53 protein-coding genes and 9 pseudogenes are annotated in these 56,155 nt (G+C 60.1%); 40 read left to right on the forward strand and 22 right to left on the reverse strand.

The genetic code is table 11. The annotated features are described in order from the left end of the window. The coding region (gene tnpC, locus AC07FD_RS13760; RefSeq protein WP_478350311.1) for an IS66 family transposase at positions 1-631 on the forward strand (631 nt) is incomplete at its 5' end. Between the two features lie 466 nt (positions 632-1,097). Here the strand turns inward: tnpC and AC07FD_RS13765 are convergent. Continuing rightward, positions 1,098-1,595, reverse strand: coding sequence for a hypothetical protein (locus tag AC07FD_RS13765; protein ID WP_478350312.1), 498 nt, complete (start codon positions 1,593-1,595; stop codon positions 1,098-1,100). Positions 1,596-2,027: 432 nt separating this feature from the next. Between AC07FD_RS13765 and AC07FD_RS13770 the strand changes: the two genes are divergently transcribed. The 5 genes from AC07FD_RS13770 (at position 2,028) to AC07FD_RS13790 (ending at position 11,501) form a co-directional block, all read left to right on the forward strand. Next, positions 2,028-4,139: a murein L,D-transpeptidase catalytic domain-containing protein gene (locus AC07FD_RS13770; RefSeq protein WP_478350313.1), complete on the forward strand. Its 2,112-nt coding sequence runs from the start codon at positions 2,028-2,030 to the stop codon at positions 4,137-4,139. A 326-nt stretch (positions 4,140-4,465) separates the two neighbouring features. Continuing rightward, a complete protein-coding gene (locus tag AC07FD_RS13775; protein ID WP_478350314.1) occupies positions 4,466-4,819 on the forward strand; it encodes a hypothetical protein in 354 nt (117 codons plus the stop codon). A gap of 128 nt (positions 4,820-4,947) precedes the next feature. Continuing rightward, positions 4,948-7,329, forward strand: coding sequence for a hypothetical protein (locus AC07FD_RS13780; RefSeq protein ID WP_478350315.1), 2,382 nt, complete (start codon positions 4,948-4,950; stop codon positions 7,327-7,329). A 99-nt stretch (positions 7,330-7,428) separates the two neighbouring features. After that, positions 7,429-10,581 (forward strand): hypothetical protein, encoded by a 3,153-nt coding sequence (locus tag AC07FD_RS13785; RefSeq protein ID WP_478350316.1) that lies wholly within the window; start codon positions 7,429-7,431, stop codon positions 10,579-10,581. 29 nt (positions 10,582-10,610) lie between these two features. Further along, positions 10,611-11,501 (forward strand): hypothetical protein, encoded by an 891-nt coding sequence (locus AC07FD_RS13790; protein WP_478350317.1) that lies wholly within the window; start codon positions 10,611-10,613, stop codon positions 11,499-11,501. Positions 11,502-11,542: 41 nt separating this feature from the next. Here the strand turns inward: AC07FD_RS13790 and AC07FD_RS13795 are convergent, their stop codons facing one another. From AC07FD_RS13795 to AC07FD_RS13805, 3 genes are all read right to left on the reverse strand, one after another. Then, entirely contained in the window at positions 11,543-13,204 is a 1,662-nt protein-coding gene (locus AC07FD_RS13795; protein WP_167391976.1) for a 5'-methylthioadenosine/S-adenosylhomocysteine nucleosidase family protein, read from the reverse strand. 104 nt (positions 13,205-13,308) lie between these two features. Next, positions 13,309-13,824, reverse strand: a complete 516-nt coding sequence (locus AC07FD_RS13800) for a hypothetical protein (RefSeq protein WP_478350318.1) — start codon at positions 13,822-13,824, stop codon at positions 13,309-13,311. Beyond that, a complete protein-coding gene (locus AC07FD_RS13805; RefSeq protein WP_143748661.1) occupies positions 13,760-14,281 on the reverse strand; it encodes a hypothetical protein in 522 nt (173 codons plus the stop codon). Before AC07FD_RS13805 ends, AC07FD_RS13800 begins: the two co-directional genes overlap by 65 nt. An 810-nt stretch (positions 14,282-15,091) precedes the next feature. Between AC07FD_RS13805 and AC07FD_RS13810 the strand changes: the two genes are divergently transcribed. The 4 genes from AC07FD_RS13810 (at position 15,092) to AC07FD_RS13825 (ending at position 19,747) form a co-directional block, all read left to right on the forward strand. Beyond that, positions 15,092-15,307, forward strand: coding sequence for a hypothetical protein (locus tag AC07FD_RS13810; RefSeq protein ID WP_095081675.1), 216 nt, complete (start codon positions 15,092-15,094; stop codon positions 15,305-15,307). Between the two features lie 1,089 nt (positions 15,308-16,396). Next, entirely contained in the window at positions 16,397-16,591 is a 195-nt protein-coding gene (locus tag AC07FD_RS13815) for a hypothetical protein (RefSeq protein WP_245330996.1), read from the forward strand. A gap of 55 nt (positions 16,592-16,646) precedes the next feature. After that, a complete protein-coding gene (locus tag AC07FD_RS13820) occupies positions 16,647-18,653 on the forward strand; it encodes an AAA family ATPase (RefSeq protein WP_478350319.1) in 2,007 nt (668 codons plus the stop codon). Between the two features lie 53 nt (positions 18,654-18,706). After that, positions 18,707-19,747, forward strand: a complete 1,041-nt coding sequence (locus AC07FD_RS13825) for a hypothetical protein (RefSeq protein ID WP_478350320.1) — start codon at positions 18,707-18,709, stop codon at positions 19,745-19,747. A gap of 640 nt (positions 19,748-20,387) precedes the next feature. Here AC07FD_RS13825 and AC07FD_RS13830 read toward each other — a convergent pair. The 7 genes and pseudogenes from AC07FD_RS13830 to AC07FD_RS13860 form a co-directional block, all read right to left on the reverse strand. Continuing rightward, positions 20,388-20,951: a PIN domain-containing protein gene (locus AC07FD_RS13830; RefSeq protein WP_095081669.1), complete on the reverse strand. Its 564-nt coding sequence runs from the start codon at positions 20,949-20,951 to the stop codon at positions 20,388-20,390. A 457-nt stretch (positions 20,952-21,408) separates the two neighbouring features. Next, a pseudogene (locus AC07FD_RS13835) lies at positions 21,409-22,412 on the reverse strand (AMP-binding protein); the annotation flags it as partial. A 45-nt stretch (positions 22,413-22,457) separates the two neighbouring features. Beyond that, positions 22,458-23,147, reverse strand: coding sequence for an aquaporin (locus AC07FD_RS13840; RefSeq protein WP_095081667.1), 690 nt, complete (start codon positions 23,145-23,147; stop codon positions 22,458-22,460). Positions 23,148-23,392: 245 nt separating this feature from the next. Beyond that, positions 23,393-23,995 (reverse strand): annotated as a pseudogene (locus tag AC07FD_RS13845) (IS5 family transposase); the annotation flags it as partial. 518 nt (positions 23,996-24,513) lie between these two features. After that, positions 24,514-24,696: a hypothetical protein gene (locus AC07FD_RS13850; RefSeq protein ID WP_095081666.1), complete on the reverse strand. Its 183-nt coding sequence runs from the start codon at positions 24,694-24,696 to the stop codon at positions 24,514-24,516. Between the two features lie 88 nt (positions 24,697-24,784). After that, complete coding sequence (locus AC07FD_RS13855) at positions 24,785-25,006, reverse strand: DUF1515 family protein (RefSeq protein ID WP_245330994.1); 222 nt, start codon at positions 25,004-25,006, stop codon at positions 24,785-24,787. Beyond that, a complete protein-coding gene (locus tag AC07FD_RS13860) occupies positions 25,006-25,401 on the reverse strand; it encodes a hypothetical protein (protein ID WP_095081664.1) in 396 nt (131 codons plus the stop codon). The genes AC07FD_RS13855 and AC07FD_RS13860 overlap by 1 nt, the downstream gene beginning before the upstream one ends. A gap of 110 nt (positions 25,402-25,511) precedes the next feature. Between AC07FD_RS13860 and AC07FD_RS13865 the strand changes: the two genes are divergently transcribed. The 9 genes and pseudogenes from AC07FD_RS13865 to AC07FD_RS13905 all read left to right on the forward strand — a co-directional run. Then, positions 25,512-25,754, forward strand: coding sequence for an acyl carrier protein (locus tag AC07FD_RS13865; protein WP_245331001.1), 243 nt, complete (start codon positions 25,512-25,514; stop codon positions 25,752-25,754). 57 nt (positions 25,755-25,811) lie between these two features. Then, positions 25,812-26,144: a hypothetical protein gene (locus AC07FD_RS13870; RefSeq protein ID WP_478350321.1), complete on the forward strand. Its 333-nt coding sequence runs from the start codon at positions 25,812-25,814 to the stop codon at positions 26,142-26,144. Beyond that, positions 26,137-26,373, forward strand: a complete 237-nt coding sequence (locus AC07FD_RS13875; RefSeq protein WP_095081660.1) for a hypothetical protein — start codon at positions 26,137-26,139, stop codon at positions 26,371-26,373. Before AC07FD_RS13870 ends, AC07FD_RS13875 begins: the two co-directional genes overlap by 8 nt. A 110-nt stretch (positions 26,374-26,483) precedes the next feature. Further along, positions 26,484-27,002, forward strand: coding sequence for a single-stranded DNA-binding protein (gene ssb, locus AC07FD_RS13880; RefSeq protein WP_478350322.1), 519 nt, complete (start codon positions 26,484-26,486; stop codon positions 27,000-27,002). Continuing rightward, the gene (locus tag AC07FD_RS13885; protein WP_095081656.1) at positions 27,002-27,979 is read left to right on the forward strand and encodes a Lar family restriction alleviation protein; all 978 of its coding nucleotides are present in this window, start codon (positions 27,002-27,004) and stop codon (positions 27,977-27,979) included. The genes ssb and AC07FD_RS13885 overlap by 1 nt, the downstream gene beginning before the upstream one ends. Next, complete coding sequence (locus tag AC07FD_RS13890) at positions 27,976-28,158, forward strand: recombinase family protein (protein WP_245330993.1); 183 nt, start codon at positions 27,976-27,978, stop codon at positions 28,156-28,158. Before AC07FD_RS13885 ends, AC07FD_RS13890 begins: the two co-directional genes overlap by 4 nt. Before the next feature lie 691 nt (positions 28,159-28,849). Beyond that, positions 28,850-29,218 carry a helix-turn-helix domain-containing protein gene (locus tag AC07FD_RS13895; protein ID WP_245331000.1) on the forward strand — a complete coding sequence of 123 codons (369 nt, stop codon included), beginning with the start codon at positions 28,850-28,852 and terminating at the stop codon, positions 29,216-29,218. A gap of 100 nt (positions 29,219-29,318) precedes the next feature. Continuing rightward, positions 29,319-29,498 (forward strand): annotated as a pseudogene (locus AC07FD_RS13900) (transposase); the annotation flags it as partial. Between the two features lie 192 nt (positions 29,499-29,690). Further along, positions 29,691-30,170 (forward strand): annotated as a pseudogene (locus AC07FD_RS13905) (IS21 family transposase); the annotation flags it as partial. Between the two features lie 184 nt (positions 30,171-30,354). Here AC07FD_RS13905 and AC07FD_RS13910 read toward each other — a convergent pair. Further along, entirely contained in the window at positions 30,355-31,188 is an 834-nt protein-coding gene (locus AC07FD_RS13910; RefSeq protein WP_095081654.1) for a cell envelope integrity EipB family protein, read from the reverse strand. Between the two features lie 338 nt (positions 31,189-31,526). On the opposite strand from AC07FD_RS13910, the gene AC07FD_RS13915 reads away from it, so the two are divergent. The 8 genes and pseudogenes from AC07FD_RS13915 to AC07FD_RS13950 all read left to right on the forward strand — a co-directional run bounded on the left by AC07FD_RS13915 (position 31,527) and on the right by AC07FD_RS13950 (position 40,118). Then, positions 31,527-32,501, forward strand: coding sequence for an IS4 family transposase (locus AC07FD_RS13915; RefSeq protein ID WP_095081653.1), 975 nt, complete (start codon positions 31,527-31,529; stop codon positions 32,499-32,501). A 201-nt stretch (positions 32,502-32,702) separates the two neighbouring features. Continuing rightward, positions 32,703-33,005: pseudogene (locus AC07FD_RS13920) on the forward strand (IS256 family transposase); the annotation flags it as partial. 708 nt (positions 33,006-33,713) lie between these two features. Then, positions 33,714-34,226, forward strand: coding sequence for a hypothetical protein (locus tag AC07FD_RS13925; protein ID WP_095081649.1), 513 nt, complete (start codon positions 33,714-33,716; stop codon positions 34,224-34,226). Positions 34,227-34,363: 137 nt separating this feature from the next. Next, positions 34,364-34,702 (forward strand): hypothetical protein, encoded by a 339-nt coding sequence (locus AC07FD_RS13930; protein WP_379018629.1) that lies wholly within the window; start codon positions 34,364-34,366, stop codon positions 34,700-34,702. 141 nt (positions 34,703-34,843) lie between these two features. After that, positions 34,844-35,644, forward strand: a complete 801-nt coding sequence (locus AC07FD_RS13935) for a TIGR02391 family protein (RefSeq protein ID WP_478350323.1) — start codon at positions 34,844-34,846, stop codon at positions 35,642-35,644. Positions 35,645-35,798: 154 nt separating this feature from the next. Beyond that, complete coding sequence (locus tag AC07FD_RS13940; RefSeq protein WP_478350324.1) at positions 35,799-36,410, forward strand: hypothetical protein; 612 nt, start codon at positions 35,799-35,801, stop codon at positions 36,408-36,410. Between the two features lie 68 nt (positions 36,411-36,478). Then, positions 36,479-38,701 carry an AAA family ATPase gene (locus tag AC07FD_RS13945; RefSeq protein ID WP_095081643.1) on the forward strand — a complete coding sequence of 741 codons (2,223 nt, stop codon included), beginning with the start codon at positions 36,479-36,481 and terminating at the stop codon, positions 38,699-38,701. A 73-nt stretch (positions 38,702-38,774) separates the two neighbouring features. Beyond that, on the forward strand, positions 38,775-40,118 hold the full coding sequence (locus tag AC07FD_RS13950) for a hemolysin family protein (RefSeq protein ID WP_095081641.1): 1,344 nt from the start codon (positions 38,775-38,777) through the stop codon (positions 40,116-40,118). On the opposite strand, the gene AC07FD_RS13955 is transcribed toward AC07FD_RS13950, so the two are convergent. The 4 genes from AC07FD_RS13955 to AC07FD_RS13970 form a co-directional block, all read right to left on the reverse strand. Continuing rightward, positions 40,093-40,620: a DedA family protein gene (locus AC07FD_RS13955; protein ID WP_095081639.1), complete on the reverse strand. Its 528-nt coding sequence runs from the start codon at positions 40,618-40,620 to the stop codon at positions 40,093-40,095. The genes AC07FD_RS13950 and AC07FD_RS13955 overlap by 26 nt on opposite strands. Before the next feature lie 447 nt (positions 40,621-41,067). Further along, positions 41,068-41,721, reverse strand: a complete 654-nt coding sequence (locus AC07FD_RS13960) for a transmembrane anchor protein (RefSeq protein WP_095081637.1) — start codon at positions 41,719-41,721, stop codon at positions 41,068-41,070. 23 nt (positions 41,722-41,744) lie between these two features. Then, on the reverse strand, positions 41,745-42,413 hold the full coding sequence (locus tag AC07FD_RS13965; protein WP_245330991.1) for a HupE/UreJ family protein: 669 nt from the start codon (positions 42,411-42,413) through the stop codon (positions 41,745-41,747). A 114-nt stretch (positions 42,414-42,527) separates the two neighbouring features. Further along, positions 42,528-42,917: a hypothetical protein gene (locus AC07FD_RS13970; protein ID WP_095081633.1), complete on the reverse strand. Its 390-nt coding sequence runs from the start codon at positions 42,915-42,917 to the stop codon at positions 42,528-42,530. 102 nt (positions 42,918-43,019) lie between these two features. Here AC07FD_RS13970 and AC07FD_RS13975 point away from each other — a divergent pair, with 102 nt between their 5' ends. The 6 genes and pseudogenes from AC07FD_RS13975 (at position 43,020) to AC07FD_RS14000 (ending at position 47,235) form a co-directional block, all read left to right on the forward strand. Next, positions 43,020-43,301: a metal-sensing transcriptional repressor gene (locus tag AC07FD_RS13975; protein ID WP_095081632.1), complete on the forward strand. Its 282-nt coding sequence runs from the start codon at positions 43,020-43,022 to the stop codon at positions 43,299-43,301. A gap of 8 nt (positions 43,302-43,309) precedes the next feature. Continuing rightward, complete coding sequence (locus AC07FD_RS13980; protein ID WP_478350325.1) at positions 43,310-44,407, forward strand: cation diffusion facilitator family transporter; 1,098 nt, start codon at positions 43,310-43,312, stop codon at positions 44,405-44,407. 48 nt (positions 44,408-44,455) lie between these two features. Then, positions 44,456-44,647: a hypothetical protein gene (locus tag AC07FD_RS13985; RefSeq protein WP_478350326.1), complete on the forward strand. Its 192-nt coding sequence runs from the start codon at positions 44,456-44,458 to the stop codon at positions 44,645-44,647. Between the two features lie 64 nt (positions 44,648-44,711). Continuing rightward, positions 44,712-46,030: pseudogene (locus AC07FD_RS13990) on the forward strand (MFS transporter). A gap of 37 nt (positions 46,031-46,067) precedes the next feature. Further along, positions 46,068-46,506: pseudogene (locus AC07FD_RS13995) on the forward strand (YqaA family protein). Between the two features lie 9 nt (positions 46,507-46,515). Then, positions 46,516-47,235 carry a HoxN/HupN/NixA family nickel/cobalt transporter gene (locus tag AC07FD_RS14000; RefSeq protein WP_095081714.1) on the forward strand — a complete coding sequence of 240 codons (720 nt, stop codon included), beginning with the start codon at positions 46,516-46,518 and terminating at the stop codon, positions 47,233-47,235. Positions 47,236-47,315: 80 nt separating this feature from the next. Here AC07FD_RS14000 and AC07FD_RS14005 read toward each other — a convergent pair whose 3' ends face one another. From AC07FD_RS14005 to AC07FD_RS14015, 3 genes are all read right to left on the reverse strand, one after another. Continuing rightward, entirely contained in the window at positions 47,316-48,500 is a 1,185-nt protein-coding gene (locus tag AC07FD_RS14005; RefSeq protein WP_245330999.1) for an MFS transporter, read from the reverse strand. A 138-nt stretch (positions 48,501-48,638) separates the two neighbouring features. Next, complete coding sequence (gene chrA / locus AC07FD_RS14010) at positions 48,639-50,054, reverse strand: chromate efflux transporter (protein WP_095081627.1); 1,416 nt, start codon at positions 50,052-50,054, stop codon at positions 48,639-48,641. A gap of 8 nt (positions 50,055-50,062) precedes the next feature. Then, positions 50,063-51,040 (reverse strand): chromate resistance protein ChrB domain-containing protein, encoded by a 978-nt coding sequence (locus AC07FD_RS14015; protein ID WP_206073663.1) that lies wholly within the window; start codon positions 51,038-51,040, stop codon positions 50,063-50,065. Positions 51,041-51,150: 110 nt separating this feature from the next. Between AC07FD_RS14015 and AC07FD_RS14020 the strand changes: the two genes are divergently transcribed. Then, positions 51,151-51,741, forward strand: a complete 591-nt coding sequence (locus AC07FD_RS14020; protein ID WP_206073662.1) for a superoxide dismutase — start codon at positions 51,151-51,153, stop codon at positions 51,739-51,741. A gap of 9 nt (positions 51,742-51,750) precedes the next feature. On the opposite strand, the gene AC07FD_RS14025 is transcribed toward AC07FD_RS14020, so the two are convergent. Then, positions 51,751-51,891, reverse strand: coding sequence for a hypothetical protein (locus AC07FD_RS14025; RefSeq protein ID WP_206073661.1), 141 nt, complete (start codon positions 51,889-51,891; stop codon positions 51,751-51,753). On the opposite strand from AC07FD_RS14025, the gene AC07FD_RS14030 reads away from it, so the two are divergent. The 4 genes and pseudogenes from AC07FD_RS14030 (at position 51,838) to AC07FD_RS14045 (ending at position 53,127) form a co-directional block, all read left to right on the forward strand. Further along, a complete protein-coding gene (locus tag AC07FD_RS14030; protein WP_342586843.1) occupies positions 51,838-52,125 on the forward strand; it encodes a rhodanese-like domain-containing protein in 288 nt (95 codons plus the stop codon). The genes AC07FD_RS14025 and AC07FD_RS14030 overlap by 54 nt on opposite strands. 35 nt (positions 52,126-52,160) lie before the next feature. After that, positions 52,161-52,273 (forward strand): annotated as a pseudogene (locus AC07FD_RS14035) (transposase domain-containing protein); the annotation flags it as partial. Positions 52,274-52,287: 14 nt separating this feature from the next. Beyond that, positions 52,288-52,483 (forward strand): annotated as a pseudogene (locus AC07FD_RS14040) (sugar ABC transporter ATP-binding protein); the annotation flags it as partial. Between the two features lie 146 nt (positions 52,484-52,629). Further along, on the forward strand, positions 52,630-53,127 hold the full coding sequence (locus AC07FD_RS14045) for a hypothetical protein (RefSeq protein WP_143748659.1): 498 nt from the start codon (positions 52,630-52,632) through the stop codon (positions 53,125-53,127). A 737-nt stretch (positions 53,128-53,864) separates the two neighbouring features. Here the strand turns inward: AC07FD_RS14045 and AC07FD_RS14050 are convergent. Beyond that, positions 53,865-54,053 (reverse strand): hypothetical protein, encoded by a 189-nt coding sequence (locus AC07FD_RS14050; RefSeq protein WP_095081624.1) that lies wholly within the window; start codon positions 54,051-54,053, stop codon positions 53,865-53,867. Positions 54,054-54,403: 350 nt separating this feature from the next. Between AC07FD_RS14050 and AC07FD_RS14055 the strand changes: the two genes are divergently transcribed. Further along, positions 54,404-55,057: a hypothetical protein gene (locus tag AC07FD_RS14055; protein WP_478350327.1), complete on the forward strand. Its 654-nt coding sequence runs from the start codon at positions 54,404-54,406 to the stop codon at positions 55,055-55,057. Between the two features lie 34 nt (positions 55,058-55,091). Here the strand turns inward: AC07FD_RS14055 and AC07FD_RS14060 are convergent, their stop codons facing one another. Further along, positions 55,092-55,709 (reverse strand): hypothetical protein, encoded by a 618-nt coding sequence (locus tag AC07FD_RS14060; RefSeq protein ID WP_095081621.1) that lies wholly within the window; start codon positions 55,707-55,709, stop codon positions 55,092-55,094. Positions 55,710-55,727: 18 nt separating this feature from the next. Here AC07FD_RS14060 and AC07FD_RS14065 point away from each other — a divergent pair, with 18 nt between their 5' ends. Continuing rightward, positions 55,728-56,009, forward strand: a complete 282-nt coding sequence (locus AC07FD_RS14065; RefSeq protein ID WP_167391975.1) for a hypothetical protein — start codon at positions 55,728-55,730, stop codon at positions 56,007-56,009. Positions 56,010-56,155: the final 146 nt, after the last annotated feature.

Raw genomic sequence — 56,155 nt, forward strand, 5'->3', positions numbered from 1 at the left:
CTACTCGGCCTATACTAACCTGGTCAAGGCACGGGCCAAAGCCGGCGGCAATGAAACAATACGGCTCGCAGGGTGCTGGGCGCATCTGCGGCGCAAGTTTTACGATCTGCACATCAGCGGGATCTCACAGGCCGGGACGGTAACGATCACCGCCATGACCGAATTGTGGAAGGTCGAGGACGAGGTTCGCGGCAAGGATGCTGGGAGCCGTGCCGCGCTGCGTCAGGAAAAGTCCGCGGCCATTGTCGCGAGCCTCTTCGACCTGTGGGAAAAAGAACTGCACAAGGTCTCCGGAAAATCCAAGACTGCCGAGGCGATCCGCTACGCGCTCACCCGGCGGGAGGCGCTGGAACGCTTTCTGATGGACGGTCGTATCGAGATCGACTCTAATATCGTCGAGCGTGCAATCAGGCCCCAGACAATTACGAGAAAAAATAGTCTCTTCGCTGGAAGCGAGGGCGGTGGACGCACTTGGGCGACCGTCGCGACACTTCTGCAAACCTGTAAAATGAATGGCGTCGACCCACTCGCCTGGCTCTCCCAGACCTTGACCCGCATCGCTCAGCGCTGGCCCGCAGCCAAAATCGAAATGCTCATGCCCTGGAACTTCAAACCAGACGCCGTCAGCTAACCGCTTACACTGCATCGAGCCCCTGGCACGATCCAACAGTCTCTGGGGCGGCGAACCGTAGGCCGGTTGGCAATTGTCGAAGCCCGATATTCTAACGCTCCCCTGATGCGAACCCCTGCGCCGCCTTCTCTCAGCACTTCAATCTTTGGCTCCTGCTCGGCGTACTCCGATATCGATGCTGTCCGGATCCAGATCGACCGCCAAAATCCCCGGCATACCAACCCAAACCGCGAGCTCGAAGTAATGATGTTGCTCGGTGTGGCCAGCGAAACGCACCGGGCCTTTGGACGATGGCACCGTTCTCATCGACCGCTGTTTGGCGGCGGGCGGCCACGCGGGGCAGCCGGCGATCCGAGCGAGTCTCGGCCTTCGAAGGCGATCTCTGTCTAGCCAACCTCTCCAGGCACGGTGGGATGTCCCGAAGCCGATCAATGCCGCGAAGATCCGCCAACGCTTGCGGCGGGACCTAGTCTAGAGGCCATTCCAGCGCACGTCGAACCACGCCATGCCAAGCCGACGGCGAGAAGCCGGTCGACGGATGCTTCATGCGCACAGCGCGGACGGATGGGCTTCGGGGCAGGTCGATCCACTCGCCGGAAAACGACCAGGAGTGCCCACCGTAGTCTGGATGATGGTTCCTGATTACCCATGGGAAAAGCTCATAGCCCCAAACCAGCAGCACCTCTGGCCTTGTCTCGGCAAGCACCTGCTCGAACGCCGAGATTGTCCTTTCCCCGCCGAACAGAGCACTGGTCGGCCTGGTAGATCTGGAATGCGGTGCCAGCACGACTGGGATGTAATTGTAGAAGGCAAGACAATCCCAGACTTCTGGTTCACCCCTTTTGCCATCGCGCTCGAGCTGCTGGCGGTTCTTGCCGGAAACTGCCCAGGCCAAATTGTCGAAGGTACGCCTCCAGCGCTCACGCGTTCCCGAAGCGTAGAGCCACATGGTTTCATGCGTCATCTCCGGAACCACGCTCCCCACCGGATGCTCATTTGCGTGGTGGGATTCGCCCAGGACGAGAATCTTCCTACCGCCTACGAAATTTTCGGCCGCCCCGAACTTGGCTCCCACCCACGCCCTAAACATTCGCCGTCCCCACAACTGTCATTGGTTGCACCTCGCTTCGGCAGAGATTCGGCCCTCCGCCGGGAGCCATACGATTATTCAAAGGCAATACGTCTTCCTTCCACTGGAAAAGGGGGCCGGAAGCCATAGACTTGTCACTTCTTTACAAAAATCTGGTTGCTTGGAATCTGATTGCAACAACATAACTATTTTAGTATCGTCCAAGAGACAATCGCAGCAGAGCATCCGTCGTGCCATTTAAGAGCGAAGTCGTCGCGCTGACGATCTTCTATCCTAACTTGGCTTGTCAAATTGTGGAGGGGCATGATGGCAGTCACGCTGGACCTCAATTCTCAGCTTCAGGCGCAAATCGAGAGTGATCTCGCTTCCTGGAACGACGCACAACAAAAGCAATCGATGCGCTACCGCGCCGCGCAGGAAGCGGCAAGGACGCTGGGGGCTGAGTTTCGTCTGGCTCCCAAACATCTGCTCGCGATCGGCGACTCCTGGTTCGACTATCCCATCGAAGGCAACAATCCATTCTCCGGTCCTTCGGACATTAAAATCCAGCTGCAAAGGATCTGCAGCCCAGCGCCCATAATCTATTCCACCGCACATCGCGGCGATGCATCGACGGACGAGATGTCCTTGCCGAAGCAGGAGCGCATTCTTCAGCTGCTCATGGACAAGTCGAAATGGCCCAAGGGAAAGCCTGATGCCATTATCGTTTCGGCAGGCGGCAACGATGTCGCGGGCGACAATTTCTGTATATTCCTCGACTACAACGACGGCAAAGCCAGCGGCCTCAACGAACAGAGGTATTCCGGCATCCTGGATATCGTCCAGTCGTGCTATCTGGCACTTTTCGCGCTGCGCGATCGCCATGCCCCGGGGGTGCCGATTTACGCTCACTGCTACGACTTCCCGACACCGAATGGAGTTCCTGCGCCTTGCGGGCACGGGCCCTGGCTCAAGCCGTCGCTGGACTTCAACAATTGGTCGACGGCACAGGGCAAAGTCATCGTGCATGACGCGTTGGTTCAGTTCAAAGCGATGCTGGACAAGCTGGCGGCCGATGCCTCGAACAATTTTCACGTCGTGCCCACGCAGGGCACGCTCAACGACGCGCACTGGGCGAACGAGCTGCATCCGGATCCCATCGGTTTCAGGATGATAGCCAGGAAATTCGCAGCCGCCTTGGGGATCAGCTCCGCGGCAGCTTCGGCTAAGCTGGAGAGCATAGAGCCTCCCTCCGGCCGGGATGCGATCGAGGCGCACGGGGTACCTGCCGAAGCCGCTGGCCGCAGCGACGAAGAAGCCGCTCTCCGTGAACTCGCCGCAGAATGCGGGCTAAGCGAGCCTATGGAAGCATTGATCGAGTTCCGCAACGCGCGCGGCACCCCTGCCTCCGCTCGCTACTGGGCAATTTCCAACTTCAACCTGCATTCTCGATTTCCACGCCTGTTCCTCTTCGATGTGCAGAATCGTAGCGTTGGGTCCTACCTCTGTGCCCATGGCAAAGGCTCCGATCCTCAGAATGACGGCTACGCAAAGAGGTTTTCCAACCAGGCTGGCTCAAACTGCACCTCGCTGGGTGTCTACGCGTGCGGAGAAATCTACGAGGGCGGCCATCGGCTCCTCTCAATGCGGCTCGACGGCCTTGAACCCACCAACTCCAATGCCCGCGCGCGAGCGATCGTCGTGCATGGCGCCGACTACGTGTCAGATGCTTGGGTAAAAAGCGAGCGCCGCATAGGGCGCAGCGACGGGTGTCTCGCGGTGGACTATCGCTTCGTCACGGAGATCGTCGAGGCGCTGCACGGCGGCTCGCTTGTGATGGCCTGGCATAGGCCGGACGGAACAGCGGCGCACAGTGAGGATGACCCCGTCGAAACCTTCTCCGAGAGCGACACCGAAGAGTGGAGCGAAGTTGAACCACCTGATCACGATTTCGAAGCAGCGAGACCGGAAGCAGCCGCGCCGCTTGAAACAGGAGCCGCCCTCGCAGAACGGATCCTTGACTGTCCCCGTATCGTGCTCGCGCGCATCCATCCATCTGGCAAGCTGGATTCTGCGACCGCCTATCGGAACATAGTGGATACTTCCGTTGACCAGCCGGCAGCGCGCAGCTCATATGGAACGGCACCGGGCGGAACCGTCCGCCTCGCCCCGCCGATGCTGCAGGGCCTGCTCACTCTTGCGGATGAATATACGCTATCGATATCGGAGCTATGCGGCGGTGAGCACAGCAAGAACTCCCGGCACTATGCCGGCTGTGCCGCGGACATCGTTTCGGTCAACGGGCAGGCGGTCAGCGGAAAGAACCGCTATGTCGCCGCGCTTCGAAAGCGCTGCCGTGAACTCGGAGCCACTGAAATACTTGGTCCCGGAGATTCCGGACATTCATACCACGTACACGCGGGCTGGCCGAGGCCTTAGCGGCGACCAAGCTCCTCTCCGCCTCGCTGCGAGCCGATCTACAAAGCTGGTCATCGCAGGTGTCGACTATCCACGCTCTCAGCGATCAAGAAGATGTGTCAAGTCAACATCTTGCGCCATATTTAAGGTGTATTGAATGCTTCCCTTGCAATCTTTCGTTGTCCGCCCTAATGTGAAGAAAAAGGGGACTTGACCCTCTGCCGTTTGTTATTTGGCCGACGGGTCGTACGTAAAAATCCGACTAGAATCGCCTACGATCTGTACAAGATGGCTGCGCGCTTCGTTCATGCGGCTTTCTGAATCGTTTCTGCGTGATACACTTTTGAATGGTGAGCGCGACGAACATGCGGCATGGTCATTTTTGCTTTCTCGGTATCGGATTTGTTCTGTCTTTTGGCCTCTCCGGCTGTGTCGGCGCGCAAAATGTGCAACGCGCGGAGGTCAAAGTATTTGAATCCCCCGCCATCGACCCAAGGAGTTACGCAGGAAACGTCGAGTATGCGAAACGGTTGGCCGATGAGTATATGGCGCTGTCGGATCAAGCATCTTCGGCGCAGGATGCTGCTGCGCTGGGCCTCATCGCAAGCGCAGGCGTTGCCGCTGGCGGGTTGCTGTATGGCGGGAGCACGGACTTGATCAAAGGCGCTGGTCTTGCCGCTGGGTCGTTGGGCGTGCTCTGAGGAGCATGGCGACTGCTTAGGCTCTGCCATGGGAGGCATCGGTGGCGCTAAAGGGTAACGGTCAGCTTCTCGTAAAGGTGCGCAACCAGCCGTTTTCTGGGGGCGGCTGCCGGGAGTGTGTGACTGGGATGAGCTTATCACCGAGATCGACGATGCTGCGGGTGGCAGCTCTGTTGTGCCTGCTCGCTCCTTTCGAGCTGGCTTCTCTTTTGCCGAGCCGGGCGGAAGAGCCCACTGACTACAGCGGCGAGGTGCCAGTTAACCTGCGCGGGCCTTTCATCTTTGAGCCTGATGTCGTCGTCACGCTGGACTGCAATCAGCACAGTGCGTGTGACGGACCCCTGAATTTTCGGACCCTGATCGAGGCGAAGGCGAGGAAGTACGAGGAGTTGGGTCAGAAGAACCCATTCTTGCTTGGGATCGCCGAGCCAATACAGCGCACTCTGTCCAACGACCTTAACGAGCTGACGACGCGGGCCGATGCCAAGGACTTTCAACTCCATACCGAATTTCTGACCGACCCGGGGTCGAGGATCGAACTGGTCGGGGTCATCAACCGCATGGATCGCCAGTTCATTACGGATGCATCGCTGACTCCTGCACAGCGAAGCTGCGGCGAGATATCCGTCATCTACCGTTTCTCCTACGATCTGGCGAACGGCCGGAAATCCAGGCTTCCGGTCACGATGAACATCGTGTTTCCCGCCTTGCCCGGCGACACGCATGGAGGAGCGGTCACTTGCCAAAGCGTTGCACAGCGGTGGGTGGACGAACTTGCGCGGCCCGTCGGCCGGACACCCGCGAAAAAAGTACAAGATCTTCTGGATGCCCAGAACGGTCCCCTGGCCACTATCAGGGGCGAGGACATGCTCCGCATAGAAATCAATGCCCAAGTGTATCGGAAGCCAGCGGGTGTGGTCAGGGATTTCGGATCCGAGGCGGAATATCTTATCCGGGTATTCCATTGGGAAGCGAAGGCTCAGGAGTTTCAGCCGATCGGACTGACGAACCAGATCGACCGTGACAGCCTCCTGTGCGGCACGGGCGACGGTGGCTCGGCCTGCAACAGGAAGAAGGCCTTACGTGCAGAACTCGTCGCCTATCTCCAGACACCGGCGGCGGTGGCAGACGTAGATGCCGGCACACTCGAGCTTCCAGAAAAGTACCTTTCCAAACGCGCCGTTTCCGTTTCGCCCGGCGGCGTCCATCGGGCGCGAAACCAGCCTTTCTGGAAGGCAGGAAACGGCGAGGGAAAGAGCCGGAAGTCGGATCAGGAAATCATCTCAGATGACGAGCTGTGGGCAGCTCTGAAGCGCTTTGACGAAACGGGCCAGAGGCTCAGTTTCATAAAATCGCCCGACGACTTTCGTACCCGTCTAAACGACAGCACATGCACGGGATGCCACCAGACTCGGGCCATTGCCGGTTTCCATTTTCCTGGCGCTGACCGTCAAGGGACTCCCGCAGCGAATTCCGTCTTCCTTCCTGGTTCGCCGCTCTTCTTCGGCGATCAGCCTCGCCGGACTGAGATCGTCAGCGAAATCGCAAAGCGTCCGTCGGGCAGGTTGTCGACTTACGAGCTGGCGATCGGCTATTCGGCCCGGCCGCTGAACAAGTTGCAGAGTGAGCTGTCTGGCACGCAATTGCTGGGCGGCTGGGGAGGCGCTTGCACCATGCCGCAATTCCTCGCCTCAACACAGCGTCAGTGGACGTGCCAGGCTGGGCTGGCCTGTAAGCAGTTCTATAAATCCGAAAACGAAAGGATTGTTGGAACCTGCGTTCCCGAGAATTACTCGCAGGTCGGGGATCAGCTTCAGGTTGGCACGATAAGCTCGCCTTCGTTCGAGCTCGACAGCTACATCCGTGAATTCCCAAAGGCCTATCCCGAAGGCGCCGACAAGAACAATCTTATAGACGGGGAAGCGCTCAAGAAGATCAAGCTGCCGCCTCTGACGGGCAATTCCTACTACGGTGCGCATCAGGAATACTATGCCGGCAAGGACTGCAAGAATGGCCCCTGCAGCCTCGACGAACTGCGGGACGCGCAGACGGGCGGATTTCCAGCCGGCATGTTGCGGCTTTCAGAATGCCAAGGACTCGGCCCGACAAGCACTTGCGGCTTGATCGCCTCGACCGGGTTCAATAGCTGTTTGGACCGGATCACCCAACCGGGCAGCAGCTACACCCAGAACATCTGCTTCCTGAACTTTACCTCCTTTGCCGGGATGCGCGCCTGCGATGCAGCGGATCCATGCCGGGACGATTACATCTGCGTCAGCCCCGTAGCCACCAGTCCTGAAGATTTCAAGGCGTATTACGACACTCGCTCGAATGCTCTGACGAAGAAGCCATACTTCAACGACATCGTGGGAAAACCCTATTCGGCGGCAGGCTATTACGGCCAGCGCTTCCCCGACAGGGATTGGCTCGACAGGCAGGATCACCGAGGTCTCTGCATCCCGCCTTACTTTGTCTTCCAGTTCCGCTCGGACAAACACCCAAAACCGTAGCGGCTGGCTCATGGAGGCCGGCGACAAACATTCAGAACCTGACAGTAGGCGAAGATGGAGCGGGGAACAGTCTGTGATGAGCCCTAAGGGAGGAACCGGATGAATATCGGAGCGCTGGCCTTTGGAACTTCGCGATGGGAGCTGACCGGCACCTCGTCGGGCAACTTCCCGTCAGGACTCGATGACGCGATCGCGGCCACCCTGGCGACCGGAGGCTCATATGCCTATGTCGGCCCGCAGTTTGCTGGCGGAGCTATCCAGGTCATCAAGATCGATGGACAGCCTCCTGCCGCTGTGCCGCCCGCCGTCAATTTCCAACCATCGGCAGGGCTGGCTGTGGCGGCACTTTGCGTGCGGGGGACCGATGGGATCAGGCTCTTCCTGCCATCTCAGCCGGGTGTTCTGGCAGGCAAATGGGTGGATGTTCCCCGAACTTCAGAATTTCAGGCCATGGCGGCATCCGATCGCGACCAGCAGCGGAAAACTTGGATCAGCGCCCTCAGCAAGGTGCCGCGCCAGAAATGGCCGCCCGGCATCGACCTCTCAAGGAATGCTCTAGCTGCTGTCTCGGGGCCTGCGTTGCGCATGCTGCTTGCCTACCTGGCATCGTACGCCTGCCCGGTAACAGGGGTAAACCAGCCCGGGCAGAAGTATCGCGGTGGCCAGACACATGGTCTCACGCTCCCCCTCCTGCGCTATCCGGTATCGGAGCCCGACTGCTACATCCATGTCATCGCGGGCCAGGAAGGTCTGCTCGAATCTATAAACGCGTATGATCTCGGAGCTGGCATCAGCCTTGGCTCGATCCAGTTCAACGTCAATCGCGCTGCGATCTTCAAGTTTCTCGACGGCTTCGAGCAAGCCGATCCAGACCTGTTTGCAAGCTGCTTTGCAGGCTTGGGCTGGGTACCCAAGAAAGTGACGGTCGGGAGCAGCACGTTCTTTGCCTTGGACGCGATTGACGGCTCCGGGCAATCGGTCGAATTGATCGGCCGGGATCCAGACAATTCCCGCAACTGCGGTTATTTCCAATCGGCTTTCCCCGGCAAGGATAACTTCGACCAGATCGATTCCGATTTTCGAAAGAAACTCGCGGGCCTATTTCGGGACGCGGTCCTCTGGCCGCATGTTCAGGAGCAGGTCATGAGCGTCTCGGCGCAATGGCTGCAGCCGGGCCTCGGAAGCATCGAAGCCACTGGCATTCCTCCCGTCGATCCGATGAGGCCGGATCGGGACACATTCATTCTCAAGTCCCTGCTGCTATCGGCCTACGTCCGGTATTCGGCGTGCCTTGCCCCGCTTCTCCGTGCGCTGAAGCCCTATGGCTCGCCCGCTGCCAAACTGGCAGCCCTCGACGGGGTCCTCTTGGCGGCTGACACCTGGTCGAGCTGCGATCAGAGCAGACGTTCCAAGCTTGCAGCAAGGCTTGACGCGCAAAAGCCCGATGCCGTCGCCGCGTGGGAGGTCCTGAACAGGCTGGCCGGGCCCAGTCATGGCGCACCCCCGGTGCAGGTTGCTGCCGCCATCCTGGCAGTTCAAACCGACGCCGACGACCACAGCTGCGAACATGACCATGCGCTTGGATCCGCCCACCGCCTGTTTTGGCACATGCAATCCGCGGCAGCCGTCGACTACCCGGGCAGTGTGCGTGAACGGTTCACGGCTCTGCTGGAAAAGGAGGCCAAGCGGGCGGTCGACAGAAAACCAGCACGGTCCGACTCAATCGGGGTCAATCGAGGCATGGCCGTTCGCCCCGGCGACATCGTCGTCAAGATCACGAAATCGGGTCGATACAAGTTCGCACTAGTCGATGCGGTTCATGACGGCGAATTGCACGTTTCTGGCATCGAAGGCGGCCACAAGAAGTGGCAGTGGAAGGGCCGTCACGGCCGCGATCACGGACTGCGCGCTCTGATGCCCGGCAAGACGGCCTTGAAGGAGATGGCAGCGCTGGAGGGCGAACTGGTCTACGCCGATCCGACAGTTGCGATCCTTCCCTTCTCAAGCGACGAGCGGCGAGCCGTCGTAGCGCCTCTTTTGACGCTGAACGACAATGACGCAGCGCTTCTATGGAACCAGCAGAAACATCCGAGCGCATCGGGCATCAGCCTCGCCCGCCTATCGTCCGCGCTGGGGCCTTACGTTGACTTCTCTGCCGTAAAGGCTGCGCTCGAGGCTGCCAACGGCGCTGCATCGGCGACTGACGAGAGGGTGCTCGTCGAGGCCATCCACCAGTTTCAGAGCAAGGTGTACGCCGACCCAGGGCAATGCGACGGGCACTGCGGCGAGTCAACCCTCGACAATTTGGGACTATACCTTGGCCGCCCAGGCTTGAATCAGGTCGACATCGCCAATCCGACTGCACAAATCCATCTCAATAGCATCGACAAGAAGCTTGCCGGCTTGGCCGACAATCCTGCGCCTCCAGCGACCTTGAACGCGGCGAACTGGTTCCGGCACATGACGGCACCGACCTTCCTGGGGCAAACGTTCAGGAATGGCATTCAGGCCGTCCTGGTGCGCCGCTTGAGAGCAGCGGAGCGGCACTTGCTTGCGTTGCCGGCTTACAGCGGCATGAACCCGGTGAAGCTCGGCTTGGCGCTGGGTATCGCAGAGTTCCATCGGGGAGCCAGACCGACGGCCACCACGCACAGTATGCACACCTTCGGGTTGGCGACAGACATAAACTACACGGGAAATCCTTGGCTCGAGGGGAGCCAGATAGTGGACGTGCTGAAACGGGCACGATTGCTTATGTCCGGGCAGGTTCTGGAAGGCGGCACCACCGCGGCCGGGTTGTTGCACGCCAAGCTGGCCAACAGGCCAACCGCCGAAATCTACGACACTCTCTGGGGCCTCGACCGCGACTTCCGCGGCTACCTCGCCGCGCGTAACGACGCGGCCGAGCTTAACCAGCTGCTCGACCAGCATCGCCAAGACGGCACGCCGGGGATTTTCAACCCTGGTGAAACGAACGCTCACGCCGCGGACCGATGGCGCAACGCCATCGCCGCCGACCTCACCAGCTTGAATGGAAACGATGGCTTTGTGGACCGCGATCCATGCAACGGCTTCCTAAACCTGGCGAAGGATCTGGTGGTCGCCTTGCGCGACTTTGGCTGCCTGGCGTGGGGAGCCTCGGATTTTGGCCCGGGCGCAAGCGGAGATATCATGCATTTCGATTGCCGCAACACGGGGCTTGGCAGGATCATCAACGTAGGCTTCGTCCCACCTGAACGAAGATGCGCTTGAACACGACTTTCATTGGGAGGACTTATTAAATGTCAGTATCTGCTTCATCGGCAATCAAAAGGTCATCTGCGATCGCGCTGATCGGATCGGCACTGACGATCCCATTCAGCGGGCTGGCAGTCAGTGCCGACCTTGTTGCGAGCACGACAAACGAGCTTCAGCAACGGTTCGCCGCCGGCACGCGTTACGTGATCGGCAGCGAAACCTCCGAGAGCCCCCATCCCAATTGTTCCGAAGTCAAAGCTGGCGATCCGCTGCTGCAGAATGAACTCGTAAAACCTTATAGCCGTCTTGTCGGACACGGATCCGCCAGCATTCTCGACTGCAACTACGAAATTCCGAGGTCAACCCGTCGCGGGTGGGTGATCGTGGTGGCGGCGAGCCCCCGCAATCTGGCGGAACGAATTGTCGGCGCCTGCAACGAGGTTGCTGTCGGCAAAGCCGAAGCGTGCGTGAACAAGCTAATGAACACGGCCGATTTCACAGTTCCTGCTGGCTCCAACAGTTTCATATTTCCAATCACGGGCTTCGTGCGGGAACCGTGCAAGGGCGGGGAGAATCTGATCGGCTTTCGCCACGGGGTAACGATCCAGTACGCGAACGGGCCCACGGGCAAAAGCAAACTGCCCTACTGCCTCACAGGCGATAAAAAACCGGAATGGCAGAGGGAGGTGGGGCTCTCTTTTGGCACCTTCGCAGTGTTCAGGGTGGGGCGCCTGGCAGCGATTACGCGGGCTGAGGCGGCCGTCGACGGCGATTTTCCAGAGCCAGGAGAAGGGACGCTCGAGGGACTGCAAGCCGATCCGTTTCAAGCCTACGTGCGCGACAACGAGATAAAAGCGGTCGAAACGGGCTATGATCGAATGATGGTCGTCAAGGCGGCGCTCAAGATGGATGTCCCTGTGCCAGCGAAGCGATAGCAATCGGGGCACCGTCGCCGCCGAATGCTTCGAGCCGTTGCCTAGCTATCGGCCTGCACCAGAGTCTCGAAAAGCAATCGAGCTACTGCTGCCGCCGAGACCGCCGCAATGAGGTGCCAATCGTCGCTCTTATAGTCGTCACAATAGTCCACGATGCCACGAACTACGCCAACTTCGCAGGAGCGAGACCACGCCGCGTCGCGTATGCCGGCACCCTCCATTTCGACGGCCATTACTGAATGTTGGTCGCGTAGCTGGTCGCGAAATGCCGGATCTTTCAGAAGGGTGTCGCCGGCTCCGATTCTGCCGTAATGCACGATGGATGGCGACAGCGTGCGCCTTGGATCCGGCGGATGCTGGATTTCAACACCGTCAATCCCATGGAGAACATCGGGTGGCAGGGCACCTGGATCGATACCGAAGTGCCTCAATGCCTGATCCCTGGGAGCAATCCAACCGATATCAAACCCTGTACGCTCTGACCGTAACGCCGCGGCGGCTTGGGAGATGGTATATGATAGGCGCTGCGGGGAATCCCTGAATTGAGCGACACCCCCCGGTCGGCGCCTAATGTGATCATATTCCAAGACCGAACTGCCCAAGACAACGTCCCCGAGGCGGACGTGCTCGGCAGGCTTAGACGGGTTCGGGCACCCGCCCGCAATGCCGACCATGAGCACGATGGCCGGGGACAGGGACCTTAAGAGGTCGGTGCCGGTCACGCCTGCCCGTACGTTTCCCATCTCCGACAGGACGGCAACGACGACCTTCTTTGCCGTGCCTTGGATTTCAATATCGATCATCTTGTACATGTGAGGATCGCCGCTGACGCGAAACGGACGTCCTGTGCCGAAGACGGCTTCAACGGCCTCTCTTTCTTTCGGCAGAGCCGTCAATATTGCCAAGTCAACGCGCATGGGATCTGGCGAACGGCCGCCCGAACTATGTGCGTATCCGCCCGTCTGCGACATCGCGAATGCCTCCTGGAATGCGGGCTCGAAACACAGGCTCTCCAACTGCTGGACCGGACAGCCTCGAATCCTTTCAAGGATTCCCGATACCCGGCATACCTTCACCAGGCTCCCGTAGTCTATGTCGTCTTCCTCGCAACCGGACGGGACCACGTCACCACCCAAGGCGCTCATGTTCTGGAACACGGATGCCCCGAAATCCTTGGCATAGCTTGCGAAGTATTCGCGATTGACGATCCGGTGCAGACGGTTCTGGGTCGAGATATTGCGTGGATCGACGGGAAGCCGTTCGAGAACATGCGGAACGATGAACGCTTCCTGCCCCAGCCGCTCCGGAACGTCGATCCAGGCGCGCTCGAATTCCTTGTCGGTCATAGCCTCCGGCCGCTTCCGGCGGAAATCCTGTAGAACCCCCTCTGAGCGGATTTGCTCTCGCCATCCCGTGGCGATATCTTTGGTGGCGCTTCTTGTACGCTGTTCCCAGCCGACCAACTGTTCCGGGGACGCGGAGTAGATCGCGTGCTGTGGCGAGCCCGGTCGGTACTGCTCGATCTTTTCAAAACTGAATTCCGCGAGCGAACTGCCGCTTCCGACAAATCTGAAAACGTCGCCGATGTCAGACTCCAGAAAACGTCTCAGAACTTTGGGAGCGACTTCAGTCTCATAGAAGGATGCGGCCGGGACCAGGATGCGGGATCCCAGCATTACGGCGAAGCGCACCGCAAGGTCCATTTCGGCAGCAGCCCGCTTCCCTCGGGCGAATTCGCCTCGCTCCTCAAGGAAGTGCAGATCGAAGAAATGAAGGAAGATGGCCCGACTATGCGTAGAGCCCGGCCTTAGGACCAAGGAAGCTTGAGCTGGCTTCGATCCTGTCGACATAGATGGCGATACTGCTCTACAAGTGGCCCCAAGTCGCCCGCTAGATCGGTCACCCCCCAAGCGGACAGTTCGTCTGCATACATATTTGGAGTGCCGTTTAGCACATAAATTCGCTTCCTGTCGGCGAAAGCCACAGCTATTTCAGCGAATGTATTAGGCCCGATATAGCTTCTCATTCCATGCTTGTCGAAGTTTATGACGAGGATTCCAATGGTCCTTGGGTCTCTCACCTTCGCAATATGCGCCCGCGAAACGGCTCGCTTGAATTGATTGTAGCTGGATTGACTGCCAAGTTCCGCCGCGACATCAATATCTTCGGGAATTACCGCGCGGACTCCGTCTTCCGCGAGCAAGCGCGCAACGCGATCCATCTCGGTAGCGAAAGCCATGCTCCCGCAGATTACAAGCCTACGGTCGAAGCTCTTCCTTGTTTCGGGCGAGCTGTTCCCAGCCAGCGAGGCGACGTTCTCCATCAAACAGTTCTCCAGTGCCTGTCTCGAAAAGCCAGGCCAGCGGCTCGCGGTTCGTCACAAAGCGTAGCACGAACTCCTCCGGCATCACCACATGGCCTGACTCGATGTGAACAGGGATGTCGTCCGGATATTCAGAGAAATAGAGAGGCTGCCTCCGCTGTATGACGCGCCCGATCTCGTAGCAGGTGGTCCTGCCTACGTACCCATTTTCGCCAGTGACGACGTAAACCGCGTCGGCTGAATAAATTCGCTCAAGGGTCGCGGTCTGTATCTCAGCATCTGTCCTGTGCGCCAGGTCGGTTGTAAATCTAACGAACTGGTCACCGGATGCGATGTCTGCCCCCGAGGGAGAAGTCACCTCCAAACCTGCTGCTTCGAATATCCGCAGCGCGCTCTGCACTCTCCCGTAATTATGTCGTCGAAAACTACCGATTAGCGCAACCTTCGACAGCGGCATATTCTATCCCCGTGCCCAATTTCCACATGTCAACATCCCGTTGATCCGAAAGGAGAACATTGTCAATGTGATACGTGGACCGAAGGTAAAGGGCGCTGAGGCCGCCTTTGAAAAGCCTGCTGCAGGTACCGTTTTCGGTTGCCCTTTTGAAGCCGCAAGTCGATTAGCGCGCGCTGAAATTTGTAGGTCGCTCAATCGCGCTGTATTTACCTATTAATTCGGGTATGAACCCATTCTTTAGATCGGGCATCATACCCGAATTGGAGTCGGCATGCGTCTGATCAAGAGCCGCGATGTCCCTGCCATGACTGGCCTCACGGCCGACCAACTACGGGAGTGGACGGTCCGCAGAGATCTCGTAAGACCGGATATCCCGGCGCAAAAACGCGGTAGCCAGGCGCAGTTTTCCTAGAAGAGCCTGCTTGTCCTACGCCTCGCCTCTGTCCTTAGAACTCGGTTTCATGTCGAACTCGAAGCCCACCGGGAATTGCTGCAGGATCTCCGCGGGACCCTCGACCGGGTATCCTTTCATGCCCTCTGGGGCGGGAGCCTGGTCGTCTATGGCGATTCCTACGGCCGAGTTAGTGACACCCAGACAGGCCACGACAAGGGAAGGCGCGGACGCAATTGTGCTACGGCTCGACCCTCACTTGGCGGTGCTGTCGCAGGGGCTTGGTTTGCCTGAGCCGATTGCCCAGCTTACTCTCTTCCCTGTCCTTGGGCTCAAGATGCCCTCTGACTTGAACCGAGCCGAACTTCACGGACTCGAAGGCAAGCGAACCAAAACCTCCGCTTGGAGGAACGATGATCATGAACACTCTTAACGTGCTCCAAACTGAGTTGGGAAACCTAGGCTACAGCGCCGAGGTGATGATCCGCGACTATACGTTCGCCGATGTCCTTTCCCCGCGCGGAGAGGCGCGACAGGTGGCGCTTGCCGTCTTTACCCAGGTGCCAGAATCCTATCGTGGGTTGTCTCAGACGAGGGAAGTCTGCACGAGCACCGCGCACTGGGCACGCCCATAGCCGATGCGGAGGGCTCCGCAGAGCGACGGGGTGCGCAGAGCCGACATTACATCGATCTGCCATCTCGCGAATTGCCTACTTGCCATGTACATGATTGATAACCGCTTTTCCGGTTATTGGCGACGCGCACCGGAGTCATCCTCCAGCAACTGCGTCCCCACATTCGCGACACGATTCGGCAGTCCGGGATTGTGCATGCCACTGATCGACGTCAGCCTTTCCTGGAGGCGGCCATTGGGTGAGATCCCACTGCGCAAATCGGAAAACGCGGTGTCAAAACGGGAAGGCAACATGGGAACTACGAGACAGCGACGACGGCTAGGAACGAGAAGAGAAAGCCGTTGCGTCGGCTGCGAGACCCGAAGTCCAGATCAAGCGGCACAAACTGAGCGACCGCACAGCAAAGGATCGACGACTTGTTCCACCCCGTCGACGAGGGCGAGCTCGTGGAACCGCTCCGCTCGGACCCGAGACCGACGAGATTGGCAGGTATGCCGTGCGGCATATGCGCGCGAGCCAATCAGTCACGTCCCCACTCATAAGAATGCCTATTGACGTCGAAGTCAGTGTTCACTATTCGTTCCGAGCATGAAAACCGCCGCGCACCTCATACGCTGACCGTTCCGAGCCCGCACTCTGCGGGCATATCCGAACGAGTCCGCAGGTGCAGTAGTGAAAAGCCTTACATACCAGCCGAACGAAGCCCTCGAAGCCGCGCTCTGTCGCGCGCAATCGAATGCCTTCTTGCCGCGGGGAACCGTCCGATGCCAGGGACCGCCCGCCTTTCGGACACAGCTCGCGCGCGACCTTGGTTGTCTCCTCGACGTTGACGACGAAGTCGACGCCTGGTCGTGCCTTCCGGCAGCCCTCAGTTCGAAAGGAGATGCGCACATTCCAGACTTCCTTATCAAGCGCGGCCGCCGGCACACGCTTGTCGACGCCGGGCCGGGGCCGGGACATCCCTGGCTCTGCAGCGCGGCTCGGGAGCGCGGTAGCGACTACCAAGCATGGCCAAAGTCTGCCATTCGCGACGGGGTCCGCCTCTCCAACGCCAAGGATTTGCTGAGATACGCTCGACGGGAATGCCCCTTGGGTGACCGGATTCGGTTGCTTGGCGCGTTGGATGAGGCCGGCTCGCTGTCCGTGGGGGAATGCCTACCCGCCTTCCGCGAAACCCGCCCGATGGCGGGGCTGGCGTCCTTGGTCCTGCAGCGCTTCGTCGAGGTCGAGCTCGACCAGGCCAGAATAGGTCCGGAAACGGCCGTTCGCCGCCGCCGGGACTGATGCATTGGGTGGCGACGCCAACCCTCCACACCACATTTCAAACTGGAATCTAGCTATGAAGAAAATGTCACCCCGCCTACGTGGCAAGCTCTTTTCGAAGCCGGCGCGCTTCGTCGCATACTGCGGTTTAATGCGCGTTTTGCGAACTCAGCGCACCTTCCTCAAGGGCGGTCCCGGCGTCTTCGTCCTTATCGTGCCCCATGAGAACAGTGTCGAATTCTACGAGGACGCCTGCAGATTTCCTGCCTTCGGGGAGAGCCTTGGCGGAGGATTCAGCGCAAACCACGAACGTACCGACATCGTGGCCTTGAAACCGACGCGCGGCAAACGGGCGGCGCCATACGATCTCCTCGATGCGTCCGCCACGAAGGACCGACTGTTGGTGGTGACAACGTCGCGTGATCTTCTGTTAGAGGGCTTTGACAGGTTCGCTGATGCGGTTCTGGACATCAAGCCGCCGGACCCTCGCCATGTGCTTGCGGCCGCAACGGTTTGTCACGGCATGCAAATGAGCACGGAGCAGGCGGAAGCGATCGCCGCTGCGCCGCTCAAGGCCATCTCTGCGGTGTGGCGAACAGGTCGCCCATTCGACCGAGTCCTCAAGATGCTCCATGCCGCGACAAGCCCGGAAGCGGTCGGGCCCGTCATGGATGCCGCGCAGCCGTACCTAGCCGATCTCCCCGGGCTGGGCGAGGCAGCCGAATGGGGCAGGGAACTCGCGACCGACTTGTTGGATTGGAAAGCTGGCCGTATCCGATGGGCGGATGTTGACAAGGGTGTCCTGCTTTCGGGGCCGCCAGGATGCGGGAAGACCATGTTCGCTAAGGCGTTGGCTCGGACCTGCGGCGTCCACCTGGTTGTCGGATCCCTGGCCCAGTGGCAAGCGCGAGGCCATCTCGGCGATCTGTTGAAGGCGATGAGAGGGGCGTTCGACGAGGCCAAGAAGAATGCTCCTTCGGTCCTCTTCATCGATGAGATTGATTCCGTGGGAGACCGAACCCGGTTCCGCGGCGACAATGCCGCTTATAGCCGGGAAGTTGTGAATGGCCTGTTGGAATGCATGGACGGCGCGACGGGCAGGGAAGGTGTGGTTGTCGTCGGGGCGACGAACTTCCCGGACATGATCGACATGGCGGTCAGACGGCCAGGCCGTCTGGACAGGCATATCGAGATTCCGTTGCCGGACGCCGAGGCGCGGAAGGAGATCCTTCGTTTCCATCTCGGAGGGAAACTTGAGGATAGCGATCGGGCGCTGGTGGCCGATCGGACGGAAGGCTGGACCGGAGCCCGCCTCGAACAACTGGTCCGTGACGCGCGCCGTCGCGCGAGGCGCGCCAGGCGGGAGATCAGTCGCGACGATCTCCAGTCACAGCTCCCTGGGCTTGTTGCCGTGCCCGAAGCCGTGTTGCGACGCGCCGCAATTCATGAAGCAGGTCACGTGGTCGTCGGGCTTGAGCTGGACACCGGAGACCTGGTCTACGTGGAAATCAAGGATACCTTCGATCCGTCCAGAGGCGAGCGGCAAAGGGGTGGCGGGGCGAGGTTCGATCGACCCTTGCTGGCTGAAAGGACCAGACAGCAGTTCCTCGACCTGATCGCGATCGCACTCGCCGGACTGGCCGCGGAGCAGGTCGTGCTCGGACAAAGATCTGGCGGCGGAGGGGGAGGGACGGGGTGCGACCTTCATAAAGCCACTCTGCTGGCGCTGCAGTTCGAGGCTTCATACGGGTTGGGAAGCGGGCTGACGTACCTTTCGGGAACAACCGATCAGGAACTGCTCGTCACGTTGCACATGGACCAGGATCTCAGGAAGCGGGTGGAAGGAGTCCTGACCGCTGAGTTCGCTCGTGCCAAGAGCCTGCTCGAGGCCAAGCCGACGGAGCTGGCCAGAATCGCGGACAGTCTTTTTGCGAAAAGAAGATTGCTGGCCGATGAAGTGCGCGCGCTTGCAGGAATGGACGCTCCGACTGTGCAAGGCATTGCGAGCCCAAGCGCGTTGGATTGCCTTATGATTGGTTTCGGAATCGGGAAAACATTTCCCGACATTCGGCTGCATCCTTAAACGAATATGTCCTAAGTCACGGCAGTTGGCACGTGGGCCGGGCATCAGTTTTGGTGCGCCGTAGTTTCAACAAGGATAAATGTGGAGATTTATTGATGGACGGTTCGAAGGCATTGGACGAAGCCACGCAGGAGCTTAAGCAGGTTACCCAGCCAGGAGACGCCGCCGCAACCACACCGACGCAGCGGAATGGCCGCCAGTCCGGCCCGGCGAAAACCGATGAGCAGTCAATCGACTACGACAGCCTCGGGATCCCAAAAGCTGCGGTGCCCGCGTTCGAAGAGGCCCGGGAGATGTTCGCGTCTCTCGGCCGGAAGAGGACCGACGAGGTCTTCGCCTGCGGAGAGATGCTCGCGAAGGTGCGTGGCAAGGCGCCCAGCCAGGAGTCGTTCGAACGCTGGTCCAAGCAGGCATGCCGGCTAACCCGGCGAGGGGCCGGCAACTATATCGCGGTTCACAACAATCTGCGTGCCCATCGGAAGATTCTGGTCGGTTGCGGCATGCCTGCCGCCGCCATGTACGCGCTGGCGACTGCAGAGGACGAAGCCATCGCTTCCGTGGTTGCCGATCTGAAGGCGGGCAAACGGCCAACCGTTCGCGAGATCAAGGCCTTGGTTTCCGGCGAAACCCATGGCGCGCAGCCGTGTCCTGCCGACATCGCAGGGGCCGACGGCCTGAAAGCCTTGGCTCGCGCGAAAGTCCAAAATGGAGTGCCGGTCCTTATCGAACGGCTTCGCGGCATGCTCAGCCATATCGAGGAGGCTCTCGTGCCCCATTTCGAGGGCAAGAAGGTTGCCAAGGGAGCTCTGGTCGAGAAGCTGGAGCATCCGGCGCGCCGCGCCCGGGCTGAACTGCAGAGCCTGGCAGTCTTCGTCGAGCCGAACGCAGAAGCTAGCAGCAACTGGATAGTGCATCCGGCGCATTTTCCGCATGGAAGCCAGTGGGAGGCGGTTTCCCAAGTTCTCTTCAAGCTTGGCGGACGCGAGGATTGGCCCGACGCGAGCGACCTCGGCGGATGGCTTGTCAGGGACGTTGTTCCCGCTATCGAATTCGCCGTTGGAGCAAGGCTCTCAAAGGATGGCTCTACAAGGTAAAAATGGAGCCCCGCCCGATGACGTGTGCGAGCAACAGCGACCAAACGATGCGTGGCTTGCAATGTCCTGATTCGAATTTCGGACGACTATCCTCGCAACCGCGCCATGATCGCGGCCCCACATGGATGGGCTGTCGCCGGCCTATGACATCGTTCCGGACCGCAGGTGGCGCTACCTGTGCTAGTATGCGGATCGGGGACGAAGGTCGGCTGGTGCCTTCTTTGGCTTGAGCCCCATCCATGAGGTTCGGCGCATGCCCGTCTCCGGTGCCTCGCAGCGGTCGGAGAGCTCGAAACCGCAGTAGAACTATGTCTCAGGCTCCTACGCTGGCGAAGGCGCCAGATGGCCCCTTCGCCAGCGCGAGTCAGCGGGAAAAGGTCAGCCCGCTCGCCGCAACGCCTGACGCCACGCCCGAACCGCAAGCAGCAGGCCGGTTTCGTCGTTGAGTTCTTCCTGGAAAAGTCGAATTAAGTTAGAGGCAACGTTTTCGGCTTCTGGCGCCCCAGGCTGGATATGGCCCTCTTGGCAAAGCTGGTCGAAAATCGACTTCAGGCGTTCCAGTCACTTGGGACAGGCTGGGTCCAGGTTGAGGCGATCAATCATCTGGCCTCCCGCGGGCGCACGCTGAGGCACGGCAGCGTCAGGCGCAGCACCTCAGGTGCTGGCTCGGTGCCTCTAAAGACCTTACGCCGGCTCTCGCCGATCCTGTCATAAGGTTTCGTTTCATTGGCACTTCCCAGGTTTCTTCCATGGGATTGAAAAGCCCGGGTAATTCAAAATGAGCATGGATTCTAAGGAAATCATGGACGTCGATGGAGACGACGGGGATCCCATACACAATCGCGGTCGCCGCGATCGCAAGGTCCTGGCTTGGTCCTCGCCGATGATTCTGGGGTGAGGGCACCCACAAATGCCTCAGCTCCGGGACCGTGGTCATCGATGCGTACATCCGTGCAACTGAGGCATCCATAACGAGGAAGATCATATCGGTTTCTAGCACTTCGTTCAGCCAGCGTGAGAGGTCGTGGGCGCGGCTTGGGTTTCTCGACCGCAGAGATTCAATGCCCCGTTGCAGCTCGAAAACGGCGCCAAACGGGATTGCAAGCCGATGTCGCGACATCGCCCAGTCTGCCCAGGTAAGGACATGTCGGTTCGGTCTCTTTTTTGTGAACTCGCTCAGCACATTTGTGTCGAGAAGAAACATTCCGGTGGGCTCCTTTGCGGCTAGGATTGCTTTATGATGCGCGAGGCCTAAATCAGAACCACCGGCGAATAGTAAACGCGGTCAACTGGAGCGTGCATTGGCGAGCGGCGGGGCAAGTGGCGGTCGTACTGAACTCGGTATCTGGACCGTCAAAGAGGCGAGGACCAGGTTCAATGATTTGTTGGCAGCGGCGGCCGAACGAGGGCCGCAAGAGATTCATGACCGCCGACGACAGTTCGTGCTCCAAATGTCCAAGCTTGGGCCGAGGAAGTCCGGTCGGGATGTCTTGTTAAAGGGCGGACCGTTGGGTGATGAGACGCTTGATCTCGACTAATTGACGGCGAGCATCGCATGCTATCAGATTGGCATTAGGTAGCGCGGCCTGCCAAATTACTCATGCGGTCCGGTCTCCGAGCGTTGCTTGCCGAGAAGGGATTTCTTTCTGGACCGCTTCTAGATAGTTCGGCACGTTTTCGAACATCAGCGTGGTGGCGCCGTTGGCCAGCGGTCCGTAGACGATGTAGCTGTGGCCGGTGACCCAGCCGACATCGGTGGTGCACCAATAGATGTCGCCGTCATGGTAGTCGAAGACATATTGGTGGGTCATCGAGGCGTAGACGAGATAGCCGGCGGTGGTGTGCAGCACGCCTTTCGGCTTGCCGGTCGAGCCCGAGGTGTAGAGGAGGAACAGCGGGTCCTCGGCCTTCATCTTCTCCGGCTTGCAGTCGCCTTTCACCGAAGCGATTTCGTCGTGGTACCAGACGTCGCGGCCCGGAGCCCAGCCGACCTTGCCGCCGGTGCGTCGCACGACGACGACCTTGTTGACCATCACGAAGTTCTTGGCGGCGATGTCGATGGCCTTGTCGGTGTTGTCCTTCAGCGGGATCGGCTTGCCGCCGCGCAGGCCCTCATCGGCGGTGATGACGAAGGTCGATTCGCAGTCGACAATGCGGCCGGCCAGAGCGTCGGGCGAAAAGCCGCCGAAGACGATCGAGTGGATGGCGCCGATGCGCGTGCAGGCGAGCATCGCATAGGCGGCTTCGGGGATCATCGGCATATAGATGGTGACGCGGTCGCCCTTCTTGACGCCGTGTTTCTTCATCACATTGGCCAGCCGGCAGACGTGGTCGTAAAGCTCGTTGTAGGTGACCTTCTTGTCGTCGTAGGGGTTGTCGCCTTCCCAGATGATGGCAGTCTGGTTGCCGCGCTTCTTCAGGTGGCGGTCGATGCAATTGTAGGAGACGTTGGTCAGCCCGTCCTCGAACCATTTGATCGAGACCTTGCCGTCGAAGGAGGTGTTCTTGACCTTGCTGAAGGGCTTGAACCAGTCGATGCGCTTGCCATGCCCCAGAACTTGTCCGGATTCTTCACGCTGTCGGCGTACCATTTCAGGTAGGTGTCATTGTCGATCAGCGCGTTCTTCTTCCACGGCGGCTGGACGCGATAGTTTCGACTTTCCAAAGCAGGTTCCTCCGCACTGCAAATGATTGAGAAGCCGCTACGCGATTAGCTCGAAACCTCTCTCTTGCGGAAAATCAGGCCAGCAGAAACGGCGCCCAGCGTTGGGGCGACAATGAACAGCCATAGCTGCGAAATAGCCGTGCCGCCGACAAATATGGCGGGCCCGATGCTCCTAGCCGGATTGAGTGATCCCCCGCTAACGTTGATAAAGCAGGATATCAACACAAATAGGCAAAGCCCAATTGAGACACCGGCCAGTAGTTTGCTATCGGCGTTCGCGACCGACCCGATGATTACGGCCATGAAAATGAAAGTCGCGACGAATTCGCTGACAAAGGCAATAGCAACACTGTATTGCGCCCAACCGGTCTGTCCTAACCCAAGCGCGGCAGGGTCATATCCCCCCGTCCGACCCTTAAGAATGACAAGCAAAATGCCAGCACCAACCAGACCTCCGATAAGCTGACTTGCCACGTAGCCGACAACTTTTGCACCAGTGAACCGGTTCGCGGCCCATAGACCCAAAGTGATTGCGGGGTTGATATGACATCCTGAGACCGGACCAATCCCATAGATCAGAAAAGTCACGGTCAGTCCGAATGCTAACGAGATAGGCATTCCGCCCAAAGGCAACGCGGCGCCATTGCCAGCTAACGTGACTGACGCGCACCCCAACAAAACCAGGCATGCGGTGCCGAATGCTTCGGCTAGGTAAGCATTGTAGTTGTCTATCATAGTTAAACTTCCTTCAGTACCGAATTGCGAGATATGGTCACCAGAATGCTATGGGCGGCATGCTCGCCCTGTCGTCTCTTCGATTGGATGTCAGTCAGACCTGGAGATTGGGTCGCGTACCCCTCCACGGCCTTGCGCGTTCATAGGCCTTGGCTGCTTGCAGCACGCTGGTGTCCTCATAGGTACGACCCGCAATGTTGCACGGATCGGACTTTGGGGCGATATAACCCTACCTGCGGCACGGTTCATGCAACGCGCTTGAATTCAGGACGGCCGAGTTCTGTCATCCGGTTGAGAACTCGGACTGCGATCTTGGCTTCAGTGTTCTGATTGCCGGCGTTCCTCGCTCTGAGCTTTGGTCCTATCACGGCCTTCCATCGGCCCATCTGGGTCTCGACCCGGCTGCGTTGGTTGTAGCCGGTGGATTTTTGCCAAGCCAACCGGCCCTTGGTCTGTATCTCAGCGATGTGGCGGTCGCGAACCGATGGGGGCAGACCCGATTGCGGGCTGGGCACGGCAGTCTTTGGAGGCGGAATAACGACCTCTACGATCTCGCCGAAGCGTGTCCTCAGAAGATCACGGGTAGGCCCTCCATCATAGGCGCCATCGGCCATGAACCTGTCGACGGGGCCACTGATCTGGTCCAAAAGTCCTGGTAGCGCTGCCGGATCGCCGACATCATCGGTGGTCAATTCGGAGCAAACAATCTCACAACTGACAAGATCGGGACCAAGGTGAAGCTTGCGCCATCTTTTGCGGTTTCTCTTGGCTTTGTGCTTGTTTTCCAGCCATTCGCCCTCGCCGAAGATCTTCAAGCCCGTGCTGTCGATCACCAGATGGACCGGACCTGACGTTCTGGCTAAACCCCACCAAGCCGATTTTCAAAACGGTCTCTAAGCGCTACTGCTTGGCCTGCTCAGGAAGCATTCTTATCGGCAAGCCTTTTTTGCGTCGGAAGCCCGACAAGAGTGTCGGAAGCCCGACAAAAAGGGACAGGGGGCCAGGCCGCCTTTCTGGAGAACCGGTGCAGCGCAGGTGTATGCCAATTCGGCACGCATTTTGCTTCGATAATTCTGTCACCGGCGGACGGAATAGCCGATTTCCGATCGCCCGCAGGGAGCGGTTCGTGACGAAGCGCTTCTTGCGGCAGCCATGACAGGCGTATCCGCCGGATAGAGTCAGTGGAGGCAGATTGTTGCAGTGCACGACATACCACTGTCACATCAGCCCCAATGTGCTGTCGCGGGCGGTGTACCTGAATTGAGCAATTTCAACGTGATACAGGATTTCTGGACAGTCGACCTTTCCAGATAATCATTGAGCTTTTCGGGAAAGTGTCCAGCCACCTATTCGGCGCGCGCCCTTACTACCTCCTGCCGCCACAGCTCGCGCTCCCGCCGATGCGCTTGCCCATCGCCACCAGGTTGAGCCGGCTCGTATGATGGCAGCCCGTGGTCAGGCAATGGATATCGGCCTCATGCCCCAGCGCCAGCATCTTGCCGATGGTGTCGATCTTCAGCGGATAGGCGATCTCGGGAAGCTTGAACATCCCGGCCGATATAGGGTGGCACCAGAAACGAAAAAAGCCCCGCCCGGCCGGAGCCAAGCGGGGCGCGCCTTGAGAGGGCGAAACAGATCTACATGCCGCGCAGGACTCGCCAGATATCGGTCCAGTAGTAGGTGACCACCGAGCCGAGCGAAGCGAAGGCGATGCCGGTGACGCCGAGTGCACCCATGCCCATTAGCTTCCAGCGCGTCACCTCGGCGCCTGCGAGGAAGACCCAGACGGGCAGCGTGATACCGAAGACGAGGATCGGCAGCACCCACTTCTTCAGGAAGAGGCCAATGGCGACGGACATCAGCAGTCCCTCAACACGCCGTGGTGGAGGAAGCCGTGGAAGCCGGGCACGCCGATCGACCCGGCACCGGCCCCGCAGGTGTTGCCGACCTTGTCGACATGCACTGTTTCGCCGACTGTGCCATGCCGGCACCAGCAGCGATGCTCGGTGTCGGCAGGCTTGTCGCAATTGTTGGCGCGGCTGTCGATGTGCCACCACGACGTCTTGTTAATGATGCCTTCCCTGGAATAGGGAACGACGCAGACGATCGACTTCCCATCATATCCCTTCGGGCCAGATCTCGCCTCGAGGAGGGCTCCGACGGTTTCATCCGAGCGATGCGCAGCGCAAGGCCATCGCCGAAGGCGCGCATATCTATCTCGAACTGTTGCACTTCCGAGGCCCTTTGGCGCCAAGTCTTCTAATGGTCATGAGCGAGCCCTCCGATACGGACAATTTCCGTTTGTGGTGGAGGGCTCAGACCAACGGCCCATACCAGCCGAAGTCGGACGAGTCGCCGCGCCCGGTGACCGTCGAAGAACGCGGCCGGAAAATCGTGGCCGAGCATCTCAATGTCGGCGCCGAGAGGGTGACGGACGGCGCCAGCTTCATCGAAGACCTCGGCGCCGACAGCCTCGACCTCGTCGAACTCGTCATGACCTTCGAAGAGGAGTTCGGCATCGAGATCGCGGACAGCGATGCCGAGACGATCCTGACGTTTGGCGAGGCGGTCAAGTACATCGATGGAAAGGCCAGCAACCGTGGCTGACGTGACCGGCCCGATCTCCTCGCTGCCTGGAAGCGGGCACGACTCCCGGACGGGACGATGTGCGACGACCATCCGGATCGCCCCGCCGTCGCTCGCATCCAAGGCGAGACCGACAGCTTCGGCTCTGAGATGAACGACATGTGCGAGGAGTGCCTCGCCGCCTACCGCGAGGAGATGAAGAACGCCGATTGGTCCGGCACTTGCGACTGGTGCAAGACCCGCAAGCCACGCCTGCGGCCACGCCGCGACTACGAAGTGGGCATGTCCGGGCGCGTCTACGACGTCTGGGACGACTGCACCAAGCGCGTCGAAGATGAAGCCCGCGCGGAACTCGACTCTTACGGCGATGACTTGGACGACTGCGAAAACGACGAGGATTATGATGGCTGAGTACATGCATCTGATTGGCGCCGAAGAGGTGCGCAGCGCCGGCAACGCGATGTCGGGTGCCGCAAGCGAGATGCGCGGCGCGGCATCCTCGATCGACAGCGCCTTCGAACGCCATCACCGGTTTCTCGACGACTGGCTTCAGCGTTTCGAAGCCGCGATGGAGCGCGCCGAACGTGGGTTCGGCTACGCCATGCGAGCGCGAAAAGGCGCGGGGCTGCACCATGGCTGAAGCGATACGCGCATGGTCGCCACAGCAGGCCGCCGCACTCGACGCCGTCGCGCACTGGTACGGCAGCGGGTTGGAACAAGAAACAGGAAAGTTCAGAAGGAGAGATCGCTATGGCCGGTTCACTTAACCGCGTGATGTTGATTGGAAATTTGGGGGCGGACCCGGAGATCCGCAGGCTCAACAGCGGTGATCCGGTGGTCAACATCCGGATCGCTACATCGGAGAGCTGGCGCGACAAAAACAGCGGTGAGCGTAAAGAATGGCGTAACGTGTTGATTTTCAACGAAAATATCGCCAAGCTCGCGGAGCAATACCTCAAGAAAGGCATGAAGGTCTATCTCGAGGGCCAGCTGCAAACCCGCAAGTGGCAGGATCAGGGTGGCGCCGATCGGTATACGACAGAGATCGTCCTGCAGAGGTTCCGGGGCGAGCTTCAGATGCTCGATACCAGGAATGGCGGTGATGGCGATCGCAGTGACGATCGCGGCGGACGGCAGGAAAACCGATCAAGTGGTGGTGGCCGCGGTGGTGGCGACTTCGGCAGCAGCGGGCAGGGTGGTAGCGGCGCTGGCCGACGGTCGAACAGTGACCTTGACGACGACATACCTTTCAGTCCGGAGTGGCGCTGATGGCTGGCGCCGGGGAGCTGAAGCCGTGCCCGTTCTGCGAAGGGCAAAAACCGAAGCTCGGTATCGTGCGCGACGGCTATCGCGTGCAGTGCACATCCTGTGGCAGCGCTGGCGCACCAGAATTCCACGGTCCTCCGTCAATTGCTTCGTCGAAGGATCGCGCCATCGCAGCCTGGAACCGTCGCGCCACCCGCGCACCACGGAATACTGCTTGGTTGATCGAGCGCAAGGATGGCATCGGCAAGTATGGCAGCCCTTACACCCAGCCGCACTGGTACGCCGAAAGCGAAGATGGCGGCTGGCACTGGTGGACGCCCGACGCCAACGAGGCGAAGCAGTTCGCATCGAAGGCTGAGGCCGAAGCTTTCCCCGCCTACCAGATGATTGCGACCGATCCTGCTATCAGCGTGACAGATCACGTCGACGAGTTGGCACCAGCACCAGGAGAGGCAGACGAGTTGGTGTCGCGGCTGAATGTTCGCGCGGCGCACCTGGATAGTCTGCCACGTTTTGACGTACCGCTGGGAGACGTTGAACGCGAAGCTACCGCTGCAATCGCCGCCCTGACGGAGGAGCGGGATGTGCTGGCCTCCAAACTGGACCAAGCCGTCAACACCACGCAGCCGATGATCATCAGTCGAGTCGAGGATATCCGAGCAAAGACGTTCGAGCGCCAATATCGGCAGGCCCTCAAAGACCATGCAACAGCTATGGCCGAGATCACCCGTCTACAAGCCGAGTTGGCTGCGGCGCGTGACGCCGACCTGTTCTGGGACGATGACAATCCCGAAGAGAGTTACCGCGATGTCGAGGACATCTTCTGCGAGATAGGCGAAGCGGCAGCATTCCTGCTGGTTCGCCGGGCGAAGTCGCTGCCAGAGGCGTGGGTGAGCGGAGTTCTTGATGCCGAAAGCAACGCTTGGATCATCACGTATCACGACAGCAAGGAAGCCGCTCTCCCGTCTACACGACGGTGAGCAACCTTCTCACTAATCCTGTTTATGCCGGTGCTTACGCCTTTGGCCGAACCGGAAGTCGGACGATAATCGAAAATGGCCGCAAGCGAATCGTGCGCGGGCGGCGCAAAGCTCGCTCAGATTGGGCAGTCTTGCTCGTTGACCATCACGAAGGCTATTTGTCCCTGGGCAGACTTTGAAAGGAACCAACGGCTGATCGCTGACAATGCCAACGGCAAGGGCATGATGGTGCGCGGGCCGGTGCGCAAGGGGGAGGCTTTGCTTGTCGGCTATAATGGCGCCAAGGGTGATGTCGGCCGCTATACGTGTGACGCGACCCGGAGCAATCCTGACGGTGACCCCTGTATCTCGTTTGGCGCATTGCGGGTCGACGAGGCGGTGGGAGTCGAGATCGTGCGGTTGCTGCAACCGCTCGGCGTTGAAGCGGCCATCCAGGCGATCGCGCAGCGCGAGCATCAGTCTGGCGAAAAACAGCGGCAGATCGAGTTGGCTCTCGAACAGGCGCGTTACGAGGCGACACGGTCGACCCCGAGAATCGTCTGGTTGCTCACGAACTCGAGCGGCGGTGGAATGGCTTTGCGACGCGGGCGCGCCGACAGTATTACCCGCCTGGCGGTAAGAAAGAACCGGCGGGGTCAAACGCGGTGGACCGTCGAGCCTGAGACGGTGGAGTTGATCCGCGCCTGCGCACGAATGATGCCTGACAAGGCTATTGCTGGCATGCTCAACCGAGCAGGAAAGCGGACAGGTCGATCAAATGGCTGGACACAGTCGCGAGTGCGGGGCTTCCGCAACACGCACGACATCGCCGTCTACAGGGATGGCGAATGGGCCGAGCGCGGCGAAGTCACGTTGACCGAGGCCGCCAGGATGCTCAATCTGAGCCCCGCGACGGTCCTTCGTCAGATTCGTGCCGGCATCATCCCCGCCGAGCAATATTGCAAAGGCTCATCTTGGGTCATCAAACGACGGAATATCGAAGATTCTATGATCGCCGCCCTGCCAATGCAACAACAAATGAATCTGGTCACCCTCGACGTCTGCCACGACCTCGCGCAACACGACCCGCATGATACGCTTACGCGTGACGGCAGTGGCCGCCGGATGATGCCAGGCGGCCTCCACCAGTTCGGCCCCCATTTGCAACAGGCGCTGGCGCTCCTCGGCGCTCAAAGCGGCCGGTCGCTGTCGGAGCAGGACCTCCAGTTCTTCCTCGAGTGCCTGTACGGTCGCATCTGATCGAGCCCGCCGGCCCGTGCCTCAACGGGCCGTCATCATCAAATCCGGATCAAAACACCTTTGTCTTTCAATAACGTAGCGAGATGGGCATTATGACGTGGGACCAGGTCCGGTGGCGGCGTTGAGCTTCATGACGGCGGTCGACGATCCGTCGCGGTTCCGCCGCTCGCGCGATGTCGCGGCGTACTTCGGGCTGACATCGCGGCGCTGGCAGTCAGGCACCTCGATCGACGTCCAGGGCCGCATCTCGAAGGCCGGCGATGGCGATGTGCTGCGTGCGTGCAAATTCCGAGGGAAGTCGCCCCCCGATTCCGAGATGATGTCGCCCCTCGTTCCGAGAATTAACCGCCCGCTGATTCCGAAATGATGCCGCCCCCTGGTGGCGGTGTTTGGGCCGGGTGCTCTGCTGGTGGAATGTTTCTTCTTTTGGGTTGTCCAGGGAAGGAACGAAATGCCTGCCGAGAGAGTGACCATGCGGTGTGTCCGCGAGATTTTGAGATATCGATTTGAAGAGGGCCTTGGCCACAAGGCGATCTCATACCGTGTGGGCGCAGCGCCCTCGACGGTGCGCGAAACGCTTCGCCGGGCGGAGGCTGCCGGCCTGGCCTGGCCGTTAGGGGATGAGATCACGGACGCGGTCCTGGAGGCTGCGCTCTACAAGGCGAACGGGACGAAGACGGGGCACCGCCGCAGCGTGGAGCCGGACTGGGCTTACGTGCATCGCGAGTTGAAGCGCAAGCATGTGACGCTGCAGATCCTTTGGGACGAATACATCGAGCGTCACCCCGATGGTTACCGTTACAGCCGTTATTGTGATCTTTACAGAGGCTGGGCATCCAACCTGCCGGTGACGATGCGGCAGAACCATGCCGCTGGCGACAAACTCTTCGTCGACTACGCCGGCGACACTGTGACCGTGGTCGTCGACCGGCTGAAGGGCAAGACGCGGCAGCGGTGGAGTTGTAGGTGATGTGCATGAACCGGCGTCTACCGCCTCCTCACAAGAAGATACTATGACAACGCCGCTGCGGAACTTATGACTGGATCGGTGAGGGTCTCGTGTGATCACCGTAATCCTCCGCTGCGCGGAAGTCGTCGCAGCTCCGCGCCCCCCAGAACCCTTCTGCCCACAAGCACTACTGCTTATTGCAGATACCCGATTTCATTTCCAAGACCTCAAGCTTGACGAGTTTGCCCGAAAGCGAGAAGTCGCCATAGTCCATCGCGAGGTCGCGTGTAATGCCAGTCTCGTGCAACTTGAAGCTAAGGCGCATTTGTGGCATTTCCTCGCCGCCCTTCCCGCTGTCGTCGAAATAGGCCATTTCGATCGGCCAGATGCGACCCCTTGCCAGCTTGGCAAGAGCCGGCACCTCAGGATCTTTTTGGTCGATTTGGGCGTTCTTGCCGATCAGAATGCTCGTGGTCATGGCCTTGACGCCGTCGTCTGCGCCGTCGAACTGTCTAGTCTCATAAAAGGTCTCGCCGGCATCGGCACGGTTCACTAGGTCAAGTATATGCTGTGTCGGAAACTGTGTTGGGCCGATGTCGAAATCCTGCTGCTCCGGCTTTTCCAGCCTGACAGTGACGTTCTGGCCCTCGCGTTTCGCCGTCCCTCGCACCTCTTTCTGGAGTGCCTGGTCGACATAGGTTTTAGTCATGAACGAGAAGGACTTGCTGTCGGCATCCTCGAAGGTCGTCATTTGCTGGTCAGTCAGCCCGCCTGCTGTGTCTGAATCGATACGTGTCACAATGCGGGTATTAGTTGTATAGCCTAGGCAGACAGAGCCATTGAACTCGTAAATCATACGGCCCGTTACGCCGCTAATCCCTGATCTCTCAGATGCTTTGACCAGCGCAAGATCGTAAACAGCACGATGAGGCAACGGAAGGCGCGCTGCTGAGGCGGTGCCCGACAGCGCAAAGACACAAAGGGCGACGATAGGAAGGGCGAGCCGTGTCGAAATACGCATTCGAAACCCCCGTTTGGTTGCAACCCGGCCGGATCTGCCGTTGCCGCTCTATAGGAGGAGCAAGAGCCGCGCCAACTGCGTAGGAGGAGCTCAGAAAATCTGTTTTGCATTTTATTCAACGGCTTAACTGAGAGTGCGGCGGCACGCCGGCCGAACATCACCGTGTCGCGGATGCGGCAACCCGACACTTCGTGGCGCGGTGTTTAGCATCTTGACGAGGTGGTGATTTTGTCAGGAGGCGCAAACTGTGCATTAGCAAAGACCCACAGTACACGCCGCAAGGGTGAGGACGGGTTGATGTGATTGGAAGGAGGATTCTTCGCCAAAAGGATCCCGCCATGCCAACCACGGTTCACACCGCCCTCATTGAGACCCTAAGCCGTCATTTTGCGCTGCGCAATTCGCGCCTGGAAACACTCGCGGTTCTGATCATCGGCCTGGTTCAGGGCCGCACAGTCAATCTCAGTCATGTGGCAAGCCAATTCCCGGGAGCAGCGCAGCACGGGTCGAAGTACCGCCGCCTGCAGCGCTTCTTCCAGTTGATCCGGCTGGATCAGGCGCTCGTCGCGCAGGTCGTCGTGCGCATGCTGAACCTGTCGCGGCCCAAATGCCTAGCGCTCGACCGCACCAACTGGAAAGTCGGCTCCAAGGACATCAACATTCTCATGCTCGCCATCGTGACGCGGCGCTTCCGGGTGCCGCTGCTTTGGACCGTGCTCGACCACCAGGGCAACAGCAACAGCGGCCAGCGCATCGAACTGATGCAGCGTTATCTGAGCCTGTTCGGCGCGGCCTCGATCGAACTGCTGCTTGCCGATCGCGAGTTCATTGGCGCTGGCTGGATCAAATTCCTGATGGAAAACAAGGTTCCGTTCGCCATTCGCGTCAAGGTCGGCCAGTGCGTCGCCCTGACCGACGGACGGCTCTGGACAATCAACTCCCTCTTGCGAAAGCGCCGCAAGAGCCGCGCCATCTCGACCCTCAAGGCCAGCCTGCCGGACGCAACCGCCACTCTGTCGTTCGCGGCCAAATGGATCGATGGCAGAAAGGGCCAGGAGGGCGAATGGCTAGTCGTCATGACCAACAACCCAAACGCCAAGGCCGCAATCCATGCCTACAAGAACCGTTGGGCCGTCGAATGCCTGTTCGCCGACGCCAAGACACGCGGCTTCAACATCGAAGACACAAGAATGACCGCACCCGACAAGATCGACACTCTCACCGCCATTCTCGCCATCGCCATCACCTGGGCCTATCGATGCGCAACCCAGACCATGGGCATGAAGGCCATCAAACGCAAAGTACACGGCTGACGCGAGAAATCCTGGTTCCGCATCGGCCTCGACGCTCTAAGGGCATGGATCAGTTTCTCTCCACAACTCGCTATCGACGCATGGGCCAAACCCTTCCCTAAACGAGCTATGGCGGAAACTGGGTGATGACGGTTTGAGGAGAGCGGCGTATCGAGGCGGGTGATGAAGCCTACCAGAACCTCTCAAGGAGAGCGATACGCCATGAACGAGACTACCAATGTTTTGCGTCTTCGTCAGCCCGACGAAATTGAGGATCCCCTGACGGATGTGCTGCGCACCGGGGCGCGCAAATTGCTGGCGCAGGCGATCGAGATCGAGGCCGAGACGTTTCTAGCCGAGATGCGGGATCTCAAGCTCGCCGACGGCCGTGCCCGGATTGTGCGGCATGGTCACGGCCCGGAGCGGAGCATCCAGACGGGGATCGGGCCAGTGCCAGTCAGCCGGGTGAAGATCCGGGATCGCGGCGCGAATGGCGAGGTTGATCGGCTCCGGCTGGTGGGAAGCCACAACTGGACCACCGCAGGGACGGGATACAACCGCGACGCTAGCCTGATCTTTTATGACCGCGACATCGCGAAGTTCTATCAGGACATCTTCCTCTACGACTGGAATCGAATCGGCCCGGCCAAGGTCGACGAGTCCTTGCCGATGCCGATAATCGTGACTGCGGCCAATGACACAACGCCACATCCTGGCTACGCTGCGGTTCCGCTTTCCGAAATCCTGGGACGTTGATCAATAGGATTTGTTTCGGTCGAGTCAAACGATGTCGAGCGCATAAGCGCACGGCTCATCGACACTTTAGCAAGATTACGAATCCATTAGTCTCCAAGCGGTTCCAAGGGTGCTACTTGGAACGTAGTCCTGCTGCCAACCGTATTGTCGGCACTAACGAGAAGGCCGAGGCCGCCAGCCATTGTGAGGAGGCGTTAGGCCGCAGGATACGCGGCTACCGTTGCCTGTGCCTTATGGCACTAACCGTTGCCGATGATCTTGCTGGCGAAAGCAACGCCATCCGCCATCAGAAACATAGTCAGAGCGATAAAGATCCGGAGCATCAGGTAGCTCATCGTAGCATCCTCCTTTGGAACGCTACCAGAAAATGTAGGTCTACGGCCTGACGCCATCCATCTAGACGACGAGGATTGGGAGCGGTTCATCCAGCCGATCGAAAAGCTGCGGACCGCCCTGTGGGCCCGACCGCCGTCGATCTTGGATGCCTGCGGCCTCCCTGTCGAGGCGGAGGTTGCGGAGAGACAGGCGGCCCATCGGCGGACCGAGGAAGAGCGTGCGGCGGAAGCGCAGCATCGCGCCGAGGAAGAAGCCAATGCCCGCGAAGCCGAAGTCGGGAAGGTCGTGCGCGCTGCCATGGGGACGGATGCCATCACATGGATGTCGACGCCTCTGGAAGGCCTCGCGGGCCTATCTCCGGCGGAAGCCGCCAGACGCTCGAAGGACGGCGTATGGAAGGTCATCGCGGCGCTTGATCGATGGCGGGACGAGCGCGCCGCCGATGCCCGTCGGCTCGAGCAGCGCGAGCAGAGCCTATCCAAGCTTCGGAATGCTGCACGGGAGAGCTTCGGACGGCCCGATTTCGCAGATTTGTGGATAAGACAGCCTTGCAAGGGATTGGCCGGAAAGAGGCCCGAGGATATCTGCGTCGACGACCGATCTCTCGAAAAGTGCCTCGAATTCCTTCCTGGCAAGAAGGCCCGCCGCGCCTGACTGCGGAGACGGTGCAGCCGCCTCGGGAATACGTTCGCCTCGAGGCTGTGAAAAGCGGGCATGACAAAAGGTTTCGCAACCGCAGCCCTCTCTTGCGTCGTAAGATTCATGCCGATCTTCAAATAAGGAACGGATTTATGGATCGAGAACCCGTCGACATTCAGCAGGCGCACCGTGCTTACATCGCTGCCATTGAGCGGCTGCAACTCGTCGCGCATTATCTCGACCGCGCTCATATGGGGCGATCGGCAACCGATTCGGAATTGGCAGACATCCATGATCGGCGCAAAGCGAAAGAGACGGCGCTCCGCAAGATCTGTACGTGGCCTTGTCCAGACTTCGCAACGCTGCGCAGCAAGGCAAAGATCCTGCACGGAATACTGATGAGCGGCGAGACGCTGGGAGGGAACGAACAGAAGGCCTTGGTGCAGTCGATCTTGCAGATGGATAAAGCCACATCTGTCCGATTCGAATAATCCGTGGCTGCTTTACGCGTGGCATTCTCTTTCGCCTGATGCGAAGGCCGTATGGCGGCTCAAGCGCCGAGCCATCCGTAGGTGCCCTGTGACAACTTGGAGCCCATACGCTACCACGTCAGAACGACTCAGGAGGGTGTTATGGCTTCGTTTTCCCAGGAACAGCTGCAAGCCATTGCGGATGCACTTGCGGATACTTCAGAGGGATTGAGAGGCCCCGAAATTGGTCACCTTCTGACGAGCTGTCATATTGAGGATACTGATCCCGCCATCACGAAGAGACATCGTCTCTATAACGCCTTCGCCCATGAGCAGAATACGCGCCGCGATCGCACTCGCATCATGGGGTTCATCCGGAAGGCCATGAAGCCGGCGCGGTTCGCCCGCGAGCCTGAACGCTTCGAGCCAATGCGTGCGAACCTCAACCGGGCGCTTGCGTTCACGGGGCTTTCGGTCGCCGCTTCCGGCGAGCTGTCGAAGGCAGAAAAGGTCGAGACGCTCGGGCAAGCGGAGCGGCGGGCACGGGAACTCCGGGAAGATCTCGCGTCGCGAGGCGTGCATCCGGATGTCATGAGGTTCTGTCGGCAAGAGCTGCTGCAGGACAACTATTTCCACGCCGTGCTCGAAGCGGTGAAAAGCATCGCCGCCAAGGTGCGGTCCCGCACCGGGCTCGACGACGATGGCGCCGTGCTCGTCGACAGGGCGTTTTCGGGGATGCCTCCGATGCTGGCAATCAACGCCCTCGCGACCAAGAGCGAGCAGGACGAGCAGAAGGGCTTCGGCAATCTGCTGAAAGGGACGTTCGGGATGTTCCGCAATCCCACCGCACACGAGGCTCGGATAAACTGGACGATGTCGAAGGAGGATGCGGAGGACTTGCTGTCGCTTGTCTCGTTGATTCACCGTCGTCTGGACGCTGCCAGCATGCCACCGCGAGCATGATGCTTCAGGCAACTGCGGCAGTTGACGCCGCCGTGTATGTTCTATATTTGTTCCCGCCACCATGAAACAGGCATCGCTCCTCATACGCTGATCGCGCACCGCCGCTGCACCCTCGCAGCGGCCGATCATTCTTGCGTATGCGTAGGAGCGTCCCGTGACCGCCCACCTCGAAATCGAACCCGACCAGCTCGCGTCCGTCCGCGCCGATGCCGCGCGTCTTCATTTTCATCCACGCGGAACCGTTCGTTGCGGCGGCGCGCCTCTGTTCAGGAACCAAGCCGCGCGTGACCTCGGATGTCTGCTCGACGTCGACCCGGCGGTGGTCGAATGGTTATGTCTTCCGCTCGTACTGAATCGACAGGGCGACAGCCACATTCCGGATTTCCTTGTGGTTCGGGAGGAGGGGACTTCGATCGTCGATGCAGTGTCGGAAACCAGTCGTCTGGAGCCATGGATCGAGAATGCTGCCGCTGAGGCGGGCTATCGATATGACGTCCAATCGACGGTTATTGCAGGGCACAGGCTGGCCAATTCCATGGACCTGCTTCGGTATGCCCGTTGGCACTGTCCGTTGGGCGACCGGGTTCGCGTCCTGGCGGCGTTGGACGAGCACGGCTCTCTCACTGTCGCCGAATGCCTGACGGCCTTCCACGAGACGGTCCCGATAGCGGGGCTTTCGTCGCTGGTCCTGCGACGTTTCGTCGAGATCGATCTCGACGAAACCAGGATCGGACCTGAGACAGCGGTTCGCCGCATCCGCAGCTGAACGTTGCTTTCGAACATCATCGCTGCTGCGCCCCAGAGTGCGCCGAGCCATCAAAGTCAGGACATCCAATGAAACGCCTGTCGAAAGCGCTGAGCGCGAAGCTCGCCTTGAACGCGACGCGGTTCGCCGCTTATTGCTCGGTAATGCGGGCACTCCGGGACCAACGGGACTTCCTGTCGGGAGGACCGGCCGTAATCGTCCTGATCGCGCCGAGGGAAGAGGACGTGGATATTTACGAGGGCGCGTCCAAATTCCCGGCAAAGGGGGAATCGCTTATCACCGGAAGCGTGTACGATCGCGACCGGACGCTCGTCATGACGGTCGAACCGGATGGGCGAAAAAAGTCCGAACGGTTCGACCTCCTCGGGATCACGGGTTCCAACGACCGCATCGTCGTCGTTACGCATTCCCGCGACCTTCTCGCGGAAAACGTTGACGCGGTTGCAGATGCTGTGCTGGTGCTTCCGGCCATCCAGCCCCGATATCTCAAGGCGGCCGCCCGTTTCTGCCGCAACCAAATCCTGTCGGACGAGGATGCTTCATTCCTGGCGACGGTCCCTCTGCATGTTCTCGCCGCAATCTGGCGCAAGGGCAGGGCGCTGAACAAGGTCTTGCAAGCGGCTCGCGCCACCATGGTCGCTCCAAAGTCGAGCGTAGGGCAGGGACCGACATTGGACGACCTCCATGGACTGGGCGCCGCTGCCGCCTGGGGAAGGGAGCTTGCCGTCGACTTAGTGGACTGGCGAGCAGGCAAGATCGGGTGGTCGGAAGTCGACAGGGGAATCCTGCTCAGCGGGCCGCCGGGGTCGGGCAAGACGATGTTCGCCGCGGCTCTCGCGCGAACCTGCGGAGTCCATCTTGTGTTGGGTTCGCTGGCGCGCTGGCAGGCAATGGGCCACTTGGGAGATCTTTTGAAGGCGATGAGAGGGGCGTTCGCGGAAGGCATGAAGAACGCGCCCTCGATCGTGCTCATTGACGAGATCGACTCAGTTGGAGACAGGCAGGCCTTTTCCGGGCCAAACGCACAATATAGCCGGGAGGTCGTCAATGGCCTGCTGGAGTGTCTCGATGGATCCGGCGGCCGGGAAGGCGTCGTCGTGGTCGGCGCGACTAACTTTCCCCACATGCTGGATGCGGCGCTGACTCGCCCGGGCCGCCTCGACAGGCATGTGAACATTCCGCTGCCGGACATGATGGGACGACGAGGAATTCTTGGTTGGCATCTAGCCAAAGCGTCGTCTTCTCTGGACCTGACTTCCGTAGCCGCTCGCACGGACGGCTGGACAGGGGCGGCCCTGGAACAGCTCGCCAGGCAGGCGCGTCGCCGTGCGCGCCGTGCGCGGCGCGACCTCGAAACCGCGGACTTGCTCGCCGAGTTGCCTGAACTCATGTCTCTCCCTGAAGCCTTGCTGTGGCGAAACGCGATCCACGAGGCAGGCCACGTGGTCGTCGGCCTGGCGCTTGTCGTCGGCGATTTCAGGAGCGTGGAGATCATCGACACCTTCGACCCGACAGGCGAAACCACGCAACGGGGAGGAGGGGCTCGTTTCGACGAGCGGCTCTTTCCGGAACGGACGAAGGCCGGATTCCTCGACCGGATCGCCGTCGCGCTTGCAGGACTCGCAGCCGAGGAGGCTGTGTTCGGTTCGAGGTCCGCCAGAGGCGGGGGAAGGAAAGGTTCGGACCTTCACATCGCCACGGTGACCGCCCTGGAGGTGGAAGCCGCGTACGGGCTGGGTGGAGGCTTCACGTTCCTGTCGGGAGCAAGCGAGGAGGAACTGCTCGTGACGCTGCACATGAACGGCGACCTGCGGTTTCGGGTTGAGAAACTGCTTGCTGATGAATTCCAGCGTGCGAAGATCCTGATCGAGACCAGGCGCGAGGAGCTTCACTGGCATTGCGAAGGCCCTGCTGCAAAAGCGAAGGCTGTCAGGATCCGAAGTGGACGAACTGATCGATATTCAACATCGGTCTGGCCGTCAGGAGTCGACCATTGGCCTATCCGATCATATCAGCACATGAGGCGAGGAACTTTCGGGGCAGGCTCCTGGGGCTCTCCCGATGCATCGACATCCAATCTCCAATCTGGAAGCAGGCGGACTGTCGGCAAAAGCTCAAGCTTTCCGGTTGTCCGCTGGTCAAACCCATCGCGAACCGGACGAATCCGCCAGTCGCCTGAATCCAACATTTCTGGAAATTTTGGTGATATTGCCCCGGCTGCCTTGCGATGGCTGTTAAGCCTGATCCGAAGAGACCATCAACGTTGCCTTCACCCGCTCTCTCCGAGGTAGCGATGCAACAGAACCGTGTTATGAGTGGTTATCACTTAAAACACGTGGCGGAGTTCCGCCCAGAAGGGAGATTATGTCCAGTATCGATGGCGGTATTTACGATTTACTCGGGATATTCGCCGTACTTGCCCTCGTCGCCGCCAATGGTTTCTTTGTCGCGGCCGAATTTTCACTTGTGGCCGTTCGTCGCAGCCGCGTCACCGAATTGGTAAATGCTGGCAGGCTTAATGCAGTTGCCCTGAAGCGCGCCGTCGACAACCTTGATGCCAATCTGGCGGCAACACAGCTTGGCATCACCATATCTTCCCTCGCGCTCGGATGGATCGGCGAACCTGCTCTCGCCCACCTGATTGAACCCTTGCTGAGCATGTTACCGGGGTCCCTTGCTACAGTTGGCTCGCATGCCATCGCGGTAGCCATTTCCTTCGTCATCATCACGGCACTTCACATCGTGCTTGGTGAATTGGCGCCCAAGAGCTTGGCGCTCCAGCGCAGTGAAGGTACAGCTCTCTGGGTGGTCCGCCCTCTCGGGCTGTTTCTATTCCTGTTGCGCCCCGCAATCGTCGGTCTAAACGGCCTCGGTAATCTTGTGCTGCGCCTTTGCGGACTGCGGCCGGGTACGGGCGAGGAGTCCTTGCATTCGCCCGAGGAGCTTAAACTGCTTGTCGCCGCCAGCCAGGAGGCCGGGCTGCTGCACCAGGCACAGCAGGAACTGGTCGAACGCGTCTTCAACATTGGCGACCGCCGCATTGCCGATATCATGACACCGCGTCGCGATGTCGACTGGATCGATGCCGATGACAGCATGGACGAGATTTTGCGAGCGGTCCGGGACTGCAGCCATGAGCAGCTTCTGGTCGGACGTGGCGGGGTGGACGAACCCCTAGGTATGATCCTCAAGAAGGACCTCCTCGACCAGGTGCTCGATGGCAAAACTCTCGATCCAATGGCCGTCATCCGCCAGCCCGTAATCGTCCACGAAGGAACGCCGATTTTCCGCGTGCTTGACCAGTTCAAGAAGGCACCAGTGCGGCTGGCCATCGTCATTGACGAATACGGCAGCCTGGAGGGCGTCGTCACCCAAACCGACCTGCTTGAAGCCATTGCTGGCGACCTGCCGGACGTGGAGGGCGAGACTCCTGACATCGTCGAGCGCGATGACGGCTCCCTGCTGATCGACGGCATGATGCTGGCGCACGATGCCTTTGCCCGCCTTGGCTTCCGATCTGGATTGGCAGAAGGCGATTTCCACACCATCGCCGGATTCGCCTTGTCCCAGCTTGGGCATCTTCCGGAAGTTGGCGAACAGTTTGATTACGAAGGATGGCACTTCGAAATCCTCGACATGGACGGAAGGCGCATCGACAAGCTGCTTGTGCGCCGCGAGGCCGCTACATCCACTGCTGCAGCCATTTGAGGCCGAAGGCGCCGGGTGCCAGTATGCCCGTCGCCCACAGGATCGCCGAACTGATATTGGCGATTTGGAAGGTCAGCGCGGGCATCTCGCAGATGCCCGCGACCAGCGGCACGGAAGCGCGCAACGGGCCCGAGAAACGGCCGATGAATACGCCCGGCCCGCCCCAGAGTTCGAAGAACCGATGGCCGCGTGGCAAAAGGTTGGGGTAGCGCATCAGCGGCCAGTAGTTCGAAACGCTGTGTCCCAACTTGGTGCCGATCCAGAAGGACAGCCAGTCGCCCATGAAGGCGCCGACAATGGCCGCCAGCCACAACGGCCAGAAGGCGATGCCGCTTTCGCCGATCAGGAAGCCGACGCCGAGCAGGATGACGGTCGCGGGAAGCAGCAGCGAAATTAACGCCAGCGATTCCCCGAAGGCCAGCACAAGCACCAGCGGCACACCCCATGCTTCGTGTTCGCGAATGAAGGCGACCGTCGCCTGCGTGATCTCGGTGAGGCTCATTCCGTGTCTTTCCGCCTTGCTTCGAGGTTGGCAGCCCAGCCGTGAAGCACCGCGCCTTGCGTGGGTGACAGCTTTGGCGTGTCGATGCGCGACTGTCTTTCAGAGGCGGCCCTTCGAAGCAAGCTTCCATGTCGGCGCGGCATCGGGAACAGCGTTGGCTCCGGTAAGTGTCGATTTACGCTAATTGCGCGCAATTCGAGGAGTGGGGGTTTCCGCGTATTAACCTCTCACATCAAGGGACCTCCACGACGTGGCCAAAGTGACAAACTGAGCTGGCTGTCCCGAAGTCGCAGCATTTGAATTGCGGCTTGCAACAACCACAGGGTCTTGATCCCGCCCTGTCATTTTTTTGCACAGCTGTCGTCCGGAACGACGAAATGCCCTGTCGTCCCGGACCTGAAGCGAACATGCCCTGCTCGATCTGACAGGGCATGTTCGAACGTCCCGTCACATCATGCGCTTGATGTCGGCATAAGCGCCGTCCGTCTTCAGCGTCACGGTGACTTCGGCATCGGTCCGATTGCGCCAGAACCAGCCATGGTTGCCGTCGAAAGCGGCTTCGAGCACGCCTTCGCTGTCCGCCACGCCACGGCCCTTCTCGTAGCTGATCGTCTTCCCGCCGCCGTCACCGTGCATGTCGAAATTCACGGCAGCTCCGTTGGCCGTCCATGAATAGGCCGCCTTGGCTCCGATCGTCATCGCAAGCTTGACTTCCGCGCCTTCGCCCGGTTTCAGCGTAACCGATATTTCGTCGGTGCGTCCCGCGGGTGCTGACTGGGCCGTGGCGGAACCGATCACCAGTTCGGCGAAGACGCGTCCGAGCAGGCTCGATTCCTGGTCGGGAGCGGCGGGCGCAGGGGCTTCGCCCCGCTGACCACCGACACGGTCTCGTTCCACCTCGTCAGCGAGTTGGGTTTTGATCTCGCCCATCTCGGTGAGATTGAGTGCCCGCCCGATGCCAGTCGGATCGATGGCATATTCGGCAGGCAGCACGATGGTTACGAGGATGGCAGCAGCTGCGACGATGGCGATGGCAGTCGAGCGGAGAAGCTGTCTGGAGGTCGGCAGTTCGGCGCGGGTTGGAATGTCGGTGTTGTACATGGGAGAAGTCCTTTTCTTGACGTTCAGGAAACAAACAAGCCAGTGAGCTGATATCCGATCAGCACGAACCCGGCGGTCATCATGACTGTGTTGGCGGCATAGGCGTGACGCCAGAAACTGTCGGTCCGCCGCCAGTAGCCCATGACGATCAGGATGGCGGCGAGCGCGAGAAGTTGGCCGATTTCGACGCCGACATTGAAGGCGAGCAGGTTGGGCACCAGGCCATCGGGCGAGATGTCGTATTCGATGATCTTGGTCGACAGGCCGAAGCCGTGGAAGAAGCCGAAGATCAGGGTCGCGACCTTGGTGTTCGGCTGGAAGCCAAGCCACCGCTGGAAAGCGCCCATGTTGTCGAGCGCCTTGTAGACGACCGACAGACCGATGATAGCGTCGATGACGTAGCTGTTGATGCCAACGTTGAAATAGACGCCAAGCAGCATGGTCATGGAATGGCCGAGCGCGAACAGGCTGACATAGATGCCGATGTGCTTCATCCGGTAGAGGAAGAAAATCACGCCGAACAGAAACAGGATGTGATCGTATCCCGTCACCATGTGCTTGGCGCCGAGATAGATGAAGGGCAAGAGATTGATGCCCGAAATCTCCTGGATGTAGCCCTTGTCGCCTGCGGCGACCGCATGGGCGAAGGCCGCTCCGGCCAGGAGGGGCAGGATCAGGAGAGCGAGCAACATGGGAACGGCGGGCCGCCAGCGCGCGCAAGGCGAGCATGGCGGGCCCTGATAGCAGGGTCCTTGCATGAGAATTCCAATCTTCGTCGTTGAGGGTAGCCGCACGAGCGGCCGCGATCATCCGGCGAGGATAGGTCGCGGAGGGCGATCGAGCCGGGAGCTTGCTTCCGGCTCGGGGAAGGACGGCGGACAAATCACCCAGTTCCGCCCAGTCGCAGGGACGGCCGGCGCGAAGTCCAGAAGCGTGTTCGCCGTCTCGTGCGAGTGGTCGGCCGGATTGTGGCCATGGGAATGGCCAGGCCCCTGATCCTCGGTCGCACCGTCATCGTGGACGTGCCCGTGAGTCTCGATCTGTCCCGCCAGTTTGGCGTGACGGGCGGCCTCGGCGGCGACAAGCGCGATGGGATCGTGCGAGACCGAACTGCCCGCAGGCGAGAGCAGCATGCCGAGCGTCATCGCGAAAGCGACGACGAGGCGAAAGGCTGCGCTATGGACCCAGTTCGGCATGCTTGGCGATTATTCTCTAAAATCTTAACGAGTGGTTACGTGCACCGGAATCGGAGCCAGTTTGAGGCTTGTATATCCCCTCCAGGAGGATAGTATCAAGAGATGAGCGAACAACCTCACGTCCACGAAACCCATCCCGAGATCGTCAAGCGGCTGAAGCGAGCCGATGGCCATCTCAAGAGCATCATCGAGATGATCGAGGCGGGTCGGCCCTGCCTCGATGTCGCCCAGCAGCTTCATGCGGTCGAGAAGGCGGTCTGCCAGGCGAAGCGGACGCTGATCCAGGACCATCTCGACCATTGCCTTGAAGACGTCGTTGGACCGCTGGCGCGCGAGCAACGCCGCTCGATCGACGAGTTCAAGGAAATCACCAAGTACCTGTGAGCATCCCCATGATGGGCAAGATACGCGACTGGTTCGGCTTCGGCCCTATGACGCAGGGCTTCGGCGGGCATGGACATGATCATGGCGAGGGCGGTCATGGCCACACGCACGGCGTCATCGATCCGACGATCGCGACGACCGACCGGGGCATCTGGGCCATAAAATGGTCATTCGTCATACTGGCCATCACGGCAGCGCTTCAGCTCGTCGTCGTATTCCTGTCCGGCAGCGTGGCGCTGCTGGCAGACACAATCCACAATGTCGGCGACGCGGTCACCGCCATACCGCTGTGGATCGCCTTCGTGCTGGCTCGCCGAAAACCCAGCATGACATTTACCTACGGCCTGGGTCGAGTCGAGGACCTTGCCGGAATCCTGATCGTCCTCATCATTCTCTTCAGCGCCATCGTCGCTGGTTACGAGGCGATCGACAGGTTGATCAATCCACGGCCGATCGCGTTTCTCGGCTGGGTCGCCATGGCTGGCATCATCGGTTTCATTGGGAACGAAGCCGTTGCGGTGTTCCGTATCCGTGTGGGCCGCGAGATGAACAGCGCGGCGCTGATCGCGGACGGGTACCACGCACGTACCGACGGGTTCACGAGCTTGGCGGTTGTCCTGGGCGCCATCGGCGTATGGCTTGGCTTCCCGCTGGCCGATCCGGTCATCGGGCTCTTGATTACGGTGGCCATCTTCGCGATCGTCTGGCAGTCTTCGAAGGCGGTGCTCACGCGCATGCTTGACGGCGTTGAGCCTGGCATCGTCGATGAAATCCATCATGCCGCCGAACACGTGCCCGGCATCGAGCGTGTCCAAAGCGTGCGGGCGCGCTGGATCGGCCACCGCCTGCATGCCGACGTTGCCATCAGCGTCGCGGACGCGGCGACGGCCAAGGACGTCCTTGGCGTCATCGAAGCACTCAAGGGGGGAACTGTTCGCCCACCTGCCGGCGCTGGCCGAAGCGAATGTCCGCCTGGAAAGCCCGGCCGGGTCGGACAAGGGCACGCAAACGTCTCATGCCCACGGTCATCATGCGCCGGCGCCTTTCAAGGTTGCGTGCGATCTGGCCGCTGGGACATTGGAAATCGTCGGCACCGCTGCGGGTGAGCGGATGCGCCTCACCGTCGATCGGCATGCCGATGATTTGACCGCCAGGTGATTATCGAGCGCCCCAACGGGCCGGAGACGCTTCGCCTCGAACCCGTCGCCGACAATCATCATCGCCTTGAAAGCAAGGTAGCCCCTGCCGAACCCCATGAATTCCAGGCGAGGCTGGTCTTGGCCGCGAAAGATCGTGAGCAGGTGCTGCCGTTCAAGATGGCCGAGCCGGAAGGCCACCATCACTGAGATCGGGGCCGCCATTCAATCGCCACGGATCAACGACCCGTCGCTCCTCCAAGAAGAAAGACATATGCTGCAAGTCCTCGCCAATCGCACCTACCGCCATTTGTTTCTTGCCCAAGTCATCGCCCTAGTCGGCACCGGCCTCGCCACCGTCGCGCTCGGACTTCTGGCCTACGACCTCGCCGGGGCCAGTGTCGGCGAAGTGCTTGGGACGGCGCTCGCCATCAAGATGATCGCCTATGTCGGCGTAGCGCCTGTGGCGGCAGCGTTCGCCGAGCGCCTTCCGCGCCGGACGATGCTGGTCTCGCTCGATCTAATACGGGCGGCGGTGGCATTGGCACTGCCCTTCGTGACGCAGATATGGGAAATCTATGTCCTGATCTTCGTGCTGCAATCGGCCTCGGCGGCGTTCACGCCGACCTTCCAGGCGACCATTCCCGACGTGCTGCCGGACGAGAAGGAATACACCCGGGCCCTGTCCCTTTCGCGGCTCGCCTACGATCTGGAGAGCGTCGTCAGTCCGATGCTGGCGGCGGCGCTGCTGACCGTCATCAGCTTCCACAGCCTGTTCGCAGGCACGGTTGTCGGCTTCCTCGCTTCGGCCGCGCTCGTCGTCTCGGTCGTGCTCCCAAGCCCGAAGGCGACCGAGCGCCGAGGCATCTACGACCGCACCACGCGCGGCCTGCGCATCTATCTCGCCACGCCACGTCTGCGTGGCCTGCTGGCGCTCAATCTCGCGGTCGCCGCCGCGAGCGCGATGGTCATCGTCAACACCGTAGTGCTGGTGCAGGCGGAGTTCGGCCTGACGCAGCGCGCCACGGCGTTCGCCCTTGCGGCCTTCGGCAGCGGGTCGATGATCGCGGCGCTCCTCCTGCCGCGGCTGCTCGAGAACATACCTGATCGGACCGCCATGCTCGTCGGCTCCGTCATCCTGATCGCCGGACTGTTCATTGGCACGCTGGTTCCCGGTTTCGGGCTGCTGCTGCCGCTCTGGTTTGCACTCGGTCTCGGCTATTCGCTGGCGCAGACGCCGTCCGGCCGCCTGCTGCGCCGATCCTCGCAGCCTGAAGACCGTCCGTTGCTGTTCGCGGCGCAGTTCGCGCTGTCGCACCCCTGCTGGCTGATCACCTATCCCGTTGCCGGCTAGGTGCAAAGGCAGGTTTGCCTTTCACCTTCGCAACGCTCGGGCTGATCGCCGCAGTCGCCGTGTTCGTCGCGACGCGGCTATGGCCCGCTCACGACCCCGACGCGATCGAGCACGTCCATGATGCGCTCGACCCCGGCCACCCGCATCTTGCGGATGCCGCACCCGTCGGAAGTGGCCACAGGCACGCTCACGCCTATGTCATCGACGGCCATCACACCGAATGGCCTCGCCTCGCATGACGCGCCTGCTCAAATCGGTATCTCGCGATGCCTTTCAGTGACTGATCTCGCCCTCTATTCTGGGCTGTTTGCCGTCGCTTTCGCCGCCGCGACCATCCTGCCCGATGCAGTCGGAGGCTGCGCTCGTCGGGCTGCTGCTGGGCGGGTCCTTTCCAGCGGGAATCCTGATCCTGGTGGCCAGCGCCGGAAACGTGCTTGGTTCCGTCGTCAACTGGGGAATCGGGCTTGGCGTCGAACGGCTCCGCGACCGCCCGTGGTTTCCCGCAAGTCCCGCGATGCTCGGACGTGCCATGAAATGGTACCGTCGCTATGGAAAATGGTCGCTGCTGCTGAGCTGGGTGCCCGTGATCGGCGATCCGCTGACCGTCGTGGCGGGTGCCCTGCGCGAACCGTTCTGGAGTTTCCTTATGCTGGTGGCGATAGCCAAGACCTTGCGTTACGTCGTGCTGACGGCGGCCACGCTGAGCTGGATCTAGCCGATGTATATGTTCCAGCACCTGGTCGCGATCCAGCGCGAAATCTACCTGGCCTTCGCCGACCGGATCGGGGGCTTCGCGAAGACGGGCGACTGGGCGGTCCTTGCCGCCTACCTTCCGATGGGAATTGTCTTCGGCGCTGTCCACGCGATGACCCCCGGCCACAGCAAGGCAGTCCTTGCGACTTACCTGACCGGATCGACGGCCTCGCTTCCGAGGGCGCTGCTCGTGACACTGGTGCTGTCCTTCACCCATGTCACCACATCCGTCATCATCGCGCTGCTGTCGCTGCCGCTGGTCTCGGTGGCGCTCGGCAGCGTGGGCCGCGCGCCGCTGCTGGAAGACATCAGCCGGGGCCTGCTCGGCGTGATCGGCCTCTGGATGCTGTGGCAAGCCTTTCGACGGGAGCACGACGACCACGGCAGCCGTCAAGGCTCGATGGTCGGTTTCATGGCGGGCCTGATCCCGTGCCCGCTGACGCTGTTCGTCATGACGTTCGCGATCTCGCGCGGCGTCCCTCAGGCAGGCGTTGCCTTCGCCGTGACGATGATGCTGGGGGTGGCGTGCACGCTCTCTGTCGTAGACCTGGCGGCCGTGGTCTTCCGCCAGCAGCTTCTTCGGCTTCTCGAAACACGGCCACGCGTCGTGGATGCCGTCACAAGGGCTATTCAAATTCTGGCGGGACTTGTCCTGGTCATCGTCGCGTGGAACGCGATCATCGCGAAGTGAGCATGGGGACGCACTTGAGAGGTCCTCGAGGCGCGGTCGAGCCGCATCGTTGCCAAGTCGCGCAACGTATTTTGTGCCTGTTACTGACCGTCCCGCCGTTCCTCCGGCGGTCGAACCTTGCGAAACATCGCGAGCAGGAGGATGTCGTAGACAATCTTCAAGGCGCCTGCGATGAGCAGCGGCCAGCCGAAGCCTGAAGCAGCCAGCAGCGAGCCAGCCACGACAGGACTGGCCGCAGCCGCGAGGCTGCGCGGGACGGCGGTGACGCTCGCGGCGGCCGCCCGCTCGCCGGGTGTCACCACCGCCATGACATAAGAGGTGCGGGTCGGCACATCCATCTGTGACAAGGCGCTGCGGATCAGCAGGAGCACAATGACCGGACCGAGGCTGTGCATGAAGGGAATGAGTGCAAGGCAAAGGCTCGACGGCAGATGTGTGAACACCATCGTGTTCACGAGCCCGATTCGTTTGGCGATTTGCACGGCCACCAGATAGGACGCTGCCGAGAGGACGCCTGTAAAGAAGAAGATCGCGCCTGTCGCGGCGAGCGATAGGCCGAACTGTTGGAAAAGCCACAGAGCCAGCAATGACTGAACCACCAGGCCGCCTGCAAAGGCGTCGAGGCTGAAAAGCGCAGCGAGCGTCAGGACGATGCTCCGAGATTTGCGCAATGGCTCAGCCGGCTCCGCACCGACGTCGAGTGGTTCCTGCGGCAGCCGCCTATACAGAAGCAGCGCTCCGAACCCCAAGGCTGCATAGAGGAGGAAGGCGATCTGAAGCGCCTGCCTTATCTCCAGTCCGACAACCTGCCGAAGTATGTCAGGCGCGGCGGCAGCCAGAGCGCCGACGGCTCCGACAAGTGAACCGACCATGCTGTAGCGTGCGAAGAGCGCGGTGCGGTCGCGATCGGTGACGCTGTGAGCGAGTTGCGCGTGTTCCAGCGGCAGAAACACGCTGACATCGCCCGAGGACGGATTCAGCGTTCCGACGAACGCGATCGCTAGCAGCGGCCAGAAGTCCCTTACCAGCGCGAAGCTGATCCCTGTGGCGATCATCAAGACAGCCGCTGCGATCAAGAGCGATCTGCGGGAGAAGAGGTGCGCCACGAACCCGACGGACAAGGTAAGCGCTGCGGAACCCGCTAGCGTCGCTGAAGTCAGGATTCCGATCTGGAAGGCATTGAAGCCTAGCACGGCTAGATAGGCAGGAAGGAGGAGACTGACGAGTCCGTCACCAAACGCCCGCAAGCCTCTCGAAGCCAGCAGATAGGTAGCTGCCGGCCCAGCACCAGAAGGAAGGAGCGCAAACCTCCGGTTCGTAACCCTTTCGACAAGTGGATTAGCCGAACTCTGAACCGCCAAACCTGCCTCCTGCCCAGAGAACGGTTGCGTTGATTGCGTTGCTCAGATCGATCCTGTCGCGAGACCATAAAGCAGGCCAAGAATCGAGCACGCGGCGAGCACTTGGATGACTCCTATCTTGAAGCGGAATACCGCCAGCATCGCACCAAGCGTCAGGACCAGCGACGGGAAGTTCAATGAGGCGAACACTGGCACGCCCAGCTTCATCCCAAGCAGGCTGACGTCATGCAGCTCTCGGAACAGCACGTGAAGCGCGAACCACACCGCCAGGTTCAAGATCACGCCGACCACCGCTGCGGTAATGGCCGACAGCGCTGCCGACAGTGCCTTGTTGCTGCGCATGGTCTCCATGAACGGCGCGCCGAGGAAAATCCATAGGAAGCACGGGACGAAGGTGACCCACGTCGTCAGCAAGCCGCCGAGCGTTCCGGCGACGAGCGGGCTGAGCGCTCCGGGCGCCCGGTACGCTCCCATGAAGCCGACGAACTGGGTGACCATGATCAAAGGGCCGGGCGTGGTCTCGGCCATGCCGAGGCCGTCCAGCATTTCTCCTGGCTTGAGCCACCCGTAGTGCTCAACTCCTTGCTGGGCGACATAGGCGAGCACCGCATAGGCTCCGCCGAAGGTCACCATCGCCATCTTTGAGAAGAAGATGGCGATGTCCGTGAAGACATTGCCCTGCCCGAGCAGGAACAGCAGTCCCAGGACGGGCACGAACCACAGCAGGAGACACACAGCCGCGATCTTCAGCGACCAGCCGATAGATGGTCGGGCATGCACAGGCACCCCTTCGCCAAGCGCAGTATCGGCGTCGGCAACCTGCTTGCCGCCGACCTTGCCGTGGCCGTTGCCCGAGCTGAATGAAGCCCAGCCAGCGCGCGCCCCGACGAAACCGATCATACCCGCGACCAAGATGACCAGCGGAAACGGCGCCTGGAAGAAAAACAGGGCGACAAAGGCCGCCGCAGCGAGCCCGACCATGACATTGTTCTTCAACGCCCGCCTGCCGATCCGCAAGACTGCTTCGAGCACAATGGCGAGGACCGCCGCCTTCAAACCGAAGAAGAGGGCCTGAACGGCGCCGACGTTGCCGAAGATGGCGTAGATCCAGCTGAGCACCATAATGGCGATCGCGCCTGGCAACACGAACAGAATCCCGGCGACAAGACCGCCTCTGGTCTTGTGCATGAGCCAGCCGATGTAGATGGCCAGCTGCTGCGCCTCCGGTCCGGGCAGCAGCGTGCAATAGTTCAGCGCATGCAGGAACCTCGTCTCGCCGATCCAGCGCTTTTCCTCGACTATGATGCGATGCATCATGGCGATCTGGCCCGCCGGTCCGCCGAAGCTGAGCGCGGCCACGCGGGCCCACACCCGCGTAGCCTCAGCGAACGAAATGCCATGGCCGGGTGTGTCGTTTGGTCCGTTTGCCACCGTCATGGTGCTCCGTGCATTGGTCATGGGTGAGATCACCCGCGTTTCGAACGGAAATATCGGTAGAGATTGTCGAACACCGAAGCACCCGCGGCAATCCGCTGCTCATCGCTCGCGTTCGCCATGGCGATACCAGCAATCAAGCTGGCGATGCCGATGGTTTCCTCGCGACTGAACTTGGAGTCCTTGAGATCGATGTCGTGGACGACCTCGGCGATAGCCTGCAGCGCCGGATCGGCTATGCCACTGCGGCCAAGCAGCACCTCGAAGCTGCAGTGGTCTCCCTCATGTGTTATTTCGCCCTCGAACATGTCGAAGCGCAATTCGCCCTCCTTCGGCACGTATCCCTTGCCCGCCACGAAACGGATCGTTGCCTCGGCATCGATGAAGCGATGGATCAGCCAGCTGCAGGCGATGCGGTCGACATGCACGTCCCGGCGCGTGACCCAGGTCCGGCCCTTGAGCCCACCCGACTCGGCCGCCTTCTTCGGTTCCTTGGTCATGGCCTTGTCCTCTATAAGCTGGGCCTCGAGTTCGGCGATCAGTCCCTCGACCGCGAGGCGCCCGCTAGCGCCGAAGAAATCGATCGCGACGACTTCGGTGAGCCGCTTGCGCAAGCGGACGAGCTGCGAACGCGCTTCCGCATGTTTTTCCGACGTCGCCTTCGTCTTGATCCCGGCGACCAGCTCTCGTGCATTCGTGACGATCTTTGCGTATTCGGCGTCACGGGCAGCGTCGAACAACGCCCGCGCCTGAGCGTCCGACAAGCCATCGACGAGGCGCGCCTCGCATATCATGGCCTCGCCGCCACCCTCGACGATCTCCTTCAGGAGCCATTCGAAATCCTCCTGCGTCTCGGCATTGGCCGGCAGGGCGTAGACGGTGCTTTTGACTGCGACCGCGCCAATGCCTTGCAACCGTCGCCAGACCTTCACCCGGAAATAGGCGGGCTTGCTTGGCAGTTGATGGATAAGGAGCAGCCAGTGCTGTTCCTGCGATTCCCTCTCACTCATAAGTGAGCCGTATCACGAGCGTAGAAAAATGCAACACTTGTATCATATTGGATTTGAGCATAGCGTTCGCCTCCTCACGGGATGGGCCGTGAGGTCGGGCGAGGAAACTGATGCCACACCAGATCATGCCGCTGCCGTTCAAGCCGCCCCGCCTCGTCGGTCTCTCCGAAAGGATGTTGACGAGCCACTACGAAAACAACTACGGCGGTGCCGTCCGCCGCCTCAATGCCATCGAGTTGCGGCTCGACGGGCTCGACTGGGGAGCGGCGCCAGTTTTCGACATCAACGGTCTGAAGCGCGAGGATCTCGTCGCCGCCAATTCAGCGATCCTGCACGAAATCTATTTCGACGGGCTCGGCGGTTCTGGCGATGCGGCTGGTGATCTTGCCGCGGCTCTGGAACGGGACTTCGGCAGCGTGGCCTCCTGGCGCGCCAAGTTCATGGCCTGTGCCAAGGCGCAGGCCGGAGGCTCAGGATGGACTCTGCTGACCTGGTCGGAGCGGCGCGACAGGCTGACGATCCAATGGGCAGCGGACCACACTAACTGTCTCGCCGGCGGTATGCCGATCCTTGCGCTCGATATGTACGAGCACGCCTATCACCTCGATTTTGGCGCCAAGGCTGGCGCCTATGTCGATGCCTTCATGAAGAACATCCATTGGGAACGGGTCGCTTCCCGCCACCGCCGCGCCGTCGCGTAGAGTGATCCTTCAACAGGATCGGCATCGGACGATACGGTTCCAGCGATCGCGCCAGAGGAACTGCGGGCGCGCCTCGATCAGGGAGAAGATCTCGTCCTGCTCGACGTCTGCCTCGCCGAGGATCTGGCAAAGCGCAGTGACATGCTGCAAGGAGCCAAGCTCCGTGCCCCGGAGAAGATCGCGGATTGGGCAGATGAGTTGCCGAAACACAGGCCGGTCATCGTCTATTGCCTTTATGGCTTCCAGGTCAGCGGCGATGCCGTTGCCGAACTGCGGCGGCGCGGCGTCGATGCAAGTGCGCTTTCGGGCGGCATCGCCGCCTGGCATGCGATCGGCGCACCCACCGTCCCTCTGATAATCGGCGAAGAAAGGACTGCGTCATGAAATGAGGCTTGAAATAACGCGCGGCGTCGGCCGGGTATCTCGCCGACGTCCTCACCAGGATCGTCAACGGCCACCCAAACAGCCAGTAGACGATCTCCTCCTCCCGTGGGCCTACATCCGCGCTCCCGAACTCAGCGCAGTGGCCTGAGAACATCGCATACGTTTGATGAGCCGCTTTCCAATCTCGACGCAGCGCTGCGCACGCAGATTCGTGTCGAGATGGCCGACTTTCATTGAGCGGCTAAAGGCCACGATGGTGTACGTCACCCACGATCAAGTTGAGGCCATGACGCTCGCCGATCAGATTGTCGTTATGAACGCGGGTCGCGTGGAGCAGATTGGATCGCCGATGGAACTGATTCGAAGCCGCGGACGCAGTTCGATTCTTCTTGCGCCGATGACGAGAGCGATGAACCATTGTTCATTATGAAATGGGCTTCGATGGCTATGCCGACGGAGTAGAGAGCCGCGAAATCCTCTGCGGAACCAAGACAGGGCAGGCCAATGACTGAATCGCAAAATCCGATGATAGCGATACGCGGGCGTGCGCATTTCAGTCCGCAATGCGCGCCTGATGAAGGAAAGCACTCGGCTCTGATGGAAGCCGCAGTTAGCATGATCCGCGAAGCTGACGAGATTCCTGCCAACTCAGATGGTTCCTTGGACATCAAGCTCGGCGCCAAGGACATGATGGCCGGGTTGCCTCCCATGATGCTTGGGACCGACCAACTCATGGGAGCCGTCCAAACCGCGCGCGAGATGGGCATGGTCAGCTTTGCGGCCCAATTCCTGAAGCAGGCCCGCAGCCAATCAGCCGAGGCGGGACATCATGAGTTCGACCAGCAAATCGAAGACCATGCGACTTGGCTGTCATGGGCCACGGAATACGAGAAAGACAACGGAGCGGGGAGCCTCGTCGACCGCAGCCACCCCGTCTTCGCGAAGGTAGATAGGATGGATAAACGGGCGCAGGAAATTCTGGCTAACGTTTCCGGGCACTAAGATTATCGGGTTCGCGTAGAGGTACTTTCGACTCGTCTGATTCAGGAATCCCTAAGTTGGCTACTTTGCCAGTTAGGATTGCAGGCGAGAAGGATCGTTTGCCCGTCCAATACCAGTCTCAAGATTGCGCGGGAATCCTTGTCGTCATTTGCTCGCTGCAACAGCGGCGTCTTGTTGAGTCAGAAACAAGCGTTTCAGGATTCCTCGATGCGACCTGGCGACCCAGTACACTTTCTCGTCGACTGTAATTGGCGTGGCAAGCGGGCCGCCTGATGCCATTGCTCCTGGCCGTGTCATGAAAATCCTCGGATCATTCGTTGGGCAGTCGTATCCGAGAATTCTTCATTCGAGGCAACAACTTCCGCAAAAATGGAAACCCGCGAACTGACGGAACGAGATTGCTACCGAAATCGGAGCAAAAACGGTCGGCACGCAGTTGACCATAGACGGCTACGCGCATCCAGAAAGCTCGATTCTGGCGGTTCAAGGCTGACGCCTGCAACTTACGCGGGAAAACGGTGGAAATTCGCTGGCGATGGTGAAGCCTAACCAGGCAACGAAGAGGTCCCCCAGCGACCTGCTCAGGCCGACGGCATCGCCGCTCGGCCCCTTTCCTCACGTCTGGATATCGACCATTCACCGTTTGTTCATTATATTAGAGTGCGATCATAAATGGACATGCTGGTAGCTCGTACATGCCAAGGGCCCCGGCGTATCGACCCAGCGCCGGGGCCTTTTTACTTCCGCATGATCCATTCCAGCAATCCGGGGTCGACTGTCTCTATGCGGGCAAAATCACGGACCATTTGCGTCGCGTAGTCACGCCACTGGTTTTCGGGAATTTTCTCTTCGATGACTGCTTTGTGGAAGGCGCTTCGCAAGATTTCGCAATCAAGTGCGGACATCCTGAGCGGATTGGTTTTCATTTCAGCCCCCAAAGTGCACGAGAGTTAGCACAAACTCTCTTCCCCGCGTTTTGGGGTTATACGCCGTACAGCACATTTCGCGGGTCAATCCAACTAGGTTTCTCGAACAGGCAACCGCCGAAACGGATTTGTTCAACGTTGCCGAGAGCTGCGGGTGTTCCGTAGAAGCCGACATTCGCGAGGTCGCCGGTCACAGACGGTTCATGGTGGCGCCCTGATCTTTCGCGATCACATGGCCACCGTCGCCGCATCGCTGCCCGAGCCAAGACGTGAGTGTCCAGGGTCTTCCAAGCGCCGATTTGCCCGGTTAGGGTTTGCAGGGGGCGCGAACAACCGGGTGAACGAAGGCGATGATGCTGGAAAAACTGCGCGCCTGTTGGGGGTTTAGCCCTACCGTCGACAGGAACGTCGCCCTGGTCGAGGGCTTTCTCGAGGGCAGGCGCTTCGCCGCGCTGGCGCAGGAACATGGCTTGTCCACATCAAGGGTGCGCCAAATCATCGAGAAGGCCGATCGGCTCGTGGGCGGCGGCATCCTGACCAGGGTTGAGCCGTCCAGGGCCGCGCGCCGATCCGATTTCATGGTTGACTATCCTTATGTGTGGGACATGGCCCAGCTGCATCGGCTGGGTAGCGTCACTCCGCATCACTTCTTTTCCGAGTTGGAACGCGCGGGCTCGCTAGAGCGACTGGTTGAGAAGATGAAGCGGTTGCCAGGGCGCGCTCCAACAACACGCGAGCTGGCGCGCCTCGTGTGGCAGAGGGAGAGGGGCGAGAGCCCATGGCCGGCAATGAAGCGATCGGGCATCGTCGAACCAAGTTCCCCAGCCGACCATGCGGACCGCGGCCTTCAATGCAAGCTCGCGTTGGAACCGGCCTTCCTGGAATTGGTTGGGCGCGCGGCGGACACCGGCTGGAGCGAGGACGAGATAGCCTACTCGCTCATTGAACTCGCCAGCGCGCGCCTCAAGGGCGAGACGCCACTTGATCGGGATGGTGCCTCCTGAAACAGGAAATGCAGCCATATTGCCAAAACGCCAACTAGGCAGCAAGCGCCGCAGCCATCCTGCGCAACTCAGGCATCATCTGCGGCTCTTCGGGCTCAACGATCTCGGAGCCAATGTCCATCACGATGGACTTGACCAATGTTGTCTTATTCAGCGCGCTTTTCTTGACGAGTTCGTCGAACTCGTCGCCAACGCGTGGGGTTATTTTCATCGAAAGACGTTTTGACGGGGTGTCGTGCCAGCTTTTCCACTTCGCTCGATGAACCTCCGCGTTTTTGCGAAGCCGCTCAACCAAGGAATCGTCGTTTACGGACCTGTGCACGAAGTATGCGATCAGTGACTTCCGGAGGATCACGCCCGCAGAAGGATCAATCCGATAGGACGCCAGGTCCAACGTATCTATAAACGGCGCGGCCATAACCACTTCCAAGGGCCTGGAAGCAATCTCGCGAGCAACGCGGATCGCTGGCGTCGACTGCGGGGGGATAGCCACAACGGTACCACACTCGTCGCAGGTAGCCGCCATGATCTGCTTTGCCACTCCGATCCCGCTTTGGAAGGGCACATCGTGGTAATCGAAAGTCGTCGTAACGACTTTCCGGCATTTTTCGCAGAGCGCCTTGCTCCTATCTCCAGCATACCAGATTTTCATGTTAGCCTACCTTGAGGGATGTACACTTATGAAGACCGTGTCAGGGTCAACGAAGTAGAATTTTATGTACCATCCATCTCGCTTGAGGATGTGGACTTCAATGCCCTTGAACTCATGGTGTTCAGAACTCTCATGATGCGTGCCATTGCACCTGTCGATGATCGTTATCAGTTGCTCGGGGGAGATGTCGCCAGTCATCAAGGCATTCTTGTCCTCGATGCCCCCACGGGCCGCATGCTGATAAGTACCTTCCTTCAGTGCCTTGATGACGCGATACCTGACACCCTTGAAAGCCATTAGCTCACTCAATATACGAAGGTCTTCGTAAAATTCAACAAAAAAGTCACGCCGCAAACGAAAAAGGGCTTGCGTGACGCGTTACCAAACGGACAACTAATACCAACGGTCTCGGGTGCTGACTCTTTTGTGATTTTGGAGCATCTCCG

The organism is Mesorhizobium waitakense (genome assembly GCF_056431085.1).

What these genes read in the sequence shown, in the direction of transcription:
- AC07FD_RS13765 (WP_478350312.1), bottom strand. Translation starts at nt 1,595, where the DNA reads ATGACGCATGAAACCATGTGGCTCTACGCTTCGGGAACGCGTGAGCGC.
- AC07FD_RS13770 (WP_478350313.1), top strand. Translation starts at nt 2,028, where the DNA reads ATGGCAGTCACGCTGGACCTCAATTCTCAGCTTCAGGCGCAAATCGAG.
- AC07FD_RS13775 (WP_478350314.1), top strand. Translation starts at nt 4,466, where the DNA reads ATGGTGAGCGCGACGAACATGCGGCATGGTCATTTTTGCTTTCTCGGT.
- AC07FD_RS13780 (WP_478350315.1), top strand. Translation starts at nt 4,948, where the DNA reads ATGAGCTTATCACCGAGATCGACGATGCTGCGGGTGGCAGCTCTGTTG.
- AC07FD_RS13785 (WP_478350316.1), top strand. Translation starts at nt 7,429, where the DNA reads ATGAATATCGGAGCGCTGGCCTTTGGAACTTCGCGATGGGAGCTGACC.
- AC07FD_RS13790 (WP_478350317.1), top strand. Translation starts at nt 10,611, where the DNA reads ATGTCAGTATCTGCTTCATCGGCAATCAAAAGGTCATCTGCGATCGCG.
- AC07FD_RS13795 (WP_167391976.1), bottom strand. Translation starts at nt 13,204, where the DNA reads ATGGACCTTGCGGTGCGCTTCGCCGTAATGCTGGGATCCCGCATCCTG.
- AC07FD_RS13800 (WP_478350318.1), bottom strand. Translation starts at nt 13,824, where the DNA reads ATGGAGAACGTCGCCTCGCTGGCTGGGAACAGCTCGCCCGAAACAAGG.
- AC07FD_RS13805 (WP_143748661.1), bottom strand. Translation starts at nt 14,281, where the DNA reads ATGCCGCTGTCGAAGGTTGCGCTAATCGGTAGTTTTCGACGACATAAT.
- AC07FD_RS13810 (WP_095081675.1), top strand. Translation starts at nt 15,092, where the DNA reads ATGAACACTCTTAACGTGCTCCAAACTGAGTTGGGAAACCTAGGCTAC.
- AC07FD_RS13820 (WP_478350319.1), top strand. Translation starts at nt 16,647, where the DNA reads ATGAAGAAAATGTCACCCCGCCTACGTGGCAAGCTCTTTTCGAAGCCG.
- AC07FD_RS13830 (WP_095081669.1), bottom strand. Translation starts at nt 20,951, where the DNA reads ATGTTTCTTCTCGACACAAATGTGCTGAGCGAGTTCACAAAAAAGAGA.
- AC07FD_RS13840 (WP_095081667.1), bottom strand. Translation starts at nt 23,147, where the DNA reads ATGATAGACAACTACAATGCTTACCTAGCCGAAGCATTCGGCACCGCA.
- AC07FD_RS13850 (WP_095081666.1), bottom strand. Translation starts at nt 24,696, where the DNA reads ATGTTCAAGCTTCCCGAGATCGCCTATCCGCTGAAGATCGACACCATC.
- AC07FD_RS13855 (WP_245330994.1), bottom strand. Translation starts at nt 25,006, where the DNA reads ATGTCCGTCGCCATTGGCCTCTTCCTGAAGAAGTGGGTGCTGCCGATC.
- AC07FD_RS13870 (WP_478350321.1), top strand. Translation starts at nt 25,812, where the DNA reads ATGTGCGACGACCATCCGGATCGCCCCGCCGTCGCTCGCATCCAAGGC.
- AC07FD_RS13875 (WP_095081660.1), top strand. Translation starts at nt 26,137, where the DNA reads ATGGCTGAGTACATGCATCTGATTGGCGCCGAAGAGGTGCGCAGCGCC.
- ssb (WP_478350322.1), top strand. Translation starts at nt 26,484, where the DNA reads ATGGCCGGTTCACTTAACCGCGTGATGTTGATTGGAAATTTGGGGGCG.
- AC07FD_RS13885 (WP_095081656.1), top strand. Translation starts at nt 27,002, where the DNA reads ATGGCTGGCGCCGGGGAGCTGAAGCCGTGCCCGTTCTGCGAAGGGCAA.
- AC07FD_RS13895 (WP_245331000.1), top strand. Translation starts at nt 28,850, where the DNA reads ATGCTCAATCTGAGCCCCGCGACGGTCCTTCGTCAGATTCGTGCCGGC.
- AC07FD_RS13910 (WP_095081654.1), bottom strand. Translation starts at nt 31,188, where the DNA reads ATGCGTATTTCGACACGGCTCGCCCTTCCTATCGTCGCCCTTTGTGTC.
- AC07FD_RS13915 (WP_095081653.1), top strand. Translation starts at nt 31,527, where the DNA reads ATGCCAACCACGGTTCACACCGCCCTCATTGAGACCCTAAGCCGTCAT.
- AC07FD_RS13930 (WP_379018629.1), top strand. Translation starts at nt 34,364, where the DNA reads ATGGATCGAGAACCCGTCGACATTCAGCAGGCGCACCGTGCTTACATC.
- AC07FD_RS13935 (WP_478350323.1), top strand. Translation starts at nt 34,844, where the DNA reads ATGGCTTCGTTTTCCCAGGAACAGCTGCAAGCCATTGCGGATGCACTT.
- AC07FD_RS13945 (WP_095081643.1), top strand. Translation starts at nt 36,479, where the DNA reads ATGAAACGCCTGTCGAAAGCGCTGAGCGCGAAGCTCGCCTTGAACGCG.
- AC07FD_RS13950 (WP_095081641.1), top strand. Translation starts at nt 38,775, where the DNA reads ATGTCCAGTATCGATGGCGGTATTTACGATTTACTCGGGATATTCGCC.
- AC07FD_RS13955 (WP_095081639.1), bottom strand. Translation starts at nt 40,620, where the DNA reads ATGAGCCTCACCGAGATCACGCAGGCGACGGTCGCCTTCATTCGCGAA.
- AC07FD_RS13960 (WP_095081637.1), bottom strand. Translation starts at nt 41,721, where the DNA reads ATGTACAACACCGACATTCCAACCCGCGCCGAACTGCCGACCTCCAGA.
- AC07FD_RS13965 (WP_245330991.1), bottom strand. Translation starts at nt 42,413, where the DNA reads ATGTTGCTCGCTCTCCTGATCCTGCCCCTCCTGGCCGGAGCGGCCTTC.
- AC07FD_RS13970 (WP_095081633.1), bottom strand. Translation starts at nt 42,917, where the DNA reads ATGCCGAACTGGGTCCATAGCGCAGCCTTTCGCCTCGTCGTCGCTTTC.
- AC07FD_RS13975 (WP_095081632.1), top strand. Translation starts at nt 43,020, where the DNA reads ATGAGCGAACAACCTCACGTCCACGAAACCCATCCCGAGATCGTCAAG.
- AC07FD_RS13980 (WP_478350325.1), top strand. Translation starts at nt 43,310, where the DNA reads ATGATGGGCAAGATACGCGACTGGTTCGGCTTCGGCCCTATGACGCAG.
- AC07FD_RS14000 (WP_095081714.1), top strand. Translation starts at nt 46,516, where the DNA reads ATGTTCCAGCACCTGGTCGCGATCCAGCGCGAAATCTACCTGGCCTTC.
- chrA (WP_095081627.1), bottom strand. Translation starts at nt 50,054, where the DNA reads ATGACCAATGCACGGAGCACCATGACGGTGGCAAACGGACCAAACGAC.
- AC07FD_RS14015 (WP_206073663.1), bottom strand. Translation starts at nt 51,040, where the DNA reads ATGAGTGAGAGGGAATCGCAGGAACAGCACTGGCTGCTCCTTATCCAT.
- AC07FD_RS14020 (WP_206073662.1), top strand. Translation starts at nt 51,151, where the DNA reads ATGCCACACCAGATCATGCCGCTGCCGTTCAAGCCGCCCCGCCTCGTC.
- AC07FD_RS14045 (WP_143748659.1), top strand. Translation starts at nt 52,630, where the DNA reads ATGACTGAATCGCAAAATCCGATGATAGCGATACGCGGGCGTGCGCAT.
- AC07FD_RS14050 (WP_095081624.1), bottom strand. Translation starts at nt 54,053, where the DNA reads ATGAAAACCAATCCGCTCAGGATGTCCGCACTTGATTGCGAAATCTTG.
- AC07FD_RS14055 (WP_478350327.1), top strand. Translation starts at nt 54,404, where the DNA reads ATGATGCTGGAAAAACTGCGCGCCTGTTGGGGGTTTAGCCCTACCGTC.
- AC07FD_RS14060 (WP_095081621.1), bottom strand. Translation starts at nt 55,709, where the DNA reads ATGAAAATCTGGTATGCTGGAGATAGGAGCAAGGCGCTCTGCGAAAAA.
- AC07FD_RS14065 (WP_167391975.1), top strand. Translation starts at nt 55,728, where the DNA reads ATGTACACTTATGAAGACCGTGTCAGGGTCAACGAAGTAGAATTTTAT.